Source organism: Mycobacterium sp. IS-836 (assembly GCF_001954275.1).
GTDB lineage: Bacteria > Actinomycetota > Actinomycetes > Mycobacteriales > Mycobacteriaceae > Mycobacterium.
The window spans coordinates 1-44,514 of sequence record NZ_MBEU01000039.1 but is presented as its reverse complement, the minus strand read 5'-3'; the positions used below and the strand labels follow the sequence as shown (position 1 = coordinate 44,514).

The 44,514-nt window shown below is 66.7% G+C and carries 42 protein-coding genes; 24 read left to right on the top strand and 18 right to left on the bottom strand.

Going from position 1 to position 44,514, the window contains the following annotated elements; all coding sequences use genetic code 11:
• Nucleotides 1-323 (top strand): hypothetical protein (locus tag A5747_RS25455; protein ID WP_217695734.1); only part of this gene is annotated, 323 nt, incomplete at its 5' end.
• Nucleotides 324-337: 14 nt separating this feature from the next.
• On the opposite strand, the gene A5747_RS11870 is transcribed toward A5747_RS25455, so the two are convergent.
• From A5747_RS11870 to A5747_RS11855, 4 genes are all read right to left on the bottom strand, one after another.
• Entirely contained in the window at nt 338-637 is a 300-nt protein-coding gene (locus A5747_RS11870) for a PE family protein (RefSeq protein WP_076124307.1), read from the bottom strand.
• 362 nt (nt 638-999) lie between these two features.
• On the bottom strand, nt 1,000-2,217 hold the full coding sequence (locus A5747_RS11865) for a PPE family protein (protein ID WP_139333143.1): 1,218 nt from the start codon (nt 2,215-2,217) through the stop codon (nt 1,000-1,002).
• A 74-nt stretch (nt 2,218-2,291) separates the two neighbouring features.
• On the bottom strand, nt 2,292-3,536 hold the full coding sequence (locus A5747_RS11860) for a PPE family protein (RefSeq protein WP_076124302.1): 1,245 nt from the start codon (nt 3,534-3,536) through the stop codon (nt 2,292-2,294).
• 406 nt (nt 3,537-3,942) lie between these two features.
• Entirely contained in the window at nt 3,943-4,137 is a 195-nt protein-coding gene (locus A5747_RS11855; protein ID WP_076124300.1) for a ferredoxin, read from the bottom strand.
• Between the two features lie 106 nt (nt 4,138-4,243).
• Between A5747_RS11855 and A5747_RS11850 the strand changes: the two genes are divergently transcribed.
• Nucleotides 4,244-5,419 carry a cytochrome P450 gene (locus tag A5747_RS11850; RefSeq protein WP_076124298.1) on the top strand — a complete coding sequence of 392 codons (1,176 nt, stop codon included), beginning with the start codon at nt 4,244-4,246 and terminating at the stop codon, nt 5,417-5,419.
• Between the two features lies 1 nt (nt 5,420).
• Here the strand turns inward: A5747_RS11850 and eccCa are convergent, their stop codons facing one another.
• Both eccCa and eccB read right to left on the bottom strand, forming a co-directional pair.
• A complete protein-coding gene (gene eccCa, locus A5747_RS11845; protein WP_076124296.1) occupies nt 5,421-9,590 on the bottom strand; it encodes a type VII secretion protein EccCa in 4,170 nt (1,389 codons plus the stop codon).
• Nucleotides 9,587-11,104, bottom strand: coding sequence for a type VII secretion protein EccB (gene eccB / locus A5747_RS11840; protein ID WP_076124294.1), 1,518 nt, complete (start codon nt 11,102-11,104; stop codon nt 9,587-9,589). Before eccB ends, eccCa begins: the two co-directional genes overlap by 4 nt.
• A gap of 342 nt (nt 11,105-11,446) precedes the next feature.
• Here eccB and malQ point away from each other — a divergent pair, with 342 nt between their 5' ends.
• The 5 genes from malQ (at nt 11,447) to A5747_RS11815 (ending at nt 17,348) form a co-directional block, all read left to right on the top strand.
• Nucleotides 11,447-13,597 carry a 4-alpha-glucanotransferase gene (gene malQ, locus A5747_RS11835; protein ID WP_076124317.1) on the top strand — a complete coding sequence of 717 codons (2,151 nt, stop codon included), beginning with the start codon at nt 11,447-11,449 and terminating at the stop codon, nt 13,595-13,597.
• 28 nt (nt 13,598-13,625) lie between these two features.
• On the top strand, nt 13,626-14,510 hold the full coding sequence (locus A5747_RS11830; protein WP_076124293.1) for an LLM class F420-dependent oxidoreductase: 885 nt from the start codon (nt 13,626-13,628) through the stop codon (nt 14,508-14,510).
• Nucleotides 14,507-14,977, top strand: a complete 471-nt coding sequence (locus A5747_RS11825; protein WP_076124291.1) for a nuclear transport factor 2 family protein — start codon at nt 14,507-14,509, stop codon at nt 14,975-14,977. Before A5747_RS11830 ends, A5747_RS11825 begins: the two co-directional genes overlap by 4 nt.
• Nucleotides 14,978-15,252: 275 nt before the next feature.
• Nucleotides 15,253-16,998 carry a molybdopterin-dependent oxidoreductase gene (locus tag A5747_RS11820; protein WP_076124289.1) on the top strand — a complete coding sequence of 582 codons (1,746 nt, stop codon included), beginning with the start codon at nt 15,253-15,255 and terminating at the stop codon, nt 16,996-16,998.
• Nucleotides 16,999-17,111: 113 nt separating this feature from the next.
• Nucleotides 17,112-17,348, top strand: coding sequence for a hypothetical protein (locus A5747_RS11815; protein ID WP_076124287.1), 237 nt, complete (start codon nt 17,112-17,114; stop codon nt 17,346-17,348).
• A gap of 3 nt (nt 17,349-17,351) precedes the next feature.
• Here A5747_RS11815 and A5747_RS11810 read toward each other — a convergent pair whose 3' ends face one another.
• Complete coding sequence (locus A5747_RS11810; RefSeq protein ID WP_076124285.1) at nt 17,352-17,909, bottom strand: hypothetical protein; 558 nt, start codon at nt 17,907-17,909, stop codon at nt 17,352-17,354.
• 176 nt (nt 17,910-18,085) lie between these two features.
• Here A5747_RS11810 and A5747_RS11805 point away from each other — a divergent pair, with 176 nt between their 5' ends.
• Complete coding sequence (locus tag A5747_RS11805; protein WP_076124283.1) at nt 18,086-19,813, top strand: DUF4407 domain-containing protein; 1,728 nt, start codon at nt 18,086-18,088, stop codon at nt 19,811-19,813.
• A gap of 80 nt (nt 19,814-19,893) precedes the next feature.
• Here the strand turns inward: A5747_RS11805 and A5747_RS11800 are convergent, their stop codons facing one another.
• Nucleotides 19,894-20,703 carry a DAPG hydrolase family protein gene (locus tag A5747_RS11800; protein ID WP_076124281.1) on the bottom strand — a complete coding sequence of 270 codons (810 nt, stop codon included), beginning with the start codon at nt 20,701-20,703 and terminating at the stop codon, nt 19,894-19,896.
• Entirely contained in the window at nt 20,703-22,043 is a 1,341-nt protein-coding gene (locus A5747_RS11795) for an FAD-binding oxidoreductase (RefSeq protein WP_076124279.1), read from the bottom strand. Before A5747_RS11795 ends, A5747_RS11800 begins: the two co-directional genes overlap by 1 nt.
• A 66-nt stretch (nt 22,044-22,109) precedes the next feature.
• Here A5747_RS11795 and A5747_RS11790 point away from each other — a divergent pair, with 66 nt between their 5' ends.
• Complete coding sequence (locus A5747_RS11790) at nt 22,110-22,856, top strand: IclR family transcriptional regulator (protein ID WP_076124276.1); 747 nt, start codon at nt 22,110-22,112, stop codon at nt 22,854-22,856.
• Nucleotides 22,857-23,092: 236 nt separating this feature from the next.
• On the opposite strand, the gene A5747_RS11785 is transcribed toward A5747_RS11790, so the two are convergent.
• From A5747_RS11785 to A5747_RS11770, 4 genes are all read right to left on the bottom strand, one after another.
• Complete coding sequence (locus tag A5747_RS11785) at nt 23,093-23,383, bottom strand: ANTAR domain-containing protein (RefSeq protein WP_076059932.1); 291 nt, start codon at nt 23,381-23,383, stop codon at nt 23,093-23,095.
• A gap of 232 nt (nt 23,384-23,615) precedes the next feature.
• Entirely contained in the window at nt 23,616-24,029 is a 414-nt protein-coding gene (locus A5747_RS11780; protein ID WP_076124274.1) for a DUF302 domain-containing protein, read from the bottom strand.
• 38 nt (nt 24,030-24,067) lie between these two features.
• A complete protein-coding gene (locus A5747_RS11775) occupies nt 24,068-24,337 on the bottom strand; it encodes a metal-sensitive transcriptional regulator (RefSeq protein ID WP_076124272.1) in 270 nt (89 codons plus the stop codon).
• 104 nt (nt 24,338-24,441) lie between these two features.
• Nucleotides 24,442-25,662, bottom strand: a complete 1,221-nt coding sequence (locus A5747_RS11770) for a CaiB/BaiF CoA-transferase family protein (protein ID WP_076124270.1) — start codon at nt 25,660-25,662, stop codon at nt 24,442-24,444.
• A gap of 197 nt (nt 25,663-25,859) precedes the next feature.
• Between A5747_RS11770 and A5747_RS11765 the strand changes: the two genes are divergently transcribed.
• Genes A5747_RS11765 through A5747_RS11730 form a run of 8 tightly spaced genes read left to right on the top strand, consistent with a single transcriptional unit; the run spans nt 25,860 to nt 34,529 of the window.
• Nucleotides 25,860-26,723: a mycofactocin-coupled SDR family oxidoreductase gene (locus A5747_RS11765; RefSeq protein WP_076124268.1), complete on the top strand. Its 864-nt coding sequence runs from the start codon at nt 25,860-25,862 to the stop codon at nt 26,721-26,723.
• 43 nt (nt 26,724-26,766) lie between these two features.
• Nucleotides 26,767-27,753, top strand: coding sequence for a thiamine pyrophosphate-dependent dehydrogenase E1 component subunit alpha (locus A5747_RS11760; protein WP_076124266.1), 987 nt, complete (start codon nt 26,767-26,769; stop codon nt 27,751-27,753).
• Between the two features lie 4 nt (nt 27,754-27,757).
• Entirely contained in the window at nt 27,758-28,756 is a 999-nt protein-coding gene (locus A5747_RS11755; RefSeq protein WP_076124264.1) for an alpha-ketoacid dehydrogenase subunit beta, read from the top strand.
• The gene (locus A5747_RS11750) at nt 28,749-28,985 is read left to right on the top strand and encodes a lipoyl domain-containing protein (protein ID WP_076059921.1); all 237 of its coding nucleotides are present in this window, start codon (nt 28,749-28,751) and stop codon (nt 28,983-28,985) included. The genes A5747_RS11755 and A5747_RS11750 overlap by 8 nt, the downstream gene beginning before the upstream one ends.
• Nucleotides 28,986-29,012: 27 nt before the next feature.
• Nucleotides 29,013-29,885, top strand: coding sequence for an enoyl-CoA hydratase/isomerase family protein (locus A5747_RS11745; protein WP_076124262.1), 873 nt, complete (start codon nt 29,013-29,015; stop codon nt 29,883-29,885).
• 18 nt (nt 29,886-29,903) lie between these two features.
• Nucleotides 29,904-31,442, top strand: coding sequence for an acyl-CoA synthetase (locus A5747_RS11740; protein ID WP_076124260.1), 1,539 nt, complete (start codon nt 29,904-29,906; stop codon nt 31,440-31,442).
• 13 nt (nt 31,443-31,455) lie between these two features.
• A complete protein-coding gene (locus A5747_RS11735; protein WP_076124258.1) occupies nt 31,456-32,832 on the top strand; it encodes an SRPBCC family protein in 1,377 nt (458 codons plus the stop codon).
• Complete coding sequence (locus tag A5747_RS11730) at nt 32,829-34,529, top strand: FAD-binding protein (protein WP_076124256.1); 1,701 nt, start codon at nt 32,829-32,831, stop codon at nt 34,527-34,529. Before A5747_RS11735 ends, A5747_RS11730 begins: the two co-directional genes overlap by 4 nt.
• A gap of 63 nt (nt 34,530-34,592) precedes the next feature.
• Here the strand turns inward: A5747_RS11730 and A5747_RS11725 are convergent, their stop codons facing one another.
• Nucleotides 34,593-35,444, bottom strand: coding sequence for an enoyl-CoA hydratase-related protein (locus A5747_RS11725; protein ID WP_076124315.1), 852 nt, complete (start codon nt 35,442-35,444; stop codon nt 34,593-34,595).
• 73 nt (nt 35,445-35,517) lie between these two features.
• Here A5747_RS11725 and A5747_RS11720 point away from each other — a divergent pair, with 73 nt between their 5' ends.
• Genes A5747_RS11720 through A5747_RS11710 form a run of 3 tightly spaced genes read left to right on the top strand, consistent with a single transcriptional unit; the run spans nt 35,518 to nt 37,430 of the window.
• Nucleotides 35,518-36,372: an SH3-like domain-containing protein gene (locus A5747_RS11720; RefSeq protein ID WP_076124254.1), complete on the top strand. Its 855-nt coding sequence runs from the start codon at nt 35,518-35,520 to the stop codon at nt 36,370-36,372.
• A 50-nt stretch (nt 36,373-36,422) separates the two neighbouring features.
• Nucleotides 36,423-37,082: a thiocyanate hydrolase subunit gamma gene (scnC, locus tag A5747_RS11715; RefSeq protein WP_076124312.1), complete on the top strand. Its 660-nt coding sequence runs from the start codon at nt 36,423-36,425 to the stop codon at nt 37,080-37,082.
• A gap of 6 nt (nt 37,083-37,088) precedes the next feature.
• Nucleotides 37,089-37,430: a thiocyanate hydrolase gene (locus A5747_RS11710; RefSeq protein WP_076124252.1), complete on the top strand. Its 342-nt coding sequence runs from the start codon at nt 37,089-37,091 to the stop codon at nt 37,428-37,430.
• Between the two features lie 4 nt (nt 37,431-37,434).
• On the opposite strand, the gene A5747_RS11705 is transcribed toward A5747_RS11710, so the two are convergent.
• Together A5747_RS11705 and A5747_RS11700 are read right to left on the bottom strand one after the other, a co-directional pair.
• Nucleotides 37,435-37,980, bottom strand: a complete 546-nt coding sequence (locus A5747_RS11705; protein ID WP_142245534.1) for a bifunctional 2-polyprenyl-6-hydroxyphenol methylase/3-demethylubiquinol 3-O-methyltransferase UbiG — start codon at nt 37,978-37,980, stop codon at nt 37,435-37,437.
• A gap of 27 nt (nt 37,981-38,007) precedes the next feature.
• Nucleotides 38,008-39,108 (bottom strand): NAD(P)-dependent oxidoreductase, encoded by a 1,101-nt coding sequence (locus A5747_RS11700; RefSeq protein ID WP_076124248.1) that lies wholly within the window; start codon nt 39,106-39,108, stop codon nt 38,008-38,010.
• A 181-nt stretch (nt 39,109-39,289) separates the two neighbouring features.
• On the opposite strand from A5747_RS11700, the gene A5747_RS11695 reads away from it, so the two are divergent.
• Together A5747_RS11695 and A5747_RS11690 are read left to right on the top strand one after the other, a co-directional pair.
• Complete coding sequence (locus A5747_RS11695; RefSeq protein WP_076124246.1) at nt 39,290-39,880, top strand: TetR/AcrR family transcriptional regulator; 591 nt, start codon at nt 39,290-39,292, stop codon at nt 39,878-39,880.
• A gap of 100 nt (nt 39,881-39,980) precedes the next feature.
• The gene (locus A5747_RS11690; RefSeq protein WP_076124244.1) at nt 39,981-40,457 is read left to right on the top strand and encodes a nuclear transport factor 2 family protein; all 477 of its coding nucleotides are present in this window, start codon (nt 39,981-39,983) and stop codon (nt 40,455-40,457) included.
• A gap of 33 nt (nt 40,458-40,490) precedes the next feature.
• Here A5747_RS11690 and A5747_RS11685 read toward each other — a convergent pair whose 3' ends face one another.
• Together A5747_RS11685 and A5747_RS11680 are read right to left on the bottom strand one after the other, a co-directional pair.
• Nucleotides 40,491-40,868, bottom strand: a complete 378-nt coding sequence (locus tag A5747_RS11685; RefSeq protein ID WP_076124242.1) for a DUF5073 family protein — start codon at nt 40,866-40,868, stop codon at nt 40,491-40,493.
• Nucleotides 40,868-41,650, bottom strand: coding sequence for a heavy metal-binding domain-containing protein (locus tag A5747_RS11680; protein WP_076124240.1), 783 nt, complete (start codon nt 41,648-41,650; stop codon nt 40,868-40,870). The genes A5747_RS11685 and A5747_RS11680 overlap by 1 nt, the downstream gene beginning before the upstream one ends.
• Nucleotides 41,651-41,776: 126 nt before the next feature.
• Here A5747_RS11680 and A5747_RS11675 point away from each other — a divergent pair, with 126 nt between their 5' ends.
• Together A5747_RS11675 and A5747_RS11670 are read left to right on the top strand one after the other, a co-directional pair.
• The gene (locus A5747_RS11675) at nt 41,777-42,520 is read left to right on the top strand and encodes an ABC transporter ATP-binding protein (protein WP_369805068.1); all 744 of its coding nucleotides are present in this window, start codon (nt 41,777-41,779) and stop codon (nt 42,518-42,520) included.
• Nucleotides 42,517-44,514 (top strand): FtsX-like permease family protein (locus tag A5747_RS11670; RefSeq protein ID WP_076124238.1); only part of this gene is annotated, 1,998 nt, incomplete at its 3' end. The genes A5747_RS11675 and A5747_RS11670, both read left to right, overlap by 4 nt.

Sequence of the window (44,514 nt, the reverse complement as noted above, 5' to 3'; positions counted from 1 at the left end):
ATCTCAAAGCGGCCCGCCATCGCCCGCATCGCGTGCGGGTCAGTCATAAAACGTGTTGCCATCTTGGCTATCTCCTTATTACTCAGTTATTTAGGTTTTTCGGTGTGATGGACGACGATGGCCGGACCGGCTACGCGGTGGCGCAACCGTCGAGCCGCATGGATGAAGATGATCCCCCCTTCGCGTCAGCCGGCGGCCACCGGACGCTCAACACAGTGAGACGGACGTCGGACCCTAACCGCGGCGTTGGAGTCGACGGAGTACTGAACTGCTGGAAGCTTGCCAAGGAATCCACTTCGGTGGGGGTCCGTCCAAAGCCTTAACGTGCGAGCGCCGGTCAGCCGGCGGCGACTGCGTTCGCTGCCTCGGTGGCGGCGTAAGAGCCGGAGCTCATGCCCAGGGTATTGACGAACATCTCGTGAATCGCCGCGGCCTGGGCGCTGACCGCCTGGTACATCTGCGCATGCGCGGCGAACTGAGCCGCGGTAAGCGCGGACACCTCGTCGGCGGCGGCGGGCACCACGCTGGTCGTCGGAGCCGCGGCGGCAGCGTTCTGGGCATTCAGAGTCGAGCCGATGCCCTGCAGGGTGCCGGCAGCAGCGGCCAAAGCCTCCGGCTGTGTCGTCACAAACGACATACTGTTCCTCCCTCGATTTATCCCCTACTCCCTGCAAGAGAGTAGATGACGGCGCCCCCGGAAACCGTGCTCCGAGGCCGCCTGTTCGCAAGTGTTCACGAAACGCTACTGCGAATTCATTTTTCGTAACGACACAGTAACAGCGTTTGGCCCCGTTTGGGGTGGTTACGGCCCTCTCACAGCAAAGCCCGGCCCCCCGCCCGGGCGAAAGTCCCCTGGCTGGTGCATTCGCGGGGGGTGTGGTGCTGATAGTCCCCGTTAAAAATCTTCCGGCGGATTAACTTGGGCCCGGCCCCAGCAACGATGACGTCGCGGGTGGGCCGGCCCCGAGGGACCCCCCACCAGAGCATCAACAAGACGGTTTAGCCGGCGGAGAGGGGGCGGGCCATGACGGTGGGTTTGAAGCCGTAGCGTGGGCCTGCGCCGGCGCCGCGGACGGGGCCGCCGACTCCGGAGGCGGGTACGCCGCCGACGAGGTTGCCGGCTCCGGAGTCCGGTGCGGTGATGACCTCGCTGACCGGGACCGCGGAGATGGGTTTGGCGATGGAGGGCGCGGTGGCTCCGGGCCAGGATTGGGGCACCGACAGCCCGGCCACGTGGGCGCCGTGCCCCAACCCGGCGGCCACCTGGCTGCCCCCGCCGCCCAGGGCAGCACCCAGCCCGCCCAGGCCTTGGGCGGCACCGGTGGCGGCCTTGGCCGCCGCGGGCGCGGCACCACCGAGGATGCCCGCCGACTTGGCGATCTGCACAAAGCTGTTGCCCATACCAACACTGAAGTACGGCAAACCCTCAGTGTTGTACAAGAAACCGGCGTACGGGGCGTACCCGTTCAGCACCGCGCCGAGGTTGGTGGGTGAGGCGGTCTGGCCGGTCAACAGGAACCAGATCTCAGAAAACGGATCGGTGGCCGTGGTGGCATTGGCCGTCGGGTTGGCCAGGCTTTGCAACTGGCTCGGCGTCGAGGTCACCGCCTGCTGCAGGGTGTTTTGCGCGGTACCCGCCGAGGTGCCCGCGGCCGTGGCCGTGGCGGCGGACTGCTTGGCCGAGGCCGAGGGATCGGCCACCTGCGGGGCCGCGGTATACGGGGTCACCTTGGTCGCGGTCGCCGACTGACCCGCATAGGTGTACATCGCGGTGGCGTCTTGGGCCCACATCTCCCCGTATTGGGCCTCCAACTGCGCGATCACCCCGGTGTTTTGCCCCAACACATTGGTGGCCACCGCCTGAGCCAGCGTGGCCCGATTGGCCGCAATCAACGGCGGGGGCACCACCGAAGCAAACGCCTGCTCAAAGGCCGCCGCGGCCGCACTGGCCTGACTGGCGGCCTGCTCGGCCTGAGCGGCCGTGGTGCTCATCCAATCCACATACGGCTGCACCGCCGCGGCCATCGACGCCGAGGCCGGCCCCAACCACTCCTCGCTCGAAAGCTGAGTGACCACGTTCTCATACCCCAACGCCGCCGACTGCAACTCCGCGGCAAGGGCATTCCACGCCGACGCCGCCGTCGTCAACGACGTCGACCCCGCACCGGCATACAACCGCGCAGAATTAACCTCCGGCGGCAACGCACCAAAATCAATGGACATGTGGTTCCTCCTCAATGACCTTCCGGCGCAAGGCCTTCGGGATGTGGTTGCTAGTCTTCGGCATTTCTTTATCCTGCCGATGGTGGTCGGGTGAGTACGTTGTAGCGGAAGCCGTAGCGCACGCCGAGGTTGCCGGTGCGTTGTGCGCCGCGTCCGCCGACGAGGGGGACGCCGCGCATGGCGGCGTTGGTTCCCGCGGCGTTGGCGGCGTCGGGGTTGAGCAGTTGGGTGCTGACGAGTTTGGTGGCGGCTTGTTCTTCGGCGCCGGTGGCGCTGGCCCAACTGGGTGGGACCGACAACCCGCCGATCTTGGTGGCCGCCGACAGGCTTGCCGTGGGCAGAGCGCTTGGGTGAAAGGTCCATCCCCCGACGCCCAGCGCGGCGAACTGCGGCGTCGGAAAGAAGGCGCCTTGCGCGCCGGCCGTCGTTCCCACCGGACCGTTGAACGTTTGCTGCGCAATGCTCGAGAAGAAGCTGGCGAGGCCGTTCGACTGATAGGGCAAGCCCGTCATTCGTTTCAGCACCGTGTCGTAGTTCGCGGGGACGAGTCCGAGCCAGTTGTTGGTGGGGGTGGGCAGGCCTTGGGTGGAGAGGTTGTCGAGCAGGTTTTGCAGCCAGGTGAAGGGTCCGGTTGTGGTGGTGGCGGCCGTGGTGGCTTGGGTGGTGGGTGTGGTGGTGGCCGCGGCCAGTTGCGGGGTTACCGCGGCGACGTTTTGGGCGGAGTTGCCCGCCGGGGTGGCCTGGGCCTGGGCTACCGCGAGGGCCTGTTCGGCCGGCGCCTCGGGGGTGGTGGTATTCGGCGGGGTATCAAATGGCTCCAAGGCTGAGGCCAGCGCCGCTGAGGCCGAATAGGCATACATGGTGGCGGCGTCTTGGGCCCACATCTCCATGTACTGGGCTTCGGTGGCCATGATGGCCGGGGTGTTTTGGCCGAAGAAGTTGGTCGCGATCAGCGTCATCAACAACACCCGGTTGGCCGCGATCACCGGCGGGGGCACCGTGCCCATAAACGCGGTCTCGTAGGCCCCCGCGGCCGCGCGGGCCTGGTTGGCGGTCTGCTCGACTTGCCCGGCCACCGTGGACAGCCAGCTCACGTAGGGACTGACCGCGGCCAGCATCGACCTCGAGGCCGGGCCCACCCAGGGCGCGCTGGTCAACTCCGAAACCACCGACCCATAACCACTAGCGGCCGCGGCCAACTCCGCCGCCAACTCATCCCACGCAGCAGCCGCCGCCAACATCGGCCCCGAGCCAGGACCCGCATACATCAGACCGGAATTGATTTCGGGCGGTAACGCCGCGAAGTCCAACACCGTGTCCTCCTCAGTTGACCGTGATCGCGCTTGCGATCGCAGCCGTCAGACGATCTGTGGGCGGGGTCGCGATCTGGTCGACGGGCGTTGTCGCCAATTGCGACCCCAGGGACCGCGCTGGCCCTAGGCGAGTCACTGACGGGGGTCTTTCGACTCGGCAAACGGAATGGCCGGGTGTCCGGTCCGGAAAGACATGCGCATTGCCTAGCTCAGCCCCACTGTCAGCAACCGAGCGACAGCTCACTTTTTGTCTGAACTGCCGCTCGCACAAGACATTAGCGGGTCATCGAGCCCATACCGACCAACGGCGCCACGTTTTGATTACCCGCCAGCCACTATTCATTCCAGGCCAGCTCCTGTTCATTTGCGACAACCGATTGTTCACCCGCAGTTTGCTTTTCGGCCGTCACTCCTCTTCGAGGATCAGCGCCATCTCCGGACATGAAGCCACACCGTCGCGCGCAAACTGCACATCCCCGGGCGCCACCTCGTGCTCCTCGAGGACCGAATAGCCCGACTCGTCGATGGGGAACAGGTTTGGGTCGACGGCATAGCACTGCGCGTGGCCCACGCACTTCGACTTCTCGAGACGAACCCTCACGGCTTCCTCCCCCGACGGCTAGTGCCGAATCGGACTTGACAAATCGGCGGTTAGATCGGTCGGTCGCTAGAGTCTAGACCGGGAAGACAACCGGGGATCGGAGCGCATGAGCACCCTTGGCGATTGGCAGCCGGGCACGTTCTACCTACCGCGCCTCGACTACCACACCTTGCCGATGGCCGAAGACCGGGGAGTCGGATGGAAGACGCTGCGCGACGCCGGACCCGTGGTGTTCATGAATGGCTACTACTACCTGACGCGACGCGAGGATGTGCTTGCCGCGCTGCGCAATCCCAAGGTCTTTTCGTCAACGATCCTGCAACCGCCCTCGGATCCGTTGCCGGTGCTCCCGCTGGCGTTCGACCCGCCGCAGCACACGCGCTACCGCAAAATCCTGCAGCCGTATTTCAGCCCGGCCGCGCTCAGTAAGTCTCAGCCGGTGCTGCAGCGGCACGCGGCCGAGATGATCGGGGCGCTCGCCGGCCGGGGCGAGTGCGAGGTCATGGCGGATTTCGCCAGGCTCTACCCCTTCCAGGCCTTCCTCGACCTCTACGGCCTGCCGCTGGAGGACCGCGACCGACTCATCGCGTGGAAAGACGCCATCATCGGCGACAAGGACAACGTCACCATCGCCGAGATCCAGGCAGCAGAGCTGGCACTGCTCGACTATCTCAGCGCGGCGGTCCAACACCGCCGCAAGGAGCCGGGCCCAGACATGCTGTCGCGGGTGATGACCGGGCCGGGGGACTTCACCGATCTCGAGCTGCTCGGCATGAGCCACCTGTTGGTCCTGGCGGGCCTGGACACGGTGACGGCGATCATCGGCTTTTCTCTGTTCGAGCTCGCGCGCAGGCCGCAGCTGCGCGCCGAGCTGCGCGATAATCCCAAGCAAATAAGGGTTTTCATCGAAGAAATCATTCGACTGCAGCCGCCGGCGCCGGTGGCGCCCAGGATCGTCACCGAGTTCGTCAACGTCGGCGGCATGACGCTGCCGCCGGGCTCGCAGGTCCGGTTGTGCATGGCGGCGGTCAACCGCGACGGCAGCGACGCCTGGTCCACCGATGACTTGGTAATGGACGGAAAAGTGCACCGGCACTGGGGATTTGGCGGCGGACCGCACCGCTGCCTGGGCTCCCATCTGGCACGGATCGAGCTGACGGTGATCGTCGGCGAGTGGCTCCGGCAGATCCCCGACTTCGAGGCGCCGACGGACTACGCCCCGGAAATCAAATTCCCGTCAAAGTCCTTCGCGCTCAAGTCATTACCGCTGCGCTGGGGCTGACCTACTTGCGTAGCTCGGTCGCCGCCACCTGAACGAACACGCCGGTGTCCTCGGCCATCAGCAGACCGCGGCCACGGGGCAGCGGACCACCCTTCATCTTGCCGCGGATGAAGCCCTCGTCAGGATCGGCATCCATCACCAGCAATGGGGCGTTCGCCTGGTGCAGTGCCCGCAGGATCGGGTCGCTGCCCGCCGACGACCAGCCGCCGAACGTCCGCGTCACGAGGACGTGCAAGCCGACGTCGGCCGCCCTGGTCACCCAGGGTGCGGCCTGATGCAGCGGCGAGTCGAAGCCCGGGGGAAGCTGCTGGATGTCGTCGACGATCAGGAAGATCTCCGGACCGCTCCACCACGACCGCGACAACAACTCTTCCGCGGACAGGCCGGGCGGGGGTTGCCGACTGGCCAGCACCGCCGAGAGCTCACCCATCATCGCCTGTACGCCGTCGAGGTTGTAGGCGAATTTCTCGACGTACTCGGAGCCCAGCACGGTCAGCAGCTGACGGCGCGGGTCGACCAGCCACACCTGGGCCGACGGCCGGTCCGGCGGGGGCGTCGGCGCGCTGCTGGCGCCCGGCGCGTACAAACGGCCGATTTCGGACATGATGGTGGCCAGCGTCGTGGTTCGGCCACATTCGCGACGGCCCGTCACCATCAGGTGGGCATTCTCAGCGAAATTCAGATACACCGGCGCCAGGTCCAATTCCGATATCGCCCAGGCGATTCCGCCCGCGCCCACACCCTGGCGGGTGTCCCGGGCGGCCAGCTCGCGCACCTGTTCCACGCCGAACCGGGCGGGCAGCCGGCGGACCGGCGTCGCCTGGCCGCTCGCGATGCGGCTGACGGCGTCCACGATGCTGTCGGATTCGAAGACGTTGTTGGCCGTGTTGGCCAGCGCGGGACGCGCCACCAACGTGTGCAGACCCGCCTGCGGGTCGCTGTCGAGCCGGACGTAGTTGACCGCGACCATGCCGCGCCCCGGCTTGACCGGAACGTCCTTGGCGAACCGGGACCGCACCAGCTTGGCGTCTTCCACCGCGGCCAGTCTCAACTCGACCCGGGAACCGAAACCGCTCCGGACCGGCGGGCGCAGCTCCGACTCCCGGTCGGCCGTGACCACCACATGGACCCCGAAGGAGGGGCCCTGGTTGATGATCATGTTCACCTGCTCGATCAGCACCTCGTTTTCCTCGGCCAGGGCCCGGTAGTTGTCGATCACGAGGTAGACATCGCCGAACCCGTCGTTGGGCACCGCGCCGGCCTCGCCACCGAACTTGCGCCGCCGGAACACCTCCATCGACGCGATCCCGTATTCGAGGAAGCTGCGCTTGCGCTCCCGCACCAGCGCCAGCAGTTCGGCCACCGTCCGGCGCACGCCATAGGGATCCGTTGGGCCGGCCACCTCACCGACGTGGGGCAGACGGGCGACGGTCGTCAGCGCGGTGCTGCTGTAGGCCAGGCAGTAGAACTGGACCTGCTCCGGCGTGTGGGTCAGCGCGGCGGAGCAGATCAGTGTCTGCAGTGTGGTGGTCTTGCCCGAGCCGCCGGCGCCCAGGATCAGCACGTTGGCACCGGGCCCGGAGGTGTCGACCGTCCACGGCGGCTGGTCATGCTTGAACGGGCGGTCGATGATCCCGATCGGGAACACCAGATCCCTGGCGGTGCCGTAATCCTGTTGCCACTGGCGGCCGAGGAAGCGGTTGACCAACTCGTCGATGGCGACGGGCTGGGTCAGCGGCGGTTGCCATAACCGGTACGGCTCGAAATCGATCTTGCGGAGCTGATCGATGATCACCGTGCCGACCTTCGGTGTCCTGATGCCCTCTTCGTCGTCCTCGCTCTCGAGGGACTCGACCTCGAGCGCCTCTCCATTCGCCTCGGCGGCCACGGTGTCGACATCCGGTCCGCCGACACTAACCTCGAGCGGGGTGAACGAGTTCGTAAACAATTGCGGGCGTACGTAATCGATGCTGTGGACCAGCTGCGGCGTCTCGTCGCCGTCTAGGTCGATCCCGCGCGGGTAGTAGTCGCGCCACAGGAACTCGGCCTGGAACCGGATGATGTCCTCGAGGCTCTTCCGGAAGTAACCGAGACCCGCTTGGGCCGGGAGGTTCACCGCATTGGGCACACCGGCCGCCTGCGCCGCACCCGCGGTGCGCGCCTTCAGCACCAAGCGATATCCCATGTTCTCCATGAGCTTTTCGGCGCGGCTCTCGATGGTCTGCGACGCCATCATCAGGTGGATCCAATATGCGCGGCCCTGCCGGCCGATCGAGTCCAGCACGTCGACGGCGGTCGGCATGATGCGGAACCACTCGTAGAACTCGTCGATGACGACCACGAGCATCGGCAGCGGCGGCATGTCCTGGCCGCGGGCGCGCATCCTGGACCGGACGCTGTTGTACTCCTTGGCGTCGTCGACGCCGGCGTTGTCGCACACCGCCTTGCGGCGGGCGATCTCGCCCCACAGCGCGTCCAGGAAGCGCTCCATCAGCGCCTGGTCTTCTTCGAGGTCGGTGATGATCCGCGAGACGTGCGGCACCCCGGCGAAGGGCTTGACCGCGGACCCACCCTTGAGGTCGGCCAGAACGAACTGCAGCTCCTCGGGTGGGTGGCTGAGCATCAGCGACTCGATCACGGTACGCACCAGCGTCGACTTACCCGAACCCGTTGTCCCGGACATGACGCCGTGCGGCCCGTCGCCGCCCTCGTCGAGCGACTTCATGTCCAAGAACAGCAGCTCGCCATTGTCGGAGCGGTTGCCGAACGGCGCGCGCAACCTCGACCGGCCCATGGTGTCGGTGCGGCTGCCCCACAGCGCGTCGAAGTCGATGTCGGCCGGATCATCAATTCCGTAGTAGGACAAGATGTCCCGGGCGCCGATGTGAGCCACCCGCTGGCCGATCTCCTCGTAGGCCTCGGCGATGCGCCAGCGCGCCAGCTTCTGCGCGAACTCTTCGGCCTCCGCGGCGCTGAGCTGGTCGGTCAGTGCGAAGAACCAGGGCTTCTCGTCGATCACCATCCAGGTGTCGCGGTCGCGGGGCAGCGCCTCGATCACGCCCTTGTCGTCGAATCGCAACGTGCGTTCGGGCACGGATGACCACATCGACGAACCGGTGAGGTCGAAGAACGTCACCCCGTCGACACCCTCGGCGCTGATCACGTACTCCCACTGGGGATCCACGGCGTCCGCGATGATCACGGTGTGGGGCGTGGGGGTCTGCGCCGACGAACTGGCGTGCCGGGGCGTGAACGAGCCACGGCCGGCGAACAATTCGGCTTGCTCGGCGGCGAATTCGCGCACCGACGCGTACACCATCCGCGCGTTGCCCGCCGCGTCCTGGCGCCGCGGGTCCCCGAAGTGCGGCAGCCACTTGACCCAGTCCCACTCCTCCAGGTCCGAAGTCACCACGACCATCTGCACGTGGTCGGGGCCGTGTGAGAACGCCAGCTGGCACACGATCGCCCGCATCAGCGCCAGTACCTGGTCGCGGTCGCCGACCAGCGAGTACCACGGTTCGACCAGCAGGGAAATCATTTTGGGCAGGTTGTAGACGACGCTCTGATAGCGCCCGAACTCCTGTAGCGCCTTACCGGTCACCGGCTCCAGCTCGATGTCGGTCGGCATGTTCTGGGGCTCACCCCACGTCACCTCGGGGCGCGTCATGCCCACACCGACCCGGACGACACCGAAGTTGAGGTCCTTGCCGTCGGGCTTGCGTTCCCACATCCGCGGCGACCCCACCGCGGCCGCCAGCGTGTCCGGCGCCGGGTGGAACCACCGGTAGTTGGCGTCCATGCTGTCCGCCGACTCGTGGGCGGTGTCGCGCAGCATGTCCAGCATCAACATGAACTGGGCGCGCATCGAGTCCAGCTTCGGCCGGCTCATCTGCTGCTGGCCGCCGAACCGGCCACCGAACATCATCATCGCGACACCACCGATCATGAAGATCGGGAAAATCGCTCCGGCGCCGCCGAATACGCGCGAGCCGCTGGCGAAGACCATCGCCACCATGCCGATCAGCAGGCCGACGACGAGAACGCCCACCACGATCAGCCACGTCGGTTTGCCTTCCGGCGGCGGAACGCTCAACGGCGTTGGGAGGACGATGTTCTCCGGCTTGATTACCGGGGGCTTCTCCGGTGTGGGCCGGGCAAAACCACGTTTCACTTCGGTACCGCCAACTCTGCAGGGGACATATCCATCGGAAGGGTGTCGTGCTGGACCAACGCGTCCGCTCGCGACAGCGTCGGTCCCTGCGGCAGCAGGCGCAGCGCCACCCACGGAGCCTGACTCGGCTTTGTTTGCAATCCCAACGCCTCGCGCACATCGCGGGTGTCGTCCACTCCGAACCGGGCGCCCGCATCGGTGAGCCACCACAGGGATTCGGTCGTCTTGGCGCCGGGGTCGTTACCGGTGACGGCCACGAAGTTCGCGAAGTTGGGTCCGAAGTAGACCTGGTCGGCCTCGCGGCCGCTCGTATCGGCCTTCACCAGCGACACGACCCGGTTGGTGTTGCCCTGGGCGACCGGGATGGTCGGCCCGGAGATGACCTGAATGCGAGCCCGGTTCTCCCCGGACGTCTTCTCCCACCACCAGCACGTCGCCGGGTTCTCCCGGATGTCCATCACGTTCAACGGGTTGTCCGGATAGGACGAGAGATCCAGCTTGTTGACCACCGGCATTTTCGCCAGCGCCGCGGGTTCGACGGTCACGGGCTTGGCGTTGGACGGACCGCCGGCATTCTGCAGGATCTGAGCCACCAGCGGTGGCAGCGTCTGCACACCGTCGGCCAGCACCAGCGAATACTGTTGCGGCCCACTGATTTGCGGGGTGACCAGCACGGTGCCCACCGGCCCGGGAGCTCCCGGGAACGTCGCCGGAGTGCCCGCGTTCTGGATTTCCGGCACAGTCAGTTCGGGCCCCACCGGCAACGCGTCGAATAGGGCGCGGCTCATCGGCTTCGCCATGCTGACTTGCTCGGGCGTCATTCCGAGCGGCAGCAGCACCGCCCGGTTCGCGCCGTCAACACGCGACCGGCGTCCGTCCCGGATGACCCATGCGTCGCCGCCGTAGCTCAGTACCACCGCGTCCGATCCGGTCAGCACCCGCCGGTGGCCGCCGAGGTCCGGGGTTCCGTCGATCACCGTCACGGTCACCCCCGACGGGGAGCCGGCTCCGGTCGAGGCGATGGTGTCGCACACCAGCCATGAGGACGAGGAGGGGCTGGTGGGCCCGAAAGTCGACGGCGCACCGGGGATGCCGACCATCGGGCCGCGCGGGAGTTTGGCGATCTGGCTGGAGCGAACCAGGTGCGGGTTGTCCGGGCGCCCAGTGATCAGCCGCGCCGACGCGAGATTCAGCGCCGGGTACAACTTGTCACCGACGCGGACGTACAGCGCGCCCGAGTCGCGGTCCGCGATGATCGGCGACTCGTTGATCTGGCCCGACGGGCTGATGAACGACCACAGCAACGCTCCCAGGCAGATCACGAGCGCCGCGGAAATCGACGCGACCACGGCCAGGTTCTGCCGGCGCCCGGGCTCGATCTCCATACGAACCCGCCAGCGGGTCAGCGCCATTGCCGTCCGCCGGGCCAGGAACTGGTAGCCGGTTACCTGGGTCCGGGTCGACAAACCGAGGCCGTATCCCGACCCACGCTGTCCGCGACTTTCCTCCGCCACGTTATTTTCACCATCCGGTCTGCTAGAACGCCTGGACGTTGTCCGGCGTGCGAACTACCCGATAACCGTAAGGCACCCGCAAACACATCGCCATGCGGCGAGATTCGCGTTCGCTTTTACGTATTGCTATATCCCTGAACCCAGCCCCGCTGATCCCCCCGGCCGGATTTCTTGGTGTCCTACGAATGGTAGCGGCAATTTGCGGCCCCGTCCTGTTGACGAGACGTTTGGTTGAACACTTGCTGACCTGCGGACGAACAGGGGGTGGAGCGGTCACCGGCAAAGCAGGGTGACGCCGAGCCGAGTCGCTGCCGGTGGGGTCATGGACGCAAGATGGGCGACATGACTGAGCTCGCGCCCTCGCTGGTCGAACTTGCCAGGCGGTTCGGCATCGCGACCGCCTACGAGGACTGGACGGGCCGGGGGGTGCAGGTCAGCGACACCACACTGGTGGCGGTGCTCGCGGCCCTCGGTGTGGCCGCCGGCACCGAGCAGGAGCGCAACGCGGCCATGACGGCGCAACTGCGCGCGTATTGGGAACGCCGGCTGCCGGCGACCATCGTCGGGCGCACCGGCGCGCCGACGCGGTTCTGGGTGCACGTGACGCACGGTCATCCCGCCGAGGTGTGGTTGCAGCTCGAGGACGGCACGGTGCACGGCGGGATCCAGCAGGTGGACAACTTCTCTCCCCCGTTCGATCTGGACGGCCGCTGGGTCGGGGAGGCCAGCTTCGTGTTGCCGGCCGACCTGCCGCTGGGCTACCACCGGGTGCATTTGCGTTCCGGCGACTCCGAGACCAGCGCCGCGCTGATCATGACGCCCGACTGGTTGGGGCTGCCGGAGCAACTCGGCGCCCGCCGCGCGTGGGGACTGGCCGCTCAGCTCTACAGCGTGCGGTCCCGACACTCGTGGGGCGTCGGCGACCTGACCGATCTGACCGATCTCGCGGTGTGGTCGGCATCCCGCCACGACGCCGACTATGTGCTGGTCAATCCGCTGCACGCGGCCACTCCGACTGTTCCGATGGAGCCGTCGCCGTACCTGCCGACGTCGCGCCGCTTCTTCAACCCGCTCTACCTTCGCGTCGAGGCCATCCCCGAATACTCCGAACTGACCAAGCGCGGCCGGGTGCGGCGGTTGCGCTCGGAAGTCCAGCAACGGGCCGCCGAGCTCGACGCCATCGACCGCGACAGCGCCTGGCGGGCGAAGCGGTCGGCTCTCAAGCTGCTGCATCGGGCACCCCGGTCGGCGGGTCGCGAGCTGGCCTATGCGGCATTCCGGGACCGCGAAGGTCGTGCGCTCGACGACTTCGCCACCTGGTGCGCGCTGGCCGAGAAGTACGGCGGCGACTGGCATCACTGGCCGAGCTTCCTGCGGCATCCCACGGGAGCCGGGGTCGCGCGATTCGTCGAAAAGCATTCGGAGACAGTCGATTTCCATCGCTGGATGCAATGGCAGCTGGACGAGCAGCTCGCCTTGGCGCAATCGCAGGCGCGGCGGGCCGGAATGGCCATCGGCGTCATGCATGACCTTGCGGTCGGCGTGCACCCCAACGGTGCCGACGCGTGGGCCCTGCAGGACGCGATGGCGCTCGGCGTGACCGCGGGGGCGCCGCCGGACGAGTTCAACCAGCTCGGCCAGGACTGGTCGCAACCGCCGTGGCGGCCCGACCGGCTCGAAGAGCAGGAGTACCGGCCGTTCCGCGCGCTGATCTCCTCGGTGCTGCGCCATGCCGGCGGCGTGCGCATCGACCACATCATCGGATTGTTTCGGCTGTGGTGGATTCCCGACGGCGCGCGGCCCACCCAGGGCACCTACGTGCGTTACGACCACGAGGCGATGATCGGGATCGTCGCCCTGGAAGCGCACCGGGCCGGCGCCCTGGTCGTCGGCGAGGATCTGGGCACGGTCGAACCGTGGGTGCGGGACTACCTATTACTCCGCGGCCTGCTGGGCACCTCGATCCTCTGGTTCGAATTGGATCGCGACGGTAACGGCGGGCCCTTGCCGGCCGAGCGCTGGCGCGAATACTGCCTGTCGTCGGTCACCACCCACGACCTGCCGCCGACCGCCGGCTATCTGGCCGGCGACCATGTGCGGCTGCGGGAGTCGCTGGGCTTGCTGACCCGGCCCGTCGAGGCGGAGCTCGAGTCCGACCGCGCCGAACTGGCGGCCTGGCTGGCCGAACTGCGCCGGGTTGGGCTGCTGAGCGAAAACGAGCCCGACGTTGCAGACCCCGAACAGATCGTCCTCGCGCTGCACCGATACCTGGGCCGGACGCCTTCGCGCCTGCTGGGGGTGGCGCTGACCGACGCCGTCGGGGACCGCAGGACGCAGAATCAGCCCGGCACCACCGACGAATACCCGAACTGGCGCGTTCCGCTGACGGGCCCCGACGGCCGGCCTGTGATGCTCGAGGACGTGTTCACGGATCGCCGGGCGGCCAGGCTGGCCGAGGCCGTGCGCGCCTCGGTCGCGCCTCCCGCCGTCTGACGAGGACCACCTGTTAGCGTCGGGTGCCATGAAGGTTTCCGTCGTCGCCCCGGTCGCCGACGGCGTCACCGCGGATCCCGGTTGGATGGTGACCTTCGCAAGCCACCTCGAGCGGTGCGGGTTCGAATCGATCGTCGTTGTGGAGCACACCGTCCTGGTCACCCGGTACGACAGCGTGTATCCCTACGACAATTCGGGACGAGTCGGGCTGGCGGCCGACTGCCCGATCCCCGACCCCCTCGACCTATTGGCGTTTCTCGCCGGCCACACCAGCCGGCTGGGGTTGGCCACCGGCGTTTTGGTGCTGCCCAACCACCATCCGGTGGTGCTCGCCAAACGCGCCGCGACCGTCGACGCGCTCTCGGGCGGCAGGCTGCGGCTGTGCGTCGGCGTCGGCTGGCTCAGGGAAGAGCTCGAGGCATGCGGCGCGGATTTCGACAGCCGGGGCCGACGGGCCGACGAGCAGTTGGCCGTGTTACGCGCGCTGTGGGCCGACCAGCCCGGCGGCGTGTCCCATCGCGGCGAGTTCTTCGACTTCGACGATGTCATGTGCTACCCCAAACCCGTTGCCGGCGAACGGCTCCCGATTCACATCGGGGGGCACAGCCGCGCGGCCGCGCGCCGCGCGGGACGTTTCGGCGACGGCTTTCAGCCGCTCGGCGTGACGGGTCCGGAGCTGGCGGCGCTCATCGCGCTGATGCGCGAGGAAGCGTCGTCGGCGGGCCGTGATCCGGCGGGCCTGGAAGTGTCGCTGGGTCACGCCGTCACCAAGATCGACGCCGACCGCGCCGGCAGCCTGATCGATCAGGGCGCCGACCGGATCGTGCTGTCGATGCCGCCGACTTCCAATATCGAAGAGGCCCAAGACATCCTGTCGGCCTGCGCGCAACGGCTGTCCCTGATCCCGTCATGACCCTTTCAGCCGACGACCGGGCCGGCCTCAGCGCCTTGGTGCACCGGTACGCCGCGGGCGTGGATGATCGTCAATTCGACTCTGTCGCCGAACTTTTCACCACCAACGGCGAGCTGGCGGTGCCGGACCCCCCGTCCGCGCTGGAGCCGATACATTCGCACCGGGGTCCCCGGGCGATCGCCGCGGCCGTGGGCGCGGTCGGCGCGGTTGCGCGTACCGAGCACGCGATCGTCGGCGAGGTGTACGACGAGATCGCCCAACCCGGCCGCGCGTTGGGACGCATCGCCTGCATCGCGCATCACTGGACCCAACGCCCCGACGAGGTTGTCGACGTGGTCTGGCATCTGCGCTACGACGACGATTATGAGTTGACCGACGCGGGTTGGCGCATCGGCCGCAGGGCGTTGACGATCAACGCCATCGAAACCCGGCCGGTGCGCCGATTGCGGCCGCACGACTCGGCCTAGGCCGCCTGGCAGAAGACTTTGCCCAAACTCACAGGGCACCCCAAGAAACCGCGTTTGCGGCGAAAATAGCGCAGTTTCTGGGTAGTTGCGGAGACACTGTCCCGTGCCCAGGCGGATTTTGCCCCCCAGCAACTATTGCCGACGGCCGCAAGGGCCGGGCGGGTCTGTTTCGTCCCGATCGAGGCGGATTCGTACAAGCGCTATGGGGTAATTTCTGCCGCGTGACGAATACCGATCATCGGGCAGCACACGACGGCTCTGTATCGACACTGGCGGTGGGCACGCCGCTGACGTCAATCCCGGACTACCGCAACGAGATTCATACCGCCGAAGACACCATCGACGTCGAGGCCTACGGAGGCGGATTCGACCTCACCCGGCGGGCCACCGCTCCGAAGCTGCGCGTCGGCCGCGACAAGTGGTTCAACCTCATGTGGCTGATCCCCATCGGCTTCGCCCTGCTGGTAGCGGCGGTCGCGATCGGCAAGGGGCTGTACAACATGCCGGCGGTGCACGCGTTCATCCAGCGCTACCCCGGCGCCGACATCCCCGCCAAGACGCCCGGCGTGCCCGCGTGGCTTGGCTGGACCCACTTCTTCAACCTGTTCATGATGATGTTCATCATCCGGACCGGCATCCAGATTCTCTGTGACCATCCGCGGCTCTATTTCAGCCGCAACGCCACCCCCGGCAAGGACGAGTGGCTGCGGGTCGGCCCGCCGGTACCCGACGACGAGCTGTGGACCGCCAACGCCGACACCGTCGCCTTGCCGCCGCAGTTCGGGCTGCCCGGCTTCCGCCACTCGATCGGGTTGGCCCGCTGGTGGCACCTCGGAATCGACGTGCTGTGGTTGCTCAACGGCGCGGTCTTCTACGTGCTGCTGTTCACCACCGGCCAGTGGCGCCACATCGTGCCGACCAGCTGGGACGTCTTCCCCAACGCGGTGTCGGTCGCAATCCAGTACCTGTCGGTGGAGCACTGGCCGGCCGACAACGGATGGGTCGCCTACAACGGCCTGCAGGTGTTGGCGTACTTCACCACCGTCTTCATCGCCGCCCCGGCCGCGCTGATCACCGGCCTGGGGATGTCACCGGCGCTGTCGCAGCGCGTGCACTGGCTCAGCAAGCGACTGAGCATTCAACACGCGCGATCGCTGCACTTCCTGGTGCTGGTGTATTTCCTCTTCTTCATCGTCGTGCACGTGACACTGGTGTTCGCGACCAGCGCGCTGAAAAACCTCAACCACATGTTCGCCGCCCGCGACGACAACAGCTGGATGGGTTTCTGGATCTTCGCCGCGGCGATGGTGGTGACCGCTATCGCCTGGGTGTGGGCCACCCCGTTCACCATCAAGCACCCACGCGTCGTCCAGCGGGTCGGTTACGCGCTCGTCGGCCCGTTCCAACGGATACTGGAGCAGCTTGACCCCAAGCCCGGTGCTTTCACCGAAGAAGACATCTCGCCGCACCACTGGCGCAATGGCCGCCTGCCCGAGACCGTCGAGTACAAAGAGTTGGAGGCCAACGACTTTCGTGATTGGCGACTGAAGGTTTATGGCCTCGTCGAGCACCCGACCGAGTTCTCGCTCGACGACTTGAAGGCACTGCCCTATCACGACCAGATCAGCCAGCACTTCTGCATCCAGGCCTGGTCCGGCGTGGCGAAGTGGGGCGGCGTCCAGATGCGGACCATCATGGACATCGTCAAGCCGCTGCCCGAAGCCAAATGGGTGGTGTTCTATTCGATGGGCCTCGGAGCCACCGGCGGCATCTACTACAACGCCCATCACATCGGCCAGATGGATCACCACATGACGATGCTGGCCTACAACATGAACGACCAACCGCTCCCCTACATGCACGGCAAACCGCTGCGGTTGCGCAACGAATTGCAGCACGGCTTCAAGCTGGTGAAGTGGATCAAGGGCATCGAGTTCGTCGCCGACTACTCCGACATCGGTAGTGGTTATGGCGGCTACAGCGAAGACCACAAATATTTCGGGCGTCACCAGACGCTCTAGGGCACAACGGCGCCGGCATTCCGAAGTCGTTTGGCGGGAAGGTTTTTCGGGTAGCTCGTGAAAAGGAGCTGCCCGGGCCAGCTGCGTGACGTCAGACAGCAGAGGAGGAGCCGATGAGGCACGTCTCGCGCGAGCTTTCCGGCCATGGCCTTACGACAGGGCGAGTCGCCGTTGCGGCCGCGGTGCTTGCGATGGTGGTATGCGTGGCCAATTTTGCTTTGGGTCATGTCAACGCCGGCGTCGACGCGGCAATCGTGGGCCTGCTGGCCCTGGGCGCCGGCCTGGATTGGCTTGCCATGGACCGCAGGCGGATACGGCAAGCCGAGCGCGAATCGCTCGTCGGACGGTAGACGTTAGGGCCAGGACTCGTTCAGCTGGCGGGCGACATCGATGACTTGCGCGGCTTGGGACTGAGGCTTGTCGATTTCTTCGGCGACGTACATCGCGATGAAACGCCGAATCTCGCCGTCAACCCCGGCAAGGATGCGCAATATCTCGCCCCGAAAAGATTTGGACGACACGTTGACGGTGATATCGGACGGCCGCGGCTTCGCGACGTCGACGATCAGGAGCAGCGGCTCGGCGGCCCGTGCCGTGGCACGCAACGCGATGTCTCCGGAGACCACAAACCGCTGCTTGTCGAGCCGCAAGTCGAGGAGGAGATCGATCGAGAGCGGGATGTGTATGACGAACGTGATGCTGTCACCCAGCCGGCGCGTGACTCGCGGGTCGTGGATTTTTACGTTGGCGCTGACCTTGGCGATGCCGCCCGGCCCCTGCGCAATCGGCTCCATGGCGAACTCACTGCCCGCGATGTCGGCAAACGCGTTGGCGACGCGCTCGGGGGTCACGGCGACCTCGAAGAACCTGCGGCCGAACTCTTCGTAGGTGACATAATCGTGGTTCTGCATAGGCCTATACCGTCTCATGTCACCTGCCGAAACGGCCGCTGATCTGCTCGCGTCGCAGGAATTTCGGTCCGGATGCCCTGATCCCGTTGTGAACAACACCACACCCGGTCGCTTCGATTCGGTGTGTCGGCCGACGGCCTGGGACCCTGGAGGACTTGGAGGTGTTTTTCAGTCTTATGAGCGCCCACGAAGCTACCGAGTCGCGCTCGGCCACGTCCCCGGTCGGGGCACTGTTCACCTGGCTTGGCGGTGGACACTGGCACGAACTCGGCGAACGTCACGAGCGGTCCACCCATGCCGTCGCCGGCGCCGTCGTCCTGTTCGGGTCCGCGCTGGCCTGGCTGGTGGCGACCTTGGCCGTTTCGGAGTCGGCGAGCTGGCCGGTGCTTGCCATCGTGCCGCTGACGCTCTTATTCGGCTTGCTGGTCGGCGCGGTGACGCGGGGCACCGCCAGCGGGCCCGACGCCGGCCGGCCAGGCATTGCCGGCCGCGCAGCCGTCGCGATGGCGGTCGGCGTGGTCGTCGGCGAACTCGCCGCGTTGGTGGTGTTCTCCGCCTCGATCGAGCATCGCTTCGACGAGCTGGCCTTGCGCGGCGCCGACTCGTCGCCCGCGGTCGCGCAAGCGTCGGCATCGCTTCGACAGACGCGGGATGCGCGCACTGCGCTCGACAACGCGGTCGAACAGGCGCGCCTGCATCAGGACCAGGCCTTGGTGATCGCGCGCTGCGAATACAACCCCACGCCCGCGTGCCCACAGACGCGAATCACCGGAGTCCCCGGCGCCGGGCCCGAAACACGAACAGCCAACCAGCTTCTCGCCGATGCGCAGCGTGAGCTGGACACCGCGCTGGCGGCTCGCGACCGACAGGCTCCGGAGCTGGACGCCAAGGCCTCCCGCCAGGAACAGGCGCTGACCGAGGCACGCCAACACGTGGTCGCGGGCGCCGGCCGAGGGCTCGGCGCACGGTGGGTCGCAATGAACGACCTCACGTTCGCCAGCACCGGGGCACTGATGCTGCGGCTGCTGACGAGCGCGTTCTTCGTGCTGATCTACCTGCTGCCGCTGATCCTGCGGCTCTGGCGTGGCGAGACGACTCAGGATCGGCATGCCTCGGCGCGCGCGGAGCGCGAACGCGCCGAACTCGAGGCGGATACCGCGATCGCGGTCAAGCGGGCCGAGGTTCGCCGCGAGGCCGAAATCCTGTGGGCCGAGCACCAACTCACCCAGGCCCGCCTCGCCGTCGAGGCGCAGGCGGAAATCGACCGCGAACAGCAGCGCCGCCGGGTCGCGCAGGCGCTCGAGGCACCCCTGCGCGCGTCGGCGCAGCGTACGTTCGAGCCAGTGGAGGAAGACATGTACCTGCCAATCGCCGCGGAAGCGGAGGCGGCCAGCCGAGCACTCACCCAATTGCCGGCGAAGATCGAACCAGAAGGCGAGGTCGATGCCCACGATGAGCGCGCCACGCCGTTGATTCCGTCGATTCCGGACGCGACGAAGGCCGCGGCGCGCTGGATTCGCCCGCTGGTGCCGCCGTTCGTTGCGCGGGTGATCGACAACACCACCCAGCCGCTGCGTACCGCCCGCCAGGTATTCGAAGAGGTCGAGGAGATCACGTTCTCGCTCAAGCGGACTCGCAAGATCACGGTCGACTCCGAGAGTTCGGACCCCGCGGACCGGCAGCCCGCCGACGAGCGGTCCCGAGGCCGCATTCAGTCGTCGCGCGAAGGCCGCGCCCACGATGAGGTACGTCATGAGCCGCACTCATCGCGGCCGCTACCCGGTGGCGACGCGGAGGGTTTGTCACTCGCGGAGCGCGACCGCGGGCGGCAGTTGGTGGAGCGAAGCGGACCCCGTCGGCTCCGTGCGCCCGAAGGCCCGCGCGAACTGCCGCCCGCGGAATGACCGGCGGCTAGCCGACGGCCACGAGACGGAATACCAACTGGTGCAACGGTTCGTCGCGCCGGCATTCACCTGAGCCCGGGTCAATCGTTGCCGAAGGCGTCGTACAGATCGGGTAGGAAACCCGCCAGGTGATTCATCTCCTGGGCGCAATGCACCATCAGATTGCGAGCGTAGGACTCCGAGTTGCCGAGCACCCGTGACGCGAGGGGACGGACGGCACGCGACGCCACGCCGGGAGCGTTGCGCACGGCGATGTGCGGCCCGCCCATCCAGAACCGTGACCGCATTTCCGCCCCGCCCTGGGTCGCGCGGATCTGATGGACGAACCAGCCCGCGTCCACCGGGGCGTCGCCGGACCCCAACCGGGCACAGATCGCCACCGCATCGTCGTTATCTGCGGGCAGGCCCATGGTCGTCGGCGTGACGAATTGAATTGCGGCATTGAGCCTTGCCGAGCCGATGTACTCGCTGATCATCGACCAACGCCCGATGTAGCGCTGCGCGCCCGTACGGCCGGCGTCGTCACCGTCTTTCCATCGTGCCGACAGGTGCGCACGTGGATGCCAGAGTTTGTATCGACGGGTGTCGCTGCCGTGCCAACCGAACCACCACGCCCACATCGCGGGCGTGACACCGGGCATGTCGGTGCGCACGGACACCTGCATGCTCCCGTCGTCGAGCACGCCGTAGCCGTTCTCCGTCTGCTGGTACCCCTCGTCGGCGATGCTCGCCGCGGACTCGAACGCCAGAAGCGCGGGCCCGGCCTGCGGACCATGATGTAACGCCTCGACGACATGCGATGGCAGCCTTGCCATCTCGGGCTTGAAGAACTTGCCGAACGGCGTCCGGGCGTCGTCGCCGCGATAGCCGAGGTAGAGTTCGCCGGCCATCAGACTCGTCCCATCCAGCTGTTGAACAATCCGTCGGGGTCGTAGGCGGCGCGCACCTTGTCCAGGCGAACCATGGCGTCGTCGCTGGCGAACCGGGCCGGCCGCTGGCCGAGGTTTTCGTCGGCGAGCTGAATTCCGGTGGCCAAGTGCGACATCGCCGCCATGTTGGATCGCGCCCAGTCGCCGTACTTCTCGTCGTCGGATTCGTTCTTCCAGGCTCCGTAGAGCGCCAGATACACCTCGTCTTCGATGCTGTAGGCCATGTCCGGGCGCTGTGGTGACGGCCCCCAGTTCAGCCACAAGAAGTGCGACGGGTGGTCCGGGATTGTGTCGATGATGTTGCGAATTCCGGGCAGCAGGTCTTCGGCGGAGGCCGATGTCCACATGTTGTCCGCGGTGTAGCGATGGTCGGACAGGTAGTTGCTCATCACGGCGTCGTACCAGGTGGGCATATCGGTTGGCAGGTAAGGAATTTTGATCAGAGCTTTGTCGACAACCGGGACGGTGCCGAAGATCGCCAGCGCCTCCTCCGCTTCCTTTTCGGAATCGGCGAACGCCGGGGAGGCGAAGGTGATGGCCGGGCCGTCCAGGTTCATGCTCGGGACGCTTTTGCTTGCGACGATTTGCATTTCGACGCGTCGGTCGACCTCGGCGCTGACGTTGCGAGCCCAGGTGTAGATCTCGTCTGCCAGCTCGATCGGGTAGACGTACACGCTCGTACCGCAGGCGGCCGGACGCGGGAAGAGCTTGAGATAAAAGGAGGTAACCACTCCGAAGAACCCCGGACCGGCCCCGCGTGCGGCCCAGTACAGATCGGGATGGTTTTCCGCGTCGCAGTGGATCTGTTCGCCGCCCGCGGTGACCACGTCGAGTCCAATCACGTTCTCGCACGCCAAACCCCAGACGCGGCTGTTCCAGCCGTAGCCGCCCTGAAGCAGATAGCCGCCGACGCAGACACCCTTGCAGTGGCCGGCGGGAAAGAACAGATTCTGGGCCTCCAGCTCGCTCATGAGCACGCTGCCGCCCTTCCCCGGTCCGACGACGGCGGTGGCCTTGTCGGCGTCGATCGTCGCGTGGTCGACGCCCTTCATGTCGAGCAGCAAGGAGCCGTCACGGAGATGGTTGGCCGCCCAGCTGTGCCCCCCCGACCGAATGCTGACCTTGAGGCCGTTGGCCCGGGCGTAGCGCAGCGCGCCGACGACGTCGTCGACGCCGGCTGCCACGACGATCACCTCCGGGTAGCGCTCCGGGACACGTTGGTTCCACACGGTGCCGCGGCGAGCGGCTTCATACCCGTCGTCGCCGCGGAAATAGTGCCGACCTGCAGGTAGCGCACTCATCGGGAGCTCCTTTGATCCACAATACGGTTCTTTGCGATCCGTAATGCGGAACACTATAGTGAAGCCGTGCCGCGCATGGAACAGAAATCTCAGACCAATCGCGACGAGGGCATCCAGGTGCTGCGTCGGGCAGCCGCAGCGCTGGATGAGATCGCCGCCGAGCCCGGGCGCCTGCGCCTCATCGACCTCAGTGAGCGACTCGGGCTGGCCAAGTCGACCGCCCGCCGATTGCTGGTGGGCCTCGTCGAGGTCGGACTGGCCAGTGTCGATTCGCACGGCCGTTTCGCGCTGGGCGAGCGCGTGCTGGGATTCGGCGGCGGCGCCGGTGAGCGCGTCGCGGCGATCTTCCGTCCGACTATTGAGCGAGTATCGCGCGCCACCGACGGCGAGACCGTCGACCTGTCGATACTGCGTGGCCAGCGCATGTGGTTCGTCGACCAGATCGAATCGTCACACCGCCTGCGGGCCGTTTCGGCCGTTGGCCTCCGATTCCCGTTAGACGTCACCGCAAACGGAAAGGCGGCCCTCGCGGCCCTCCATGACGCCGACGCCGACGGCCTTATCTCCCGGTTTGACCCGACGGTCGCCGAAGGGTTGCGCCGCGAGATCGCCGAGATCCGCCGCACCGGAATCGCTTTCGATCGCGGGGAACATACCCCCGGCATTTCCGCGGCCGCGATCGCACGACGGGCGGTGGGTGACACCGTGGTTGCAATATCCGTGCCGGCACCCACCGAGCGCTTCCTCGAGAAGGAGCAGCGCATTGTCGACGCGCTGCGCGCGGCGGCCGGCGCGCCGGCGTGGACGCGTTGACCGCGCCACGACGCCGGCTGGCAAGCGTCACCGGAGAAAGTTCACCGTGCCATCGTCGGTGACGGAAGAAACTATCGCGCTCTTACGGTAGTGCCTGGTGCGCCGCGATCGCGTGGGCCAATGCAGCCGCAGCGGGAAAACATCACGCTCCGAGGGCTTTTGACTCGCTCGATGAGAATTGGCAACGGCCGCGGTACCCCCCGGGACCCCGGCCGTGCCAAGTTCCTCATCGCCCCTCAACTCATCACCGCAGCCGACTCGGTGAACAGCGGTCCCCATTCGCGACGGGCCGCGGACTGCGCATCGGTGAAGCTGGTCGTCTTCTCGCCATCACCGGCCAGGTGGACCAGCGCCCACGCCATCGCAAACACCGGCACACGGTGACGCAGTGCCGCGCTGTGCAATTCGTCGAAAGCCGCGTCGGAGCGGCACCGACGGAGTCCGATGAGAATGCCCCGCGCGGTATCGAGAATGCGACCGGAGTTCGGGCCACACGTAGTCTGGGCCGGGACCCAGTTCGCCATCATGCTGCGGATACCTCCTGTTGACGCCTTGACGAAATCCACTACTCAGTGGAGCCAGGATCCCTTGCGAGTCCCCGCAACTCGCGACCCGATCCTTCAAAGGTGCCCTGTGCAATGATTTGTGGATCGACATGGTTGTGCCAGACCGGCGCCTACATCGATACGCGGTTGTGATCGTGTTGAGATCGATCAGATGCCAAAGGCACGGGCGCAGAACATGATTCGCGTGAGTCTATCAGCCGACCGGCTGATCGTGTTTCAACGAGTCGATCGCCGCTCGCAGCCTGTCCGTAACCTCTTCGGCGACGGGACGCAGCTCCGGCTCACCGGTAACCTCCACCAGCAGCCCAGGGTTCATCGCTTCGACGAGCACCGTGTCCGCATCATCGGGGTCCGCGCGCACGACGACGTTGCACGGAAGCAGCAGCCCGATCTGCCGATTCGCCTCCACTGCCCGATGCGCCAACGGCGGGTTGCAGGCGCCGAGGATCAGGTAGTTCTCCATGTCCTCGCCGAGTTTGGCTTTCAGCGTTGCCTTCATGTCGATCTCGGTCAATACGCCAAACCCTTGCTCCGCGAGCGCCTCACGAGTTCGCGCGACCGCGTCTTCGAAAGAGGCGCGCAGCGGTGTTGAGATCGCGATGTCCATCGATTTTCCTTCCTGTCCGGAAGCTGCCCGCGCGCGCCTCAGGCGAGCGCCAGGAACAGCTTCTCCAGCTCGGCTTCGCTCAAGGGCGCCGCGCCGTCGACGGTGGTTCCCGCGACACAGTCCTTCAACCCGGTTGCCACGATCTTGAACCCGGCCCGGTCGAGGGCTCGGGACACCGCGGCGAGCTGGGTAACGACGTCCTTGCAATCGCGGCCCTGCTCGATCATCGAGATCACCCCGGCAAGTTGGCCCTGAGCGCGGCGTAGGCGGTTCAGCACCGCCGTGACGCTGTCCCGATCGCCGACCACTGGATCCTCCGTTTCGTTGCGCTACCCCACAGGTACCCCATGGGGTATATCAGCAACCGCCACTATACCCCGTGGGGTATCAAAATCAAGGGGCGGCCGCCGCCTCACAGAATGGCTCTGAGGTCCTTGGCCTTGGCGATGTCGTCCCAGTCGACGTCGAGCTCGAGCAGAATCTCCTCGGTGTGCTGTCCATGCTCTGGAGCACGCGCCGGCCCCGGCGGCGTTTCGTCGAATTGGACGGGTGCCGCGACGATCCGGTATTTCTCGCCGTGGTCGTCGACGTTGGTCACCACGTATCCGTTGGGTTCGACTTGTGGGTCGTTGAGGGTCTCCCGCGGCGTGGCCAGCGCGGCCCACACCCCTGGCTCGTCGGCCAGCACCTTCTGCCAGTGCGCGAGGTCATGGGCGGCGAACGTCTCGGCCACGATCTCGGTCGCCGCGGCCGCATTGGCGATCAGATTGCTCGACGGCACGAAGCGCTCGTCGGTGGCCAGCTCCGGCAGACCGATTCGCTCGCAGAATCCGGCCCAGAATTTGTCGGGCTGCAGGAAGACAAGCTGGATCCATCTGCCGTCCTTGGTCTTGTACCTATTCACGAGCGGATTGATGGCCAGCCCCGGCGGCGCACCCGGAATGCCGTCGATGTCGAAGAAATCGGCCGCGCAAATCGCCGGGGCGATGGCCCACATCGCCTGGGCCAGCAGCGACGAGTCGACGATCGTCGGCTCACCGGTGCGCTCCCGGTGGAACAACGCGGCGCACACGCCCCCGGCCAGGGTTGCCCCGCCCTGCAGATCCCCGAAACCGGGGCCCTGGACGGCGGGCGTTTCGGACCCGAACGGCGTCAATGTGTAGGCGACCCCGCCCCGCGCCAGATAGGTGGCGGCGTCGAAACCGCCGCGATCCCGGTCCGGGCCGCGCACCCCGAGGCCGGTCCCCCGCGCGATGATGATCTTAGGGTTGAACGCCCGGATGTCCTCGACGGTGAGCCGGGCCCGTTCGAGCGCCGCCGGCAGCCAATTGGTCAGGAAGACATCCGCACTGGCCAACAGCCGACCGAAGAGATCCCGGCCGGTTTCGGATTTGACGTCGATGGCGATGCTGCGCTTGCCGCGGTTGCCCAACTCGAGGATGAAGTCGGCGTCCGGGCGGGCCGCTTCGCGGGTGAAACCACCGACCACCAGCGCCCGTCCCGGATCCCCGGACACGACGCCTTCCACCTTGATCACGTCGGCGCCCCAATCCGCCAGGGCGGCACCGGCCGACGGCACGTACGTCCACGAGGCCAATTCGACGACCCGGACCCCACTCAGCACGCCTGACATCGCCGATCCCCTCAGCCGCCACCATTTCTTGCTATTTTAGATATTCTAGCTACTCTAAGGGATACGTGAGAGCCCGGCTGCAGCCACGCGCAGTTTTACGTGGAAGAGATGCGATGGAGCCGACCATTGACCCGATCCGAACGGCTTTGGGCCCCAACGTGGGTCGCTGACATAAGCGCGGGGACGAAGGACGGGCGATGGGCAGGGTAACGGGCAAGGTGGCCGTGATCAGTGGCGCCGCGCGCGGTCAGGGGCGGTCGCATGCGCGGATGCTGGCCGCGGAGGGCGCGGACATCATTGCGGTGGATCTGTGCGCGGACATCGACACCAACGAGTACCCGCTGGCGCGGCCGGAGGATCTGGAAGAGACGGCGCGACTGGTCGAGAAGGAGGGTCAGCGCGCGTTCACCGCGATTGCCGATGTTCGCGACCGGGTGGCGCTGGCCACGGCGATCGACGAAGGTGTCGCGGAGTTCGGGCATCTCGACATCGTGGTCGCCAACGCCGGCATCTGTCCGCTCACCGCGGGGCTACCGCCACAGGCCTTCGCCGACGCGGTGGACGTGGACCTGCTCGGTGTGCTCAACCTGGTGCACGCGAGCCTCAAACATCTGCGGGCCGGGGCGTCGATCATCGTGATCGGGTCCAACGCGGCATTCATGTCGTCGATGAACACCACGGGGATCGACGGCGGCCCCGGTGGGGCTGGGTATGCCTTCGCCAAACTTGCTGCCGCACATTACGTCAACGACTTCGCCCTGGCGCTGGCGAAGTTCTCGATCCGGATGAACGCCGTGCACCCGACGAATGTCAATACCGACATGTTGCACAGCGCGCCGATGTACCGGGCCTTCCGGCCCGACTTGAAAGAACCGACGCGCGAGGACGCCGAACCGGTTTTCCCCGTGGTGCAAGCGATGCCGATCCCCTATGTCGAACCCGAGGACATCAGCGAGGCGGTGGTGTTCCTCGCGTCCGACGCGGCACGCTACATCACCGGCCAGCAGCTGCGGGTGGACGGCGGCGGCTTCCTGAAGGTGAAGCCTTGGTCGGGTGCGTGACGGCAGTGGCACCAATCGGACTGCACCGCAACGGAACTACGCGATGACCGACGCTCACTCCCCAGACGTACAGCGTGACATCTACGCGCTCATGGTCCTGATGAAGGCGGCCGATGACCGACTGTCCAAGGGCATCGGCACCGGAGAGTTCATGTGCGTGTATTGGCCCTCGCGCGGCCAGGAGGCGATCGCCGCAGCGATGGGCGTCTCGCTGCGAGATGACGACCAGCTGGTGACCACGTACCGGGGGCTGCACGACCTCATCGGCAAGGGGGTCCCGCTCGAGGAGATCTACGGCGAGATGATGGGACGCACCGTCGGCGCCGGCCGCGGCAAGGGCGGCACCATGCACATCGCCAAACCCGACAAAGGCGTGATGCTTTCGACCGGGATCGTCGGAGCCGGGCCGCCGGTGGCCGTGGGCCTGGCGATGGCCGCCCAGCGTAAGGGCATCGACCGCGTCACGGTGGTCAGCTTCGGCGACGGCGCCACCAACACCGGCTCGTTTCACGAGGCGGCGAACATGGCCGCGTTGTGGGATCTGCCGATGGTCTTCGTGTGCCAGAACAACCAGTACGCCGAGATGACGCCGACCACAGACACCATGAAGCTCGAACGGGTCGCCGATCGGGCCGCCGGTTACGGCATGCCGGGCATCCGGGTGGACGGCAACGACCCGCTCGCGGTGAAGTCCGCGCTTGACGACGCGCTGCGCCGGGCGCGCGACGGCGCCGGCCCCACCTTCATCGAGTGCGTGACGTTCCGTTTCCGCGGCCACTACTTCGGCGATCGGATGCCGTACATCCCCAAGGAGCAGTTGACGGAGGCGATGGCGGGCGACCCGGTGCCGCGGTTCCGCGGGCACCTCGCCGAGGCCGGCATCTGCACCGAGGACGAGCTCGACCGCATCGACACCGGGGCCCTCGCGACCGTGGAGGCGGCGTTGAAAACCGTTATGGGCGCGGAACCCCCGTCGAGCGACGAACTCGACCAGGACGTCTACGCAACCCCGATCAAGTTCCCGGTGTAAGGACATGGACGACAAAGAGATGACCATGCGCGAGGCGCTCAACCACGCGCTGGACGAGGCGCTGGCGACCGATGACCGAGTCTTCTTGCTGGGCGAGGACATTGCCGATCCGGGGGCGTCGGGCCCGACCGCCGGGCTGTCGACGAAGTACGGCCACGACCGGGTCCTGGACACACCGATCTCGGAAGCCGCGATCGTCGGCGCGGCGATCGGCGCCGCCATGGACGGGCTGCTGCCGGTGGCCGAGATCATGATCATGGACTTCATCGGCATCGCTGCAGACCAGCTGATCAACAATGCCGCGAAACTGCGATTCATGACCGGAGGGCGCACGACCGCGCCGATCACCATCCGCACCCAGGTGTACGCGGGACTGGCCACCGGTGCCACGCATTCCCAGAGCCTGGAGGCGTGGTTCATGCACATCCCCGGGATGAAGGTGATCGTGCCCTCCACCCCCCGCGACGGCAAGGGCCTGCTGACCTCGGCGATCTTCGACGAGGACCCCTGCCTGTTCGTCGAGACGATCCGCCTGCAGGGCAAGAAGGGGCCCGTTCCCGTCGAGCCCGGGTTCTCGATTCCGCTCGGCCAGGCCGACATCAAGCGACCGGGCTCCGATGTGAGTCTGATCGCCTACGGGCGCGCCGTGCACGACGCGCTGGCGGCGGCGGACACGCTCGACGGTCAGGGCGTCAGCGCGGAGGTCGTCGACCTGCGCACCCTCCTTCCCCTCGACGTCGAGACGATCGTCGATTCCGCCCGCCGCACCCGGCGAGCCGTAATCGTCCACGACGCAGTGCAATTCGCCGGGCCGGGAGCGGAAATCGCCGCGATTCTGCAATCGGAGCTGTTCGGCGAGCTGGCCGCGCCCGTCGAGCGGGTCGGCGCCAGGTTCGTCCCCAACCCGGCCGCGGCCGCGCTCGAGGCGCAGGTGTACCCGTCGCCGGCCCGGATCGTCGCGGCCGCGCAGCGAACCCTGGACAGGGCGGAAGCGCGTGGCTGACTTCGTCATTCGCATCCCACGAGTGTCGGTGGCCGTCTCGGAAGCCGAGCTGACCGACTTCCTGGTCGATGCCGGCGAGCATGTCGAAGAGGGCACCCCGATCTACGTGATCGCCACCGAAAAGGTGGAACAGGAAATCGAAGCCGGTGCGTCGGGCACCGTGCAGTGGACGGGCCAGCTCGGCACCACCTACGACATCGGCGCCGAAATCGGCGTCATTACTTCATAATCGGCAAAGCGAAAGGTACGAACACACATGGACCTCAATGAGACCCGCGAGAGAATCATCTACGAAAAGGAAGGCCCCATCGCACGGGTCACGCTGAACTGGCCCGAGAAGGCCAACGCGCAGGACCAGAAGCTGGCCGAAGAGGTCGACGCGGCACTGCTGGACGCGGACCGCGACTACGACATCAAGGTGCTGATCCTCAAGGCCAACGGCAAGGGCTTCTGCTCGGGACACGCCATCGGCAACAACGCCGTCGACTATCCCGCATTCGTCGAGGGCGCGAAGGCGATGGGCACCCCGTGGAAGCCGCAGACCGACCTGTTCGTCAAGCCCATCCTGAACCTGTGGGAGTTCTCCAAGCCGACCATCGCGGCCGTCCACGGCTATTGCGTCGGCGGCGGCACCCACTACGGGCTGACCACCGACATCGTCATCGCCGCCGAGGACGCCTACTTCTCCTACCCGCCGCTGCAGGGCTTCGGCATGCCGTCGGGCGAATGCTCGATCGAGCCGTGGGTCTTCATGAACTGGCGCCGGGCGGCCTATTACCTGTACCTCGCCGAGGTCATCGACGCCAAGAAGGCGCTGGAGGTCGGCCTGGTCAACGAGGTGGTGCCGAACGACCAACTGGAAGCGCGCGCCGACGCCATCGCCCGCCACATCGCCCAGGCGCCGATGACGACGCTGCTGGCGACCAAGGCCAACCTCAAGCGGGCCTGGGAGCTGATGGGCATGCGGGTGCACTGGCAGAGCTCCAACGACCTCGTCGCGTTGGCGTCGATAAGCAAGGATGTGCAGGAGCTGATACAGCAGGTGTTCAAGGACAAGGTGCTGCCGTCCGAGCAGGCCCGGCGCCAGGCCGCGGCGGCCGCGTCAACCGACGGCGCCGCGACCACGTAAACCGTTCGAGGTCCGCTGGTGAACATCGCCGACCACGCGATCGCTGCCACCGAGGCGCCGGCCTTGATCATGGCCGGCGGCCCCACGATCTCGTTCGGCGAGCTGCACGCCCGCAGCCTCCGGGTCGCCGCGATGCTGCACGGTGCCGGGCTGCGCCACGGCGACGGGGTGGCCCTGGTGCTGCCGAACCGGCCCGAGTTCTTCGAAATCACCTGGGGCTGCCAGCTTTCCGGGCTCTACTACACGCCGGTCAACACGCACTTCACTGCCGAAGAAGTCTGCTACGTCATCGACGACTCCGACGCCAAGGCGGTCTTTGTCGATGCCTCGATGGGCGAACTCGCGGCTCACGTCCGCGGCATCAACGCGGGGGTCGATGTCCACCTGGTCGTCGGGGGTGCCGCGCCGCCGGGCTGGCGGGCCTATGAGGAGGCGCTGGCCGCGGCCGGTGATCCGCCGCCGCCGGCGGACGGCTCGGAGATGCTCTACTCGTCGGGCACCACGGGACGTCCCAAGGCCGTTCGCCGCCCGCTTCCGGGCGACGGCAACGGCTCGTGGGCCCAGTCGGTGCTGGAGCTGGCGCTCACCCACAAGTACGGGATGGACCGATCGAGCGTGTACCTCTCCCCCGCGCCGCTCTACCACGCCGCCGGGGTGAACTACACGATGGCGGTCCATCGGGTGGGCGCCGCGGCGATCGTCATGCCGAAATTCGACGCCGAGACCGTTTTGCGTCTGATCGAGACGCACGGCGTCACCCACGCGCAGTTCGTGCCGACGATGTTCGTGCGGATGCTCAAGCTGCCCAGGGCCGTCCGCGACAAATACGACGTCTCCAGCCTGCGGTGCGTCATCCACGCGGCCGCCCCCTGCCCGGTCGACGTCAAGCATCAGATGATGAAGTGGTTCGGGCCCATCATCCACGAATACTACGGGGGCACTGAGGGATTCGCGGGTACCACGATCGGTCCCGAGGAGTGGTTGGCCCATCCCGGCTCGGTCGGCATACCGATGGCGCCGGTACACGTCCTCGACGAGGACGGACGGGAGCTTCCCCCCGGGCAGGCTGGAGAGCTTTACTTCGAAGGTGGGCCCGATTTCGAGTACTTCAAGGATCCCGCGAAGACCGCGTCGGTGTCCAACGACCGCGGCTGGCGCTCCCTGGGCGACATGGGCTACGTCGACGAGGACGGCTACATGTACCTGACCGATCGATCGACGTTCATGATCGTTTCCGGTGGGGTGAACATCTACCCCCAGGAGGCGGAGAACGTCCTGGTGATGCATCCGAAATTGGTCGATGCGGCGGTATTCGGCGTTCCCAACGACGAGTTCGGCGAAGAGGTCAAGGCCGTCGTACAACCGGCCGAAGGCGTCACGCCCGGGTCCGAGCTCGAGGCGGAGCTCATCGAATACTGCCGGGCACACCTGGCCGGCTACAAGTGCCCGCGCACAGTCGAATTCGAGGCCGAACTGCCCCGGGACCCGAACGGAAAGCTCTACAAGAGGCGCATCCGGGAACGCTATTGGCAGGGGCGGGAAACGCGCATCCTATGAACGAGGGAACGAAATGGTGAGCACCGATGTGCACTGGACGCCGCTCCCGGTGCCGTGGGCGGTGGAGACGGTCGACCGGATTCCCAAGCAGCGGTATTACGATCCGGAGTTCTACGCGCGGGAGAAGGAGATGTTCTGGCCGCGCGTGTGGCAGATGGCCTGCCGGCTCGAGGAGATCCCCAAACCCGGCGACTTCGTGGAATACGAGATCCTCGACGAGTCGATCATCGTGGCGCGCGTCGACGCCCAGAACGTCCGCGCGTACCACAACGCGTGCCGTCACCGTGGGGTAAAGCTGGTGGAGGGCAACGGAAATCGGCGTACCTTCGTCTGCCCGTTCCACGGCTGGTGCTGGGGCATCGACGGCCGCAACACGTTCGTGTTGCGGCCCGAGGAGTTCGCCGAGGAAAACCTGCGTCCGCACGACCTGCAACTGGTCTCCGTGAGGTGCGAGCGTTGGGGTGGCTGCGCGTGGATCAACCTCGACGACGACGCGCCCCCGTTGCGGGACTGCATGGAGCCGTTCGCCTCGATCTATGACGCCTGGAAGGTGGAATCGCTGCGCGTCGAGTGGTGGCAATCGTGTCGGCTACCGGTGAATTGGAAGCTCGCGACCGCGGCGTTCATGGAGGGCTACCACGTCCCACAGACGCACCCGCAACTGCTGCCCTCGGCGCAGACCGGCAGCCCGTCCGAGGCGGTGCACCCCGTCGTCGCCAGCAGCCTGTACTTCATGCGCACCCTCGGCGACGGCATGGGCGGCATGACCCACGAGAACGACATCCGCATCGCCGAGGGGCTGCAGACGATCGCGCTGCCGTCCGATCCGGCCGCGGCGATGACCGCCTGGCGCAGTACCCTCAACGACGCCGTCGTCGGCTGGCATCGGGCCCGCGGCAGCGACATGCCGGATCTCAACGACCTCATCCGCCGCGGAATCACCGACGCGATCGGCTTCTGCTTCCCGCACCACTTCATCCTGCCGACCTACAGCAGCGCCTCGTCGTACCGGATCCGCCCGCTGGGCCCTGAGGAAACGCTGTTCGAGATCTGGTCGCTGACCCGTCTGCCCGCCGACCAGTCCGCCGGCAAACCGACACCACCCGAGCCGATGGCGCCCGACGATCCGCGTTGGCCACCGATCCCCGCCCAGGACTTCTCGAACCTGCCGCGGCAGCAAAAAGGGCTGCACTCCAAGGGATTCGAATACATGCGGCTGTCGAATCGGATCGAGGGATTGATATCGAACTTCGAGCGCGTCGTCGACGGCTTCCTCGCCGGCCTGCCGTACGAGTCGCTGGTGCCCGCGATTCAGAAGACCAACACCACCATTGACGTTCCGGTCGCCGACCTCGGCTTTGGCTCTAGCACCGCCGCGGAGGCACGATGACGACCCGCTGGGACCGTTCCGTCGACCTGCTGATCGCCGGAAGCGGCGGCGGGGGCATGGTCGCCGGACTGGCCGCCCTCGACAGCGGGCTGGAGCCGCTGATCGTCGAGAAGCAGGGCCTGGTCGGCGGTTCGACCGGGCTTTCGGGCGGCATCGTGTGGATGCCGAACAACCCGTTGATGCGGGCCGACGGAATCGCCGATTCGCACGAGGCCGGGTTGGCTTATCTGGCCGACGTGGTCGGCGACATCGGCGCCGCGTCCTCGCCCGCACGTCGCGAAGTCTTTCTCACCGCCGGCTTCGAGATGATCAATTTTCTTGTTCGCAGAGGGGTTCGGCTGATTCGATGCGCGGGCTGGAGCGACTACTACCCAAACCATAAGGGCGGCAACGAGTCCGGCCGCGCGGTCGAAGGAGTTCCCTTCGACGCCGCCGAGCTCGGCAGCTGGCACGACAAGGTGCAGCCGCCGCTGGCCAAGAACTACGGGTATGTGGTGCTGACCAACGAGCTGCGCTCGGTTCAGTATTTCAACCGTTCGCCGCGCGCATTCGCGGTGGCGACGAGGGTGTTCCTGCGTACCGTGTCGGCGCGGATGCGCCGGCGCCAGATCCTGACCAACGGCGCCTCGCTGATCGCCCAGATGTTGAAGGCACTGATCGATCTTGGTGACGGCGAGCCTCCGTTGTGGACCGATGCCGCGCTGGAGGACCTCATCGTCGAAGACGGCCGGGTCGTCGGCGCCCGCGTCCGCCACGACGGCGAGACGCTGAACATCGAGGCGCGCAAGGGTGTGCTGCTGGCCGCCGGCGGCTTTGGCCACAACAAGGAGATGCGGCGCAAATACAGCGGAGACCAGCCGAACGAGGCGCAGTGGTCGATCGCCAACGCCGGGGACACCGGCGAGGTGCTGCAGACGGCGATGCGCCTGGGCGCCAAAACCGATCTTCTCGACGAAGCATGGTGGCTGCCTTCGGTTTTCATCGCTAACGGTGGCGCCGTCGCCGCGTCACTCGGATCGGGGCGGCAGCGGCCCGGGGCCATTTACGTCGACTCGACGGGCCGCCGGTTCTGCAACGAGTCCAACTCCTACGTCGAGGTCGGCAAGGCGATGTATGCCAACAAGGCGGTGCCGTGCTGGATGATCTTCGACGAGGGTTATGTTCGCCGATACGTCACCAGCAGCAATCCCCTCAAACGCAACCGGCAGTTGCCCCCCGAGCTGATCGAGGGCGGCGCGGTGAAGCGGGCCGAGACCATCGGCGACCTGGCCCGTGAAATCGACGTTCCCGCAGACGAACTGGCGCGCACCGTCGCGCGGTTCAACCAGTTCGCCGCCAAGGGCCTCGACCCCGACTTCGGTCGGGGGCAATCGGCCTACAACGACTGCCTGGGCGATCCCGGCTATCGACCGAACGCGGCCGTCGGGCCGCTCGACCGCGCGCCGTACTACGCGACCAGGGTGTTGCCGGCGGACGTCGGGACGTGCGGGGGCGTGATTACCAACGAATACGCGCAGGTCCTCGACGAGCGGGACCGGGTGATCGAGGGCCTGTACGCGACCGGCAATACCACCGCTACGGTGATGGGCCGGACGTATCCGGGCGCCGGTGCGAGCATCGCCAACACGATGGTGTTCGGTTACGTCGCGGCGCGCCACGCCGCGGGCCGCAAAATCGCCGGCGAGATGAGCCGCTAACCCCCGGCGCCCGGCTCCAACGTGACTGCAGCGTCACGCTCGGCCTCGAACGTGACTGCAGCGTCACGTTGGCGGCGCGCCCTCGGTTTCGCCGCGGCCGACGAATTCGCGCGGCTTCATGCCCGATTGCATGAGCTCGGCCCGCCGCGCCTGCACATCGGACGCCGCGCCGACCATGTTGGTCAGGATGTGGCTGACCTGCAGGTGCACCCGCATGCCCATCAGCTCCCAGGCCCGCTTGACGTTGCTCTTCACCGCCATCAGCGTGGTCAATGGGATTTGAGCGATCTTGCGCGCCATCTCCTCGACGGTGGCCTCGAGATCTTCGCGCGGCACCACCTTGTTGAGCAGGCCCCAATCCAGGGCCTGCTGCGCGGACAGCGTCGGCGCCAGCAACAACCAGTCCATGGTCCGGTGCCAGTTCATCATCAACCAGGGCTCGATCATGGTGTGGCCGCCGGGTTCTCCGAGGCTTTGGGCCAGCGGCATCTGGAAATACGCGTCCTCGGACGCCACGCAGAAATCGGTCAGCAGCCCGAGGTAAATCCCGCCGCCCATGCAATAACCGTGGATCTGGGAGATGGTCGGCTTGGGGAATTCCCACAAATACAGCGTCGGCCACAGGAACAGGTCCGCGGTGCCCTTATAGAGGTCCTCGAACGTATCTCCGAAATCCGGGTACGGGTTCTCGTCCGGACCCCAGCGAGCCACATGACCGCCGCAGAAGCCCTTGCCGTTGGCCTTGAGGATGACGACCTTGATCTCCTTGTCGCGGTCGGCCTCGTGTAGGCAACTGTCGACTTCGGTGACCAGCACCGCGTCTTTGGTGTTGGCTTTTTCGGCCCGATTCAGAATGATCCGGGCAATCGGCGGTTCGCGTTCGTAAATGACCGCTTCGAGCTCGCGCCGCTCCATCTTCGTGACATTACCGGACACGGGATTCGCTTAGTGGTTGCGCGATCTCGCCGCTAGGAGTGAGCTGTAGGCCATGACGACTCCGTCGGACCGGATAGCCCGTCTCGACCTGGTTGCCCGGCTCAAATCCTCCTACCCAGAACTTCCCGACGCGCCCACACCCGACCTGATCGACCACGAACGGTTCGCCGCGTACACCAAGACCCCGCACGACGTCGGCGGCGAACCGGATGCCCCGATCCGGTGGGAGAACAAGCAATACGAGGCGTGGGAAGAGAACACCTACGTCATGTGCGAGGTTCTCGGCTGGCGCGGAATCTGGCTGTCGGAGGAACGCCGCCGGATGGGCAACGTCGACCTGGGTCGCACGATCTATCTCGGACTGCCCTATTACGGGCGCTGGCTGCTGGCTGTCGCGCGCATCCTTGTCGAGAAGCATCACATCGGCCTGTCCGAGTTGGCCGAACGGATGGCCGAGGTGAAGGCGCGGTATCAAGGCGGCCTGCAGGGCAACCCCATAGAGGCCAAGCCGAAGTTCGAAGGCGATCCGTCGAGCGTCGACCGCAACCGTCACCACAGGCACGCGGTCGGCAAGGGTGACCCGCAGGTGTACGCGGGACAAGCGGGCGAACCGAAGTTCCGGGTCGGCGACCAGGTCGTCGTTCGGGAGCTGCCCGTCCTGTTCTATACCCGCACCCAGGAGTATGTGCGTGGCGCCAAGGGCGAGATCGCGGTCGTCTCGTACGAAAGCCCCGCCGCCGAGGATGAAACCTGGGACGGGCCCGACCAGAAGCCGGAATGGTTCTACATCGTTCGGTTCAACCTCGCCGAGCTGTGGCACGGCTATACCGGGCCGGACACTGACACGGTGCAGACGGAAATCCCCGAGCGGTGGCTCGAAGCGGCGGGCGAAAGGACCTCAGCGTGACCGCACACGACCACGACCACGACCACGACCACGACCGTACCGCCGCACCGATGGTGGATGAGATCACCGACTTCGAAGTGCTCGAGATCGCGCTGCGCGAATTATGTATCGAGAAGGGGATTTTCACCGCTGAGGATCATCGCCGCTTCACCGAATTCGCCGAGCAGATCGGCCCGACGCCCGCCGCTCACCTGGTGGCCCGGGCATGGCTCGATCCTGACTTCAAGAAGCTGGCCCTCGCCGATCCGCTTGCGGCCAGTAAGGAAGTCGGTGTCGACTGGCTGCAACCGACGGGTTTCGGAACACCGAGTGACTTCACGGCCTTTCACGTGCTCGAAGACACGCCCACCCTGCACCATGTCATCGTGTGCACGTTGTGCTCCTGCTATCCGCGCCCCATTCTTGGCAATTCACCCGAGTGGTACCGCACGCCCAACTTCCGCCGCCGCATCGTGCGCTGGCCGCGGCAGGTGCTGGCGGAGTTCGGGCTGTACCTCACGGAAGAGGTGGAGATTCGCGTGGAGGATTCCAACCAAAAGCACCGGTTCATGGTGCTGCCCGTCCGTCCTGAAGGAACCGAGGGCTGGACCGAAGACCAGCTCGCCGAAATCGTCACCCGCGATTGCCTGATCGGTGTCGCGTTGCCCAAAGCGGGGGTGACCTCCAACGTCATCACCCAGACCCGACCGGCCATCCATCCCGTGGACTAGCGACAGATGAGTAATTCGATCGCACCGTTGTCCAAAATTGTTGAACGCAACCAGGTCTGGAGCCGCATGGCGGCCAAGCATGGCGTCGATAACCCGGTGCCGCCGTGGCAGACAAGCCTCGACGGAATGTGCGATGCACTCGATCAAAGTGCTTGCGGCCCAGAAATACTCAACTTCGTCGATCGGCGTGACGAAGAGGACGCGCTGTCGGCAACCGTCTACTCGAATCTGCCCTACCCCGAGAATCGGCTGGTTGCGCTGGCACACTCCCTCGTGGCGCGCGGCATCATCGACGAGGTGGAGCTCGAAGAGCGGATGGCCGTGGTGCGGGCCAGGCTGGAAGCCTGAGTCGTTAAGCGCGTGCCAGCAGCCAGGCGGAGCCCTCCCCCTCGCCGGCGGCCACCACGTTAAGTGCGGCGAACGCCGCGGGCAGCTCGCCGGCCTCCGCACGGAACGGCCCGGGCTCGGCCCCGACCTCGCTGAGCACCGCAATCGCGAGTAATCCGCCGGGCGCAAGCCGCCCGATGATCGCCGCGTCCAGGCGGCGGTCGCGGAATTTGTGGCAGAGAACGACGTCGACGGGCGGGCCGTCCGGCAGACCGTCGTCGAGATCGACGACATCGAACCGGCACCGATCGGCGACGCCGCTGCGCTCGGCCAGATCCCGCGCCTGGGTGATGGCCACCGGAGAGACGTCCAGACCCCAGACGGTCAACCCTCGGCGGGCCAGCCAGACCGCGCCGAGCCCCTGGCCGCATGCCACATCGAGGGCCCGGCCCGCGGTCGGGAATTCCTCCGCATAGCCGGCGAACACGCCGGGCGCGCCGAGGTCGCCGGCGTCGGCCGGGCCCCGACTGGTGTACCGCAGATCCCAGCGGTGTCGGTCCTCCCCGGTCACAGGCGCCACCTTAAGCGGGCGGGTGGCCTACCGCCGCACCGCCGGTACCTCCGCGTCGATACGCGGCGCCGGACGTGGGTCGCCCCAGCGCTTCTCGATCGCTCCCCACGGGTCCGCGTGGTGGCCGGGGAACCCGCGATACGGCGACCGCCGTCTGAGATACCAGCGCAGCACGGGTGCGAGCGGCCTCAGCAGCCAGCGGCGCCACCCGACCCTGGCGCGGATCTCGGCGCACATCGCGGGCAGCGAATGACGTTGGTAACCAAGCACATTCTGCGCGTGCTCGGTGTCCATCCAGTCGGTGGCGAACCAGGCCCGGTCGTCGTCGGGATTGCCGGGCCGTCCCGCCGGCAACCCGCCCCGCAAGCCCATTGCCGCGACGGCCTCGGTGGTCACGTCGGCCTGCGTGACGCGGTGGGTGTCGTCGCCGCCGATGAGAAATACTTCGCGGACGTGCTCGGTGACGGTGGCCGCCGTGAACGCGCGGGCGACGTCGCGCACGTCGACGGTTTGGATGCGCCCGTCGGAAGGCAGTACCGCTTCGAAGAAGATCAGATCGCGGTCGAGTGCCCACTGCGGTTCGGCCAGGAGCACCCCGCCGAGGCGCAGCACCACCCACTCCAGCGCCGAATTGGTCACACACTCCTCCGCCAGGACCTTGTGCGCGCCGTAGAGGTCGCTGGGTTGCAGTGGTGTCGACGCCGTCAACAACTCATTTGTGCGGTGTGGATTGCGGGCGCCGTAGACCGCGACGCTGGACGCTTGCACGAAGCGCGGCGGGGTCGGCATCGCCGAGGCCGCCCGGACCAGGCTCGCGGTGGCGTTCACGTTGACCGCGTGGGCCAGGCCGGGGCGCGCATAGCAGAACGGCGGAATGATGGCGGCCAAATGAATGACGGCCGTGGGGGTTACGGCGGCGAGCAGGGCGTCCACGTCCGTCGCCGACGTCAGGTCGGCCCACCGCACCTCGACCCCGGGGCGGGCGGTGAACGCGTCGGCGCGTTTGCGATTCGCGGGGACGTCGAGGTCCGTCGCGACAACCCGGCCGCCCTGGCTGGCGAGCTCGGCCACCACCGCCGAGCCGACCAGGCCGAATGCCCCAGTGACGAGAACACAACTATCGGTCATGGCGGCCCCCGATAAATTTCTGGACAGATGTCTGTATTTGGTGCCCGAGGGTAGCGGCTTCACCGCCAACGGGCAAGGTCAACCAAGCTGCGAAAGGAGCCCGTATTCGCCGCAATAGGCGGATCGGCGCCGCCCGCGCGCGGAATTGTCGGCCCGACCTTTTGTTCCCTACACTGGACGAGTGTCTAGAGAAGTTGCTCCTCCGGTCCGTGCCGGGGCACGCACATCCCGCCGGTCTGATCGCCGGCCCGGGCAGACGATCCGCAAAGTTCTCGACGCCGGTCTAGCGGAATTGCGTGATTCCTCCTACGCCACCCTGACCATGCGTGCCGTCGCCAGCCGGGCCGGCGTATCGCCCGCCAGCGCCTACACCTACTTCCCGTCGAAGAGCGCGTTGGTGGCGGCCGTGTATCTGCGCTTCCTGCGGGAACTTCCGCTGCATACCCACAACGACACCACCAAAACCCGGGTCAGCGCGACGATGCGGGACATGGCGATGGTCGTCGCCGACGAGCCGGAGTTGACCATCGCATGCGGGGCGGCCCTGATGGCCGACGATCCGGCGGTCAAGCCGCTGCGCGAACAGATCGGCGAAGAGGTATCCAGACGGATCGGGGCCGCGCTGGGCCCGGGCTGGCCGCGCGCGGTGAAATCCACCTTGCAAATGACCTTCGCCGGCGCCCTGATGACCGCGCGGTTCGTCAGCTACGACGAGATCGCCGGCCAGCTCGACGAGGCGGTCAACCTCATACTCGGGGCATCCGTGGCCTGAAAACTGCGGGCACCGCCCACATCTTGCCGATCGACGTTGTCACGGTGGAGTATTCGTGGAGGGTCGCAGCGGCGGCGGGCGAGATCGAGGAGGTCGAACCGTGGTGGACGGGCAGCGGTCGGTCGGAGACGTCGGCGGCGCCGACTTCGACGTCGCCGATCGGTTGGCCATCATCAACCTGTTCGGCGCCTACGCCTACACCTATGACGAGAACCTTCTCGACGACTTCCGTGCGCTGTTCACCGAGTCGCCGCAACTCGTCCTGCAGCACGAGGGCAAAACGCTGTCGGGGGATGTCGACACGGTGATGAAATTGCTCGCGGTCCGGAAAGAGGACTTCAAGGCCGAGAACAACCAGCGCCGGCACGCACTGAACTCGTTCTGGTTCTCCAGCCAGGGCGCCACGGAAGCGACCGGGTACTGCTATGTCCAGGTGTTCGCCATCCGGGACGGGGGCCCGCCGACCCCCGACCTGTCGGGCTGCTACGAGTTCACCGCGGTCAAGGAGGGCCGTGTGTGGAAGTTCAGCCGGTGGGTGCTGGCGATCGACCAGGCGGGCCCGCGCGAGACGGCGTAGGGGCCGAAATAAGTTGCATCGCTTGACGATCCATCATCCGAAGCTTCCCGCCTCGAGCATCTCGAGGGCCGCGTCGACGTTGGGCATGATTGTCGGACCGTAGTTGCTCACCACCTGCCCGAGCGCGCGGGCGATGTGCGGGCCGACGGCGGCCGCGGCGAGGACCTCCTCGGCCAGCACGATGCCGTTCACCACGTGGGCCGCGGCGAGCCGCCCGTCGGCGGTGACCTCGTAGCGCCAGTCGCCGATCTGTATGCGCTCGGGCTGCGAGCGGAAAAAGCCCCGCCGTGCCGGGGTCAGGATCACTCCCGGCACGCCGCAGAACACCCTGACCACCAGCCCAACTCCGCCGGGACCGGCCAACGCGGTTCCGATCGCGCGGATGACCCGATCGTGGTCGAAGCCCGTCATCACTCGCTCATCGGCAACACGAACGACGGTGTGATGGTCTGGGGTTCGCCGTTGCGGCGCACGGCGGTTCCCGCGACATAGAACTCGACGGTGTGGTGTCCCCAGGCATAGTTCGAGACGGCGAAATGCACTCCGACGATACCGTTGCCGCCGTCTCGCTCGGCCTCGCTCTGCATCCGTGACATCGCCAGTTCACGGGCCTGGTAGCTGCCCTGTGTCCACTGCGGCATCTCCGCGTTGCGGCCCACTTGCTTCAGCATCGTCAAAAACCCTTGTACGGCAACGTGGAACACGCAGTTGCCCATCACGAACGCAACCGGCGTATACCCGGAGCGCAGCAGCGTCGTCAGATCCTGTCCGGACAGGTGACTGGTAAAGGCCTGTCCGTTGGCGCGTCGAAAGGCCCCGGGCTTGGCCGTATAGCGCACGGCCGTACCGACCGCGATGAACTCGAGGTGTTCGCCCTCTTGATGACGCCATTCGAGTCGCACGCCCACCACGCCGTCCGCGCCTAGCGAATCGGCCTCGGCCTGCATTCGCGACATCGCGTTCCAGCGCGCGCGATACGTCGCGTCGGTGAGCACGGGCAACTCCGATTGTTGCCTGATGCCGGTGAATTGGTAGCCGACGTGATAGACGGAGACGCCCATCACGAGTTCGATCGGCTCGAAACCCGCGCCATGCAGCAGGGCGAATTCATTGATCGACAGGTCAGACGTGAAGACCTTCCCGGCGTGCGACAGCCGTTCGCTGGCGACGGGATCGAGCGGGTTGGGTTGCATCGGCCTATCCTCCTGGGTCCCGCACAGCGTAGGACGCGGGGGCGCCCCGCACACGCGAACCCGGCTGAACCGATCGGGGTTCGGACTCGTTATCTCCGATATCAGCGGCGGACTCGCGGGAGGATCATGTTCAGACGGGTCGACACCTGCGCCGGTCCCAAGCACAAACTGCTGACCATCGATCTCGTGGACGTGGTGCGCGAGTACCGGGTCGGCGGCCAAACCGTGCGTGCGCTCGACAAAATCAGCCTGCGGCTCGAGGGCGGGCAGTTCACCTCCATGGTCGGGCCGTCGGGCGCGGGCAAGAGCACGTTGCTGCATCTGCTCGGCGCGTTGGACTCCCCCGATTCCGGCTCGATCGAATTCGATGGAGACGAGATCGGCCAACTTTCCGACCGGCAGCAGTCGGAGTTTCGCCATCATCGCGTGGGCTTCATATTCCAGTTCTTCAATCTGCTGCCAACCCTGTCGGCGTGGGAGAACGTGGCGGTGCCGAAGCTGCTCGACGGCGTCCGGCTGGGCAAGGCCAAACCGGAGGCGATGCGGCTGCTCGAACGAGTGGGCCTGGGCAACCGGACCCAGCACCGCCCCGCGGAGCTGTCCGGCGGCCAGATGCAGCGCGTCGCCGTGGCGCGCGCCCTGATGATGGACCCGCCGCTGATTCTCGCCGACGAACCGACCGGCAACCTCGATTCCACAACGGGGGCTTCGATTTTGACGCTGCTGCGCGAAGTTGCGCACGAGCCCGGTCGCGGCCGGATGGTGGTGATGGTGACGCACAACCCGGAGGCCGCCGAAGCGACCGATCGGATGATCATGCTGCAGGACGGCCGCGTTGTCTCCCACGACCGCTCGGCGGTCCTGGTGTGAGACCGGCCCGCACGATCGGTGCCGCGGCGAGCCGGCTGCGCGTGTTCAGCCTGCGTGAACTCGCCGTGCATCGGCGGCGCACGCTGGCGTCGATCGCCGTAATGGCAGTATCCGCAATGTATCTGGTCGCCGTGTTCGGCATCTTCGGCTCGATCACCGGATCGGTCAACCGCCTCGCCGACGGGATCGCCGGCATCGCGTCACTCGAGGTTTCGGGCATCACCGACGCGGGGTTTCCCGACACGGTAGCCGCCGACGTGGCCGGCGTACCCGGCGTGGCGATCGCGGCGCCGATGATTCGCACGTCGGCGTTCACATCGTCGGGACCGGTTCTGCTGTTCGGTGCCGACGACCGTATCGCGGCGTTGGGCGGCGCCCTGAAAGACGCCGTGAAGGGCGGCGGGGCGGCACAGCCCGCCGGGCCGGCTAACGGAGTCCGCGTCGGACCGGGCGTGGGTCGCGCCAAAGACGAGACGTTCCAACTCGGCTCCGGATCGGTTACGGTCACCGAGGTGCTCACGGGCAAGCAGGTTGCGGCCCTCAACGGCGGACACTACGTCCTCGCCCCACTTGTGTTGGCGCAGAACATAACCGGGCGTCAGGGGCAGCTCGATTCGATCCTGATCACCGTCAATTCCGGCGCGGACCTAGCTCAGGTTCGCGCCGCCGTCAGCGCCGCGGTGAACGGACGAGCCATCGTCGCCGATCCGAGCATGAGGGCGACCCGGGCCGGCGACGGTGTCAAGCTGATGAACTACATGGCGCTGATGGGCGCGATGGTTGCGCTGATGGTCGGCGCGTTTCTGATTTACACCACGATGACGATGGCGATCACGCAGCGCCGGCCGGTCATCTCGATGCTGCGCGCGATCGGCGGCCGCCGCACTGTCATCGTTCGGGACATGCTCGCCGAGGCCGCGCTGCTGGGAACGATCGGCGGCGCCATCGGGGCGGGCATCGGAATCCTGATGGGCCGCATCGCCATTGGCCGTTTGCCTCCGGCCATGACCCAGGGCCTCGAAGCGCGTGTCGAGTACTGGCTGCCCGGCTACGCGATACCGGCCGCCGTCGTCGCCACCGCGCTCACCAGTGTGATCGCGTCGGCGATGGCCGCGCGGCAGGTGTACAAGGTGGCACCGATCGAGGCGCTGGCGCCCGCCGGGGTTTCCGCGGCGGACCGCGTGCCTCGCTGGCTGCGGATCACGACCGGGTTGATGGCCGTCGCCGTCTTCGCGGTGGCGCTTTTCGTGGTCATCACCCAACGGGGCGTCGCGGCTTTCGTCGCGATGTCCGCGGTGTTCTCGGCCGAGGTCGCGCTCGGTTTCGCGCTGACCGCACCCATCGTCAACGCGACCGCCGCGACCGCGCGTATCTTCGGCTCCGTCGGGGCGTTGGCGGGGGCCACCATCGAGCGCGCGCCGCGACGGGTATGGGCAACGGTGATGACCGTGCTGATCGCGGTTGTCACCACCGTCGCGATTACCGGCACGAACAACGACATGATCCGATCGGCGCGAAGCATCTTCGCCCCGGTCGCCGGCGTCCCCGTCTGGGTGAGCGCAAATCCTCCCGACAGCTTCCCCACCGATCCGCTGCCGCAAGGGATTTCCGAGACGGTGGCCGCGGTGCCGGGCGTCGGCCGCGTCACCCAAGGCGCGTTCGGTTTCGCGGAGGTCGGGGGCGTCCGGGTGATGCTGGACGGCTTCTCCCCCGGATCCGCCGACCCGCTGTATCGCGCGCTTGACGAGGGAGTGCGCAACCGGGTGCTGGACGGCCGGGGCGTGGTGCTGTCACAGAACCTGGGCAAGGTTCTGCACGTCCGGGTCGGCGATCAACTACCGATGCAGACGCCGCACGGGGTGCAGCAGGCAATCGTGCTGGCGCTGGTGCCCTACTTCTCGACGGTCATCGGCACCGTCGGGATGGGCCTCGATCAAATGCGGGCGTGGTTCGACCGCCCGGTAACGACGGCACTGCAGATCGCCGCCGCCCCG

Coding starts and splice junctions, on each gene's coding strand:
- A5747_RS11870 (WP_076124307.1), bottom strand. CDS start 637: ATGTCGTTTGTGACGACACAGCCGGAGGCTTTGGCCGCTGCTGCCGGC.
- A5747_RS11850 (WP_076124298.1), top strand. CDS start 4,244: ATGAGCACCCTTGGCGATTGGCAGCCGGGCACGTTCTACCTACCGCGC.
- malQ (WP_076124317.1), top strand. CDS start 11,447: ATGACTGAGCTCGCGCCCTCGCTGGTCGAACTTGCCAGGCGGTTCGGC.
- A5747_RS11830 (WP_076124293.1), top strand. CDS start 13,626: ATGAAGGTTTCCGTCGTCGCCCCGGTCGCCGACGGCGTCACCGCGGAT.
- A5747_RS11825 (WP_076124291.1), top strand. CDS start 14,507: ATGACCCTTTCAGCCGACGACCGGGCCGGCCTCAGCGCCTTGGTGCAC.
- A5747_RS11815 (WP_076124287.1), top strand. CDS start 17,112: ATGAGGCACGTCTCGCGCGAGCTTTCCGGCCATGGCCTTACGACAGGG.
- A5747_RS11810 (WP_076124285.1), bottom strand. CDS start 17,909: ATGCAGAACCACGATTATGTCACCTACGAAGAGTTCGGCCGCAGGTTC.
- A5747_RS11805 (WP_076124283.1), top strand. CDS start 18,086: ATGAGCGCCCACGAAGCTACCGAGTCGCGCTCGGCCACGTCCCCGGTC.
- A5747_RS11800 (WP_076124281.1), bottom strand. CDS start 20,703: ATGGCCGGCGAACTCTACCTCGGCTATCGCGGCGACGACGCCCGGACG.
- A5747_RS11795 (WP_076124279.1), bottom strand. CDS start 22,043: ATGAGTGCGCTACCTGCAGGTCGGCACTATTTCCGCGGCGACGACGGG.
- A5747_RS11785 (WP_076059932.1), bottom strand. CDS start 23,383: ATGATGGCGAACTGGGTCCCGGCCCAGACTACGTGTGGCCCGAACTCC.
- A5747_RS11780 (WP_076124274.1), bottom strand. CDS start 24,029: ATGGACATCGCGATCTCAACACCGCTGCGCGCCTCTTTCGAAGACGCG.
- A5747_RS11770 (WP_076124270.1), bottom strand. CDS start 25,662: ATGTCAGGCGTGCTGAGTGGGGTCCGGGTCGTCGAATTGGCCTCGTGG.
- A5747_RS11765 (WP_076124268.1), top strand. CDS start 25,860: ATGGGCAGGGTAACGGGCAAGGTGGCCGTGATCAGTGGCGCCGCGCGC.
- A5747_RS11760 (WP_076124266.1), top strand. CDS start 26,767: ATGACCGACGCTCACTCCCCAGACGTACAGCGTGACATCTACGCGCTC.
- A5747_RS11755 (WP_076124264.1), top strand. CDS start 27,758: ATGGACGACAAAGAGATGACCATGCGCGAGGCGCTCAACCACGCGCTG.
- A5747_RS11745 (WP_076124262.1), top strand. CDS start 29,013: ATGGACCTCAATGAGACCCGCGAGAGAATCATCTACGAAAAGGAAGGC.
- A5747_RS11735 (WP_076124258.1), top strand. CDS start 31,456: ATGGTGAGCACCGATGTGCACTGGACGCCGCTCCCGGTGCCGTGGGCG.
- A5747_RS11730 (WP_076124256.1), top strand. CDS start 32,829: ATGACGACCCGCTGGGACCGTTCCGTCGACCTGCTGATCGCCGGAAGC.
- A5747_RS11725 (WP_076124315.1), bottom strand. CDS start 35,444: ATGGAGCGGCGCGAGCTCGAAGCGGTCATTTACGAACGCGAACCGCCG.
- A5747_RS11720 (WP_076124254.1), top strand. CDS start 35,518: ATGACGACTCCGTCGGACCGGATAGCCCGTCTCGACCTGGTTGCCCGG.
- scnC (WP_076124312.1), top strand. CDS start 36,423: ATGGTGGATGAGATCACCGACTTCGAAGTGCTCGAGATCGCGCTGCGC.
- A5747_RS11710 (WP_076124252.1), top strand. CDS start 37,089: ATGAGTAATTCGATCGCACCGTTGTCCAAAATTGTTGAACGCAACCAG.
- A5747_RS11700 (WP_076124248.1), bottom strand. CDS start 39,108: ATGACCGATAGTTGTGTTCTCGTCACTGGGGCATTCGGCCTGGTCGGC.
- A5747_RS11685 (WP_076124242.1), bottom strand. CDS start 40,868: ATGACGGGCTTCGACCACGATCGGGTCATCCGCGCGATCGGAACCGCG.
- A5747_RS11680 (WP_076124240.1), bottom strand. CDS start 41,650: ATGCAACCCAACCCGCTCGATCCCGTCGCCAGCGAACGGCTGTCGCAC.
- A5747_RS11675 (WP_369805068.1), top strand. CDS start 41,777: ATGTTCAGACGGGTCGACACCTGCGCCGGTCCCAAGCACAAACTGCTG.